This window comes from Enterobacter sp. RHBSTW-00318 (assembly GCF_014101375.1).
Classification (GTDB): Bacteria; Pseudomonadota; Gammaproteobacteria; order Enterobacterales; family Enterobacteriaceae; genus Enterobacter; species Enterobacter ludwigii.
On record NZ_JABXQH010000001.1, the window covers coordinates 3,269,598 to 3,327,268 of the forward strand.

At 55.9% G+C, this 57,671-nt stretch carries 51 protein-coding genes (2 of these 51 cut by a window edge); 29 read left to right on the top strand and 22 right to left on the bottom strand.

Annotation, left to right across the window (positions count from 1 at the left end):
- A protein-coding gene (glgP, locus tag HV157_RS16120) for a glycogen phosphorylase (protein WP_014171981.1) crosses the window boundary here: on the top strand, positions 1-793 show its end. Its footprint begins 1,655 nt before the window's first position; 793 of the gene's 2,448 nt are visible here — the last part of the coding sequence; the start codon falls outside the window, past its left edge; it ends in the stop codon at positions 791-793.
- Between the two features lie 87 nt (positions 794-880).
- On the opposite strand, the gene glpD is transcribed toward glgP, so the two are convergent.
- Complete coding sequence (gene glpD, locus HV157_RS16125; RefSeq protein WP_182268716.1) at positions 881-2,389, bottom strand: glycerol-3-phosphate dehydrogenase; 1,509 nt, start codon at positions 2,387-2,389, stop codon at positions 881-883.
- A gap of 252 nt (positions 2,390-2,641) precedes the next feature.
- On the opposite strand from glpD, the gene glpE reads away from it, so the two are divergent.
- Genes glpE through HV157_RS16140 form a run of 3 tightly spaced genes read left to right on the top strand, consistent with a single transcriptional unit; the run spans position 2,642 to position 4,627 of the window.
- A complete protein-coding gene (gene glpE / locus HV157_RS16130; protein WP_020884562.1) occupies positions 2,642-2,974 on the top strand; it encodes a thiosulfate sulfurtransferase GlpE in 333 nt (110 codons plus the stop codon).
- A gap of 47 nt (positions 2,975-3,021) precedes the next feature.
- A complete protein-coding gene (gene glpG, locus HV157_RS16135; RefSeq protein WP_032679123.1) occupies positions 3,022-3,852 on the top strand; it encodes a rhomboid family intramembrane serine protease GlpG in 831 nt (276 codons plus the stop codon).
- 16 nt (positions 3,853-3,868) lie between these two features.
- Complete coding sequence (locus HV157_RS16140) at positions 3,869-4,627, top strand: DeoR/GlpR family transcriptional regulator (RefSeq protein ID WP_008503060.1); 759 nt, start codon at positions 3,869-3,871, stop codon at positions 4,625-4,627.
- Between the two features lie 83 nt (positions 4,628-4,710).
- Here HV157_RS16140 and malT read toward each other — a convergent pair whose 3' ends face one another.
- Positions 4,711-7,416, bottom strand: coding sequence for an HTH-type transcriptional regulator MalT (gene malT, locus HV157_RS16145; RefSeq protein ID WP_020884564.1), 2,706 nt, complete (start codon positions 7,414-7,416; stop codon positions 4,711-4,713).
- 585 nt (positions 7,417-8,001) lie between these two features.
- On the opposite strand from malT, the gene malP reads away from it, so the two are divergent.
- Positions 8,002-10,395 carry a maltodextrin phosphorylase gene (gene malP, locus HV157_RS16150; protein ID WP_182268717.1) on the top strand — a complete coding sequence of 798 codons (2,394 nt, stop codon included), beginning with the start codon at positions 8,002-8,004 and terminating at the stop codon, positions 10,393-10,395.
- A gap of 9 nt (positions 10,396-10,404) precedes the next feature.
- Positions 10,405-12,486, top strand: coding sequence for a 4-alpha-glucanotransferase (gene malQ / locus HV157_RS16155; RefSeq protein WP_047355675.1), 2,082 nt, complete (start codon positions 10,405-10,407; stop codon positions 12,484-12,486).
- Between the two features lie 52 nt (positions 12,487-12,538).
- Here the strand turns inward: malQ and gntT are convergent, their stop codons facing one another.
- The 3 genes from gntT to gntX all read right to left on the bottom strand — a co-directional run bounded on the left by gntT (position 12,539) and on the right by gntX (position 15,483).
- Positions 12,539-13,855 (bottom strand): gluconate transporter, encoded by a 1,317-nt coding sequence (gene gntT / locus HV157_RS16160; protein WP_014171973.1) that lies wholly within the window; start codon positions 13,853-13,855, stop codon positions 12,539-12,541.
- Between the two features lie 307 nt (positions 13,856-14,162).
- Positions 14,163-14,738 (bottom strand): Fe-S biogenesis protein NfuA, encoded by a 576-nt coding sequence (gene nfuA / locus HV157_RS16165; protein WP_003861601.1) that lies wholly within the window; start codon positions 14,736-14,738, stop codon positions 14,163-14,165.
- Between the two features lie 61 nt (positions 14,739-14,799).
- Positions 14,800-15,483 (bottom strand): DNA utilization protein GntX, encoded by a 684-nt coding sequence (gene gntX / locus HV157_RS16170; RefSeq protein ID WP_126488485.1) that lies wholly within the window; start codon positions 15,481-15,483, stop codon positions 14,800-14,802.
- A 36-nt stretch (positions 15,484-15,519) separates the two neighbouring features.
- Between gntX and bioH the strand changes: the two genes are divergently transcribed.
- Positions 15,520-16,293, top strand: a complete 774-nt coding sequence (gene bioH, locus HV157_RS16175) for a pimeloyl-ACP methyl ester esterase BioH (protein ID WP_182268718.1) — start codon at positions 15,520-15,522, stop codon at positions 16,291-16,293.
- Between the two features lie 111 nt (positions 16,294-16,404).
- Positions 16,405-16,674, top strand: a complete 270-nt coding sequence (locus tag HV157_RS16180) for a YdgH/BhsA/McbA-like domain containing protein (RefSeq protein ID WP_020884569.1) — start codon at positions 16,405-16,407, stop codon at positions 16,672-16,674.
- Positions 16,675-16,704: 30 nt separating this feature from the next.
- Here the strand turns inward: HV157_RS16180 and feoC are convergent, their stop codons facing one another.
- The 5 genes from feoC to greB form a co-directional block, all read right to left on the bottom strand.
- Entirely contained in the window at positions 16,705-16,944 is a 240-nt protein-coding gene (gene feoC / locus HV157_RS16185; protein WP_063215539.1) for a [Fe-S]-dependent transcriptional repressor FeoC, read from the bottom strand.
- A 10-nt stretch (positions 16,945-16,954) separates the two neighbouring features.
- Positions 16,955-19,273: a Fe(2+) transporter permease subunit FeoB gene (feoB, locus tag HV157_RS16190; protein WP_059305705.1), complete on the bottom strand. Its 2,319-nt coding sequence runs from the start codon at positions 19,271-19,273 to the stop codon at positions 16,955-16,957.
- Positions 19,274-19,303: 30 nt separating this feature from the next.
- Positions 19,304-19,531 (bottom strand): ferrous iron transporter A, encoded by a 228-nt coding sequence (gene feoA, locus HV157_RS16195; protein ID WP_020884570.1) that lies wholly within the window; start codon positions 19,529-19,531, stop codon positions 19,304-19,306.
- A 292-nt stretch (positions 19,532-19,823) separates the two neighbouring features.
- On the bottom strand, positions 19,824-22,154 hold the full coding sequence (locus HV157_RS16200) for a Tex family protein (RefSeq protein WP_150343823.1): 2,331 nt from the start codon (positions 22,152-22,154) through the stop codon (positions 19,824-19,826).
- 88 nt (positions 22,155-22,242) lie between these two features.
- On the bottom strand, positions 22,243-22,716 hold the full coding sequence (greB, locus tag HV157_RS16205; RefSeq protein WP_014171964.1) for a transcription elongation factor GreB: 474 nt from the start codon (positions 22,714-22,716) through the stop codon (positions 22,243-22,245).
- A 232-nt stretch (positions 22,717-22,948) separates the two neighbouring features.
- On the opposite strand from greB, the gene ompR reads away from it, so the two are divergent.
- The gene (gene ompR, locus HV157_RS16210; protein ID WP_006177890.1) at positions 22,949-23,668 is read left to right on the top strand and encodes a two-component system response regulator OmpR; all 720 of its coding nucleotides are present in this window, start codon (positions 22,949-22,951) and stop codon (positions 23,666-23,668) included.
- Positions 23,665-25,011, top strand: coding sequence for a two-component system sensor histidine kinase EnvZ (gene envZ / locus HV157_RS16215; RefSeq protein ID WP_014171962.1), 1,347 nt, complete (start codon positions 23,665-23,667; stop codon positions 25,009-25,011). The genes ompR and envZ overlap by 4 nt, the downstream gene beginning before the upstream one ends.
- 47 nt (positions 25,012-25,058) lie before the next feature.
- Here envZ and pckA read toward each other — a convergent pair whose 3' ends face one another.
- From pckA to HV157_RS16240, 5 genes are all read right to left on the bottom strand, one after another.
- Positions 25,059-26,678: a phosphoenolpyruvate carboxykinase (ATP) gene (gene pckA, locus HV157_RS16220; protein ID WP_014171961.1), complete on the bottom strand. Its 1,620-nt coding sequence runs from the start codon at positions 26,676-26,678 to the stop codon at positions 25,059-25,061.
- A 353-nt stretch (positions 26,679-27,031) separates the two neighbouring features.
- Positions 27,032-27,910 carry an Hsp33 family molecular chaperone HslO gene (gene hslO, locus HV157_RS16225; RefSeq protein ID WP_014171960.1) on the bottom strand — a complete coding sequence of 293 codons (879 nt, stop codon included), beginning with the start codon at positions 27,908-27,910 and terminating at the stop codon, positions 27,032-27,034.
- Between the two features lie 24 nt (positions 27,911-27,934).
- Complete coding sequence (gene hslR / locus HV157_RS16230; protein WP_020884572.1) at positions 27,935-28,336, bottom strand: ribosome-associated heat shock protein Hsp15; 402 nt, start codon at positions 28,334-28,336, stop codon at positions 27,935-27,937.
- Entirely contained in the window at positions 28,333-29,016 is a 684-nt protein-coding gene (gene yrfG / locus HV157_RS16235; RefSeq protein WP_025202858.1) for a GMP/IMP nucleotidase, read from the bottom strand. Before yrfG ends, hslR begins: the two co-directional genes overlap by 4 nt.
- A 67-nt stretch (positions 29,017-29,083) precedes the next feature.
- Positions 29,084-31,219, bottom strand: a complete 2,136-nt coding sequence (locus HV157_RS16240) for an intracellular growth attenuator family protein (protein WP_032679110.1) — start codon at positions 31,217-31,219, stop codon at positions 29,084-29,086.
- Positions 31,220-31,545: 326 nt separating this feature from the next.
- Here HV157_RS16240 and nudE point away from each other — a divergent pair, with 326 nt between their 5' ends.
- Positions 31,546-32,106 carry an ADP compounds hydrolase NudE gene (nudE, locus tag HV157_RS16245; RefSeq protein WP_014171956.1) on the top strand — a complete coding sequence of 187 codons (561 nt, stop codon included), beginning with the start codon at positions 31,546-31,548 and terminating at the stop codon, positions 32,104-32,106.
- Positions 32,107-32,178: 72 nt separating this feature from the next.
- Here the strand turns inward: nudE and mrcA are convergent, their stop codons facing one another.
- Positions 32,179-34,731 carry a peptidoglycan glycosyltransferase/peptidoglycan DD-transpeptidase MrcA gene (gene mrcA, locus HV157_RS16250; protein WP_020884575.1) on the bottom strand — a complete coding sequence of 851 codons (2,553 nt, stop codon included), beginning with the start codon at positions 34,729-34,731 and terminating at the stop codon, positions 32,179-32,181.
- Positions 34,732-34,850: 119 nt separating this feature from the next.
- Between mrcA and HV157_RS16255 the strand changes: the two genes are divergently transcribed.
- The 12 genes from HV157_RS16255 (at position 34,851) to trpS (ending at position 44,876) form a co-directional block, all read left to right on the top strand.
- Positions 34,851-35,627: a DNA utilization protein HofM gene (locus HV157_RS16255; RefSeq protein ID WP_182268719.1), complete on the top strand. Its 777-nt coding sequence runs from the start codon at positions 34,851-34,853 to the stop codon at positions 35,625-35,627.
- On the top strand, positions 35,624-36,118 hold the full coding sequence (locus HV157_RS16260) for a PilN domain-containing protein (protein ID WP_182268720.1): 495 nt from the start codon (positions 35,624-35,626) through the stop codon (positions 36,116-36,118). Before HV157_RS16255 ends, HV157_RS16260 begins: the two co-directional genes overlap by 4 nt.
- Before the next feature lie 3 nt (positions 36,119-36,121).
- Positions 36,122-36,583 (top strand): hypothetical protein, encoded by a 462-nt coding sequence (locus tag HV157_RS16265; protein ID WP_044866195.1) that lies wholly within the window; start codon positions 36,122-36,124, stop codon positions 36,581-36,583.
- Positions 36,573-36,977, top strand: a complete 405-nt coding sequence (locus HV157_RS16270; protein ID WP_072049757.1) for a HofP DNA utilization family protein — start codon at positions 36,573-36,575, stop codon at positions 36,975-36,977. Before HV157_RS16265 ends, HV157_RS16270 begins: the two co-directional genes overlap by 11 nt.
- Positions 36,889-38,127 carry a DNA uptake porin HofQ gene (gene hofQ, locus HV157_RS16275; RefSeq protein ID WP_104440738.1) on the top strand — a complete coding sequence of 413 codons (1,239 nt, stop codon included), beginning with the start codon at positions 36,889-36,891 and terminating at the stop codon, positions 38,125-38,127. Before HV157_RS16270 ends, hofQ begins: the two co-directional genes overlap by 89 nt.
- Before the next feature lie 286 nt (positions 38,128-38,413).
- A complete protein-coding gene (gene aroK, locus HV157_RS16280; protein WP_003861630.1) occupies positions 38,414-38,935 on the top strand; it encodes a shikimate kinase AroK in 522 nt (173 codons plus the stop codon).
- A gap of 57 nt (positions 38,936-38,992) precedes the next feature.
- Complete coding sequence (aroB, locus tag HV157_RS16285; RefSeq protein WP_182268721.1) at positions 38,993-40,081, top strand: 3-dehydroquinate synthase; 1,089 nt, start codon at positions 38,993-38,995, stop codon at positions 40,079-40,081.
- A 92-nt stretch (positions 40,082-40,173) separates the two neighbouring features.
- Positions 40,174-41,526: a cell division protein DamX gene (gene damX / locus HV157_RS16290; protein WP_182268722.1), complete on the top strand. Its 1,353-nt coding sequence runs from the start codon at positions 40,174-40,176 to the stop codon at positions 41,524-41,526.
- Positions 41,527-41,593: 67 nt separating this feature from the next.
- Positions 41,594-42,406 (top strand): adenine-specific DNA-methyltransferase, encoded by an 813-nt coding sequence (dam, locus tag HV157_RS16295; RefSeq protein ID WP_014171946.1) that lies wholly within the window; start codon positions 41,594-41,596, stop codon positions 42,404-42,406.
- A 41-nt stretch (positions 42,407-42,447) separates the two neighbouring features.
- Complete coding sequence (rpe, locus tag HV157_RS16300; protein WP_014885523.1) at positions 42,448-43,125, top strand: ribulose-phosphate 3-epimerase; 678 nt, start codon at positions 42,448-42,450, stop codon at positions 43,123-43,125.
- Positions 43,118-43,879 carry a phosphoglycolate phosphatase gene (gph, locus tag HV157_RS16305; protein ID WP_020884582.1) on the top strand — a complete coding sequence of 254 codons (762 nt, stop codon included), beginning with the start codon at positions 43,118-43,120 and terminating at the stop codon, positions 43,877-43,879. The genes rpe and gph overlap by 8 nt, the downstream gene beginning before the upstream one ends.
- Complete coding sequence (gene trpS / locus HV157_RS16310) at positions 43,872-44,876, top strand: tryptophan--tRNA ligase (protein WP_014171943.1); 1,005 nt, start codon at positions 43,872-43,874, stop codon at positions 44,874-44,876. Before gph ends, trpS begins: the two co-directional genes overlap by 8 nt.
- A 101-nt stretch (positions 44,877-44,977) precedes the next feature.
- Here the strand turns inward: trpS and HV157_RS16315 are convergent, their stop codons facing one another.
- The 4 genes from HV157_RS16315 to nirB all read right to left on the bottom strand — a co-directional run bounded on the left by HV157_RS16315 (position 44,978) and on the right by nirB (position 49,670).
- Positions 44,978-45,148 (bottom strand): YhfL family protein, encoded by a 171-nt coding sequence (locus HV157_RS16315; RefSeq protein ID WP_020884583.1) that lies wholly within the window; start codon positions 45,146-45,148, stop codon positions 44,978-44,980.
- A 145-nt stretch (positions 45,149-45,293) separates the two neighbouring features.
- On the bottom strand, positions 45,294-46,667 hold the full coding sequence (cysG, locus tag HV157_RS16320; protein WP_047355664.1) for a siroheme synthase CysG: 1,374 nt from the start codon (positions 46,665-46,667) through the stop codon (positions 45,294-45,296).
- Positions 46,668-46,803: 136 nt separating this feature from the next.
- Positions 46,804-47,130 carry a nitrite reductase small subunit NirD gene (gene nirD / locus HV157_RS16325; RefSeq protein ID WP_020884585.1) on the bottom strand — a complete coding sequence of 109 codons (327 nt, stop codon included), beginning with the start codon at positions 47,128-47,130 and terminating at the stop codon, positions 46,804-46,806.
- Positions 47,127-49,670, bottom strand: coding sequence for a nitrite reductase large subunit NirB (gene nirB / locus HV157_RS16330; protein WP_182268723.1), 2,544 nt, complete (start codon positions 49,668-49,670; stop codon positions 47,127-47,129). The genes nirD and nirB overlap by 4 nt, the downstream gene beginning before the upstream one ends.
- 240 nt (positions 49,671-49,910) lie before the next feature.
- On the opposite strand from nirB, the gene HV157_RS16335 reads away from it, so the two are divergent.
- Positions 49,911-51,227, top strand: coding sequence for a cytosine deaminase (locus HV157_RS16335; RefSeq protein WP_032679098.1), 1,317 nt, complete (start codon positions 49,911-49,913; stop codon positions 51,225-51,227).
- Positions 51,228-51,231: 4 nt separating this feature from the next.
- On the opposite strand, the gene tsgA is transcribed toward HV157_RS16335, so the two are convergent.
- Positions 51,232-52,416: an MFS transporter TsgA gene (tsgA, locus tag HV157_RS16340; RefSeq protein WP_020884588.1), complete on the bottom strand. Its 1,185-nt coding sequence runs from the start codon at positions 52,414-52,416 to the stop codon at positions 51,232-51,234.
- A gap of 278 nt (positions 52,417-52,694) precedes the next feature.
- Between tsgA and ppiA the strand changes: the two genes are divergently transcribed.
- From ppiA to HV157_RS16365, 5 genes are all read left to right on the top strand, one after another.
- The gene (ppiA, locus tag HV157_RS16345; RefSeq protein ID WP_182268724.1) at positions 52,695-53,267 is read left to right on the top strand and encodes a peptidylprolyl isomerase A; all 573 of its coding nucleotides are present in this window, start codon (positions 52,695-52,697) and stop codon (positions 53,265-53,267) included.
- 107 nt (positions 53,268-53,374) lie between these two features.
- Complete coding sequence (locus HV157_RS16350; RefSeq protein WP_014171935.1) at positions 53,375-53,542, top strand: YhfG family protein; 168 nt, start codon at positions 53,375-53,377, stop codon at positions 53,540-53,542.
- Positions 53,532-54,134 (top strand): putative adenosine monophosphate-protein transferase Fic, encoded by a 603-nt coding sequence (locus tag HV157_RS16355; protein WP_025202869.1) that lies wholly within the window; start codon positions 53,532-53,534, stop codon positions 54,132-54,134. The genes HV157_RS16350 and HV157_RS16355 overlap by 11 nt, the downstream gene beginning before the upstream one ends.
- A 30-nt stretch (positions 54,135-54,164) precedes the next feature.
- Positions 54,165-54,728, top strand: a complete 564-nt coding sequence (gene pabA / locus HV157_RS16360) for an aminodeoxychorismate synthase component 2 (protein ID WP_049023797.1) — start codon at positions 54,165-54,167, stop codon at positions 54,726-54,728.
- 86 nt (positions 54,729-54,814) lie between these two features.
- The gene (locus tag HV157_RS16365; protein ID WP_182268725.1) at positions 54,815-56,035 is read left to right on the top strand and encodes an aspartate aminotransferase family protein; all 1,221 of its coding nucleotides are present in this window, start codon (positions 54,815-54,817) and stop codon (positions 56,033-56,035) included.
- Here HV157_RS16365 and HV157_RS16370 read toward each other — a convergent pair.
- On the bottom strand, positions 56,032-57,671 hold the 3' portion of the coding sequence (locus HV157_RS16370; protein ID WP_020884592.1) for a YccS/YhfK family putative transporter. It continues 448 nt past the right edge of the window; the window shows 1,640 of its 2,088 coding nt (coding positions 449-2,088); its start codon lies beyond the right edge, outside the window; its stop codon occupies positions 56,032-56,034. The two genes, HV157_RS16365 and HV157_RS16370, sit on opposite strands and share 4 nt — an antisense overlap.

The following is a 57,671-nucleotide window of genomic DNA, read 5'->3' on the forward strand; positions in this document are numbered from 1 at the left end:
CCATGAGTACAAGCGACAGCTTATGAACGTGCTGCACGTCATCACGCACTACAATCGCATCAAAGCCGACCCAACGGCCGACTGGGTGCCACGGGTGAAAATCTTTGCCGGTAAGGCGGCGTCGGCATACTACATGGCGAAGCACATTATTCATCTCATCAATGATGTGGCGAAGGTGGTCAACAACGATCCGGATATCGGTGACAAGCTGAAGGTGGTCTTTGTCCCGAACTACAGTGTGAGTCTGGCGCAGCTGATCATTCCGGCGGCGGACCTGTCTGAGCAGATTTCCACGGCCGGTACGGAAGCCTCTGGCACCAGTAATATGAAGTTTGCCCTGAATGGCGCACTGACCATCGGTACGCTGGATGGCGCGAACGTTGAGATGCTTGAGCATGTCGGGGCAGAAAATATCTTTATCTTCGGTAACACGACGGAGGAGGTGGAGGCGCTTCGCAGGAAGGGCTACTCGCCGCGCGAGTACTACGAAGAAGATGAAGAGCTGCGCCAGGTGTTGACGCAAATCGCCACCGGCGTGTTTAACCCTGAAGAGCCGAGCCGCTATCGCGATCTGGTCGATTCACTGATTAACTTTGGTGACCACTATCAGGTGCTGGCGGATTACCGCAGCTATGTCGACTGTCAGGACAACGTGGACGAGTTGTACCGTCAGCAGGAGAAGTGGACCAGCGCCGCGATGCATAACATCGCCAATATGGGGTATTTCTCATCAGACCGTACTATCAAAGAATATGCTGAAACTATCTGGCATATCGATCCCGTGCGGTTATAAAAAAACAGAGCCGGGTGGCGGCTTCGCCTGACCCGGCTTGTGCGATCTGCTGGCCCGGGAAGCGTAACGCCACCGGGCTTTTTTACATCACGATGCTAATGACAGCTCACGCTTTCCCGCGTTCTGCGCCAGCCACTGCGCCACGCGCGACTGCTGCTCGGCATCCAGCCACATCCCTTCTTTGGTACGACGCCAGATGGCATCATCCAGGCGGCGCACCCACTCGTTCTCAACCAGATAGCGCAGTTCGGCTTCGTAGAGTTCGTGACCGAAATGTTCACCCAGGTCGGCAAGCGTTTTGGCTTCACCCAGGATCCATTCCGTATTACTGCCGTAGGTACGGGCGTAGTGACGCGCCATCCCTTCGGTGATGAACGGGTAACGACGGCGCAGTTTCGCGGCATAATCATCGCGGTTATCCCCAATATCGCCGCCAGGCAATACGGCACCTTTAGTCCAGGCCGGGCCAATGCCCTTGTAGTACGGCACCAGTTTTTCCAGTGCGTGTTCGGCAAGCTTACGATAGGTAGTGAGCTTGCCGCCAAAGACCGACAGCAGCGGTGCCTGGCCGTCCACGTCATGAATATCCAGCGTATAGTCGCGAGTGATGGCCTGCGGTGAGTCCGATTCGTCATCACTCAGCGGACGCACGCCGGAGTAGGTCCAGACCACGTCATCGCGTGCCAGCTGTTTTTTGAAGTGCGCGTTATACACTTTCAGCAGGTAGCTGACTTCACTTTCGTCGATCTCGACATTTTTCGGATCGCCTTTGTACTCCACGTCGGTGGTGCCGATGATGGAGAACTCATCCATCCACGGGATCACAAACACGATACGTTTATCTTCGTTTTGCAGGATATAGGCCTGCTTCTGGGTATGCACGCGTGGCACGACAATGTGGCTGCCTTTGATCAGGCGGATGCCGTACGGCGAAGGCAGGTGCATTCCCTCATCAAAGAACTGTTTCACCCACGGACCGGTGGCGTTTACCAGGCCGCGCGCTTTCCAGCTGAACTTCTCGCCGGTATCCACGTCTTCCGCTTCAACAATCCACAGGCCGTTTTCACGACGGGCAGCCGTGGCGCGGGTGCGGGTTTTCACCTCGCCGCCTTTTTTCACCACCATCTGCGCATTGGCAAGGACCAGACGCGCATCGTCTACCCAGCAGTCGGAATATTCGAATCCGCGCACGATTTCAGGTTTAAGGACCGATTCTGAGCCAAAACGCAAACCGGTCGATCCTGGCAGGCTGGTACGTTTGCCCAGATGATCGTACATAAACAGACCGATTCGAATCATCCACGCCGGACGCAGATGCGGGCGGTGGGGCAGGCGAAAGCGCATCGGAATCGCCAGATGCGGGACCATTTTCAGCAGCACTTCACGTTCGGCCAGGGCTTCGCTGACCAGGCGGAATTCGTAGTGTTCCAGGTAGCGCAGGCCACCGTGGATCAGTTTGGAGCTGGCGGACGAGGTCGCGCAGGCGAGATCGTTAGCTTCCAGCATCAGCACGGATAAACCGCGTCCTGCAGCATCGGCCGCAATCCCGGCACCGTTGATGCCACCGCCTATCACAATCAGATCTTTGGTTTCCATAACACCCTCACGCACTTTCGTTAAAGCTCAGAAATGTTCGATATCGCTCATAATAGCAAAGGAACGCGCTTTTGGTAACATCAAAAAAACAATTTAGAGTGATATGGATAACATAATGGCGTTTACCCGCCGCCAGGACGTACACTACGGGGTAAAATAGTGCCGCTTGATGCCCTCGCCCAACCGTCTCACTTCAGGAGAGAGTGGGGGCGAGAGGAAGCGCACCACACCTGAATATAAGATGAGAGCACCATGGATCAGTTTGAATGTATTAACGTAGAAGAAGCCCATCAGAAAATGCACCAGGGAACGGCTGTGCTGGTGGACATCCGCGATCCACAGAGCTTTGCGATGGGCCACACGCCAGGCGCGTTCCACCTGACCAACGACTCCCTGGGCGCGTTTATGCGCGATAACGACTTCGACACGCCGGTGATGGTCATGTGCTACCACGGCAACAGCAGTAAAGGTGCAGCGCAGTACCTGCTTCAGCAGGGCTACGATGCGGTTTACAGCGTCGATGGCGGCTTCGATGCCTGGCATCGTCATTTCCCGGCAGAAGTTGAATACGCGTTTGAGCGCTGATACCGCTATACTGTCCTCTTTTGTGTGGAAATAAGCGACGGCTGCCCATGTTGATGATCACCTCTTTTACCAACCCGCGCGTCGCCCAGGCGTTTGTCGACTATATGGCGACGCAGGGCGTTATTCTGACCATCCAGCAACATCATCAGACCGATGTGTGGCTGGCCGACGAGAGCCAGGCCGCGAGGGTAAATGAGGAGCTGGCGCGATTCCTTGAGAACCCCGGCGACCCGCGCTATCTGGCCGCAAGCTGGCAATCAGGCCAGACGGGCAGCGGGCTGCACTATCGTCGTTTTCCCTTCTTTGCCACCGTGCGCGAACGCGCGGGTCCGTTTACGCTGCTGCTGATGGCGGCCTGCATTATCGTGTTCATTATGATGAACGTGGTCGGCGACCAGAGCGTCATGATCGCCCTGGCATGGCCCTATGACCCTTCACTGGACGTTGACGTCTGGCGCTATTTTACCCACGCGCTGATGCACTTCTCGGTGATGCATATTCTCTTTAACCTGCTGTGGTGGTGGTACCTTGGCGGTGCCGTCGAGAAGCGTCTTGGCAGCGGGAAGCTGATTGTGATCACCGTCATCAGTGCCCTGTTGAGTGGCTATGTGCAGCACAAATTCAGCGGCCCGTGGTTTGGCGGATTATCAGGTGTTGTGTATGCCCTGATGGGCTATGTCTGGCTCAGAGGTGAGCGCGATCCTGAAAGTGGCATCTATCTGCAACGCGGGTTAATAACCTTTGCGTTAATATGGCTAATTGCCGGATGGTTTGATCTGTTTGGTATGTCTATCGCCAATGGTGCACACGTCACCGGGCTGGCCGTTGGGCTGGCGATGGCGTTTGCCGACACGCTCCATGCGCGAAAACGAACATAATTCTCAGGGATAATTGATGAAACAAACACAACGTCATGACGCCATTATCGAACTGGTTAAAAAACAGGGATATGTCAGTACCGAAGAGCTGGTCGAGCAGTTTGCCGTCAGCCCGCAGACCATTCGTCGTGACCTGAACGACCTTGCCGATCAAAACCGTATTCTGCGCCACCACGGCGGGGCGGCGCTGCCGTCCAGCTCGGTCAATACCTCATGGCATGACCGTAAAGCCACGCAAACGGCGGAGAAAGAGCGCATTGCGCGGAAAGTCGCCAGCCAGATCCCTAACGGGGCGACGCTGTTTATTGATATCGGCACCACGCCGGAAGCGGTCGCCCATGCACTGCTGGATCATGAAAACCTGCGCGTTGTGACCAATAACCTGAATGTCGCGAATACCCTGATGCAGAAAGACGATTTCCGCATCATTCTTGCGGGCGGCGAGTTACGCAGCCGCGACGGCGGCATCATCGGTGAAGCGACGCTCGACTTTATCTCTCAGTTCCGTCTCGATTTCGGCATTCTCGGGATCAGCGGTATCGACAGCGATGGCTCCCTGCTGGAGTTTGATTATCATGAAGTCCGCACCAAGCGCGCGATTATTGAGAATTCACGCCACGTTATGCTCGTGGTGGACCACTCCAAGTTTGGCCGTAACGCGATGGTGAATATGGGCAGCATCAGCATGGTTGATGCGGTTTATACCGACGTGATGCCGCCGGCAGGCGTGATGCAGGTGATTAAGGATAATAATCTGCAGCTGGAACTGTGCTGACGTAAAAGCAAAACGGCAACCGAAGGTTGCCGTTTTTAGTTTGTGCAAAACAGGCCAGGTGAGGGCACCCACGCGCACCGGAATTACACGCCGTACCCCATCATCTTCAGCAGCTGCTGTGCATGCTGCACCGCATCCTGACGATGGGCCACGCCCAGCTTCTGATAGAGATTGCGGATATGGGTTTTGATGGTGGTCGCCGCCACCGCCAGTTCACCGGCGATCTGCTCGTTGCTGTAGCCTGAGTAGATCAGCCCCAGCACCTGCCATTCGCGCTGAGTGAGCGGGCTGGTGCGGATCAGTTCCGGTACTTCCGGATGGTTCAGCAGACGTTCAACGAAGTTCTCATCAAAGTGCGCAAACTTATGGCGATGGTGTTGGTTAATCTCGCGCAGAATACGCTGGGCACGATGCTGATCCAGCTCTGGCAGCGTATTGAGTTGAATCAATTGTCGCAGCTGCTGGGCCATCACTTCACCTTCAATGACAAAGTGGCTGATAAACCCGGTGCGGTTCGCCAGCTGCAGCGCTTCCAGCAGGACGCGCTGGGCATCGTTTTTGCGGCCCGCCTGCCAGTAAAGCTGGTTCAGCAGAAGCAGGTTGCGGTTGAGATCGCTCATTAGCCGCAGGCTGCGGGCGTTTTCATTAAGCTCTTCCAGCACGATTTCGGCAGGTTCTAATTCACCGAGCAGGATCTGGACGCGGGCAATGTTGCGCCACTGGCTCTGCAGGAAGTGGTTGTTGGCAAATTCCGGTTTAGGGGTCTGACGTAACCAGTTGGCGGCGGATTTTTTGTCGCCGGTCATCTGCCAGTAAATCACCCGCACCTTATCGGCGTTGGACACCCAGTCGCTGTGGTACTGACCGTTACCGAGCAGGTTTTCCAGACGGTTAAGGTGGTTGCGGGCGTTATCGAGATCGCCACGCGCCAGCGAGCACTGAACCAACAGCGCCAGACACTGCAATTGCTGCTGTGGCTGGAAGCTGGAGAGAACGTCCACACCCTGACGGGCGCAGCTTTCCGCTTCATCCAGACGCGACCATGCCCAAAGGAGCTGTGCACGAATGCGCAGCAGGAACTCGTGCATCGGCAGCTGTTCCAGATGCTGCTCACGAATCAGCTGGAAGGCCTTTTCCTGATTTTCCCAGGCGGCCTGCAGGAACCCCTGCGCAAACAAAATTTCACTTTGCTGGATCAGGCTCCACAGCGCGTAATGCCAGACATCGTGGCGGCGGGCCATCTGTTCAGTTTGTTGCATGAGCGAAAGGGACCGCGTCAGCTCGCCTTTGCAGTGCAGAACTTCACCGTGTACCGAGGTGGCCACAATACGGCTGTAGAAATTGGCCAGCGGCAGTTCATCCAGCGCAACCATCGCCAGGCGCTCAGCCTCTTCCGGGTCACCGTCGTTAATCGCCACCTGCGCTCGCAGGGCGTTGAATTCGCCGTGCAGGGTGGCATCCATATCGCTTTCCATCTCCTGCTCGGCACGTGCCAGCAGGGTATTTACTTCACTGTAGCGATGCTGGCTCTGCATCAGCCAGGCCTGCAGCAGCACCAGGCGCGGATTCTCCAGCAGGCTCTCCCACGGCAGGGCTTTCAGTGACTCTTCAAGCAGCGTCAGCTCGCTGTGGTTAAACAAGCCCCATGCGTGGTTAAGGAGGATATCGCGCAGCATGCCGGCATCACCGGCGGCAAGCGCGTGGTGAATCGCCTCGCTCGGGAAACCTTGCGCCATCCAGCTTTCGGCGGCGGCGCGATGGATTTCCGGCAGTTCCGTTGCAAGCTCCCACTGACAGCGCTGGCGCAGGAAGCTGCCAAACAGTGGGTGATAGCTGAACCACTCGCCGGGATCGTCCATTCGGGTCAGGAACAGGCCCTGGCGTTCAATCTCTTCCAGCTGCAGTTGACCGTTTTCACAGCCGGTCACGCGCACGATCAGCGCGTCGTTCATGGAACGCAGCAGAGAACTTTTGAGCAGGAAATTTCGGGTCGACGGATCAACGCTGTTCAGCACTTCGTCGACGAGATAATCAGAAAGATGGCTCGCGTTAATCCCCGCCAGGCGACGCGCAGACTGGTGCGTCGGGCTGTTATTTTGCCGGGCAGAGAGAGCAATCAGCTGCAGCGCCGTCGCCCAGCCGGCGACATCATCACACAGGCGGCTGCTTTCGGAGGCCTCAATTGGCGAGTTCAGTCGACAGTCAAAAAACTGTTTGGCTTCCTGATGGGTAAAGGCCAGCTGCTGGCTGCCGACTTCCAGCAGCTGATCGCGCACGCGCAGGTTGGCGATGCCCAGTTGCGGCAGGTTACGCGACAGCACGACCAGGGTCAGGTTTTCCGGCTGATGACGCAGGAAGAAACGCATCGATTCATGGATAACCGGGTTAGTGATGAGATGATAATCATCAATCACCACGTACAGCGGGCGATGCCATTCGGCCAGTTCGATAAACAGCTGCGAGAAAAGGGAAGACAGGCTGGCGTACTGGCGCTTTTGCACCATGACCTCACTGGCGACGCAGTGTCCGTTGGTTGCCTGCTGAATGGCGGCAATCAGATAGCTGGCAAAACGCTCTTGCTGGTTATCGCCCTCATCAAGGGAGTACCAGCCAAGGTCGCTCTTACCTGCGGCCCATTGCGAAATGAGCGTTGTTTTTCCATAACCTGCAGGGCTCGTAACCAGCGCCAGTCGGAAATTATGCGCGCCGGAAAGTTTAGCCAGCAGACGCTCGCGGACCACTGTATGGTCAAGACGAACCGGGCGACTTAATTTAGACGGAATCAACATAGTTTTCACTTCACTGTGGGGAACGAGAGAATTTATTTTTTTTGCGCTTCGTAATTAATAGCTATAAGGTCGGCCAGAAAGAGAACTATTGCAAGTTATGTCTGGGTTTTGTGGCTCTGAATTTGCACTCTGTCACAAAACATTCAGGCGAGTACCGGAACTTTTCCAGAATGGCTTTAACACCTCGTCAGCGCTGGCTTGTCCCAGTGTCACACGGTTACGCTGAAACTGGTTTCAGAAAGGTATAGTGACGTCAAATTTAATAAAGTTCGGGTAAAGTTGAGTGAGATTAATAATCCCCTTAGGTAAGGCCCCATTGCAGAAATATTATTCTGCGTAAGTAATCATTTCGGCGCGGATTAATTTCATCCGAAACTGTATTTCATTTTTTTGACATTCTCCCCGGTTATCTTTTTTTCTTCCTGGCACACTCACACTATGCTCTCAGAGTGGCCTTGATCACACTTTTATGCTCATCCCCGCTACTCCTCCCTGCCTAATCCCCTGCGGGATGAGGAAGAGGCGAAATGAGCCTGGCACACTAGCGCCAACATGTGTTTTCTCTCTACAGGATGCCAATTCCCTATGTCACAGCCTACCTTTAACAAAGCTCAATTCCAGGCTGCCCTGACGCGTCAGTGGCAGCGTTTTGGCCTTCACGCTGCAAACGAGATGACGCCTCACCAGTGGTGGCAGGCAGTGAGCGGTGCGCTCGCGGAGCAGCTGGATGCTCAACCGTTGGCAAAACCGGCGAAAGACCAGCGCCACGTTAACTACATCTCAATGGAGTTCCTGATTGGCCGTCTGACAGGTAACAACCTGTTGAACCTCGGCTGGTATCAGGAGGTGGGTGATGTGCTGAAAGAGCATGACATTAACCTGACCGACCTGCTGGAAGAAGAGATTGACCCGGCGCTGGGTAACGGTGGTCTGGGACGTCTGGCGGCCTGTTTCCTTGACTCGATGGCCACCGTGGGTCAGTCGGCCATTGGCTACGGTCTGAACTACCAGTACGGCCTGTTCCGTCAGTCGTTTGCTGATGGTCATCAGATGGAAGCGCCGGATGACTGGCACCGCAATACTTACCCCTGGTTCCGCCACAATGCACAGCTTGATGTGCAGGTGGGCATTGGTGGTAAAGTCACGAAGCAGGGGCTGTGGGAGCCTGCGTTTGCTCTGACCGGCGAAGCCTGGGATCTGCCGGTGCTGGGCTACCGTAACGGCGTGGCGCAACCGCTGCGTCTGTGGCAGGCAAAGCATGCTCATCCCTTCAACCTGACCAAATTCAACGACGGCGATTTCCTGCGTGCCGAGCAGCAGGGGATCGACGCCGAGAAACTGACCAAAGTCCTTTACCCGAACGACAACCATCTGGCGGGCAAGAAACTGCGTCTGATGCAGCAGTACTTCCAGTGTGCCTGTTCCATTGCGGATATTCTGCGTCGTCATCACCTGGCGGGCCGCAAGCTGGCGCAGCTGCCGGACTTCGAAGTGATCCAGCTTAACGATACGCACCCGACAATTGCGATTCCTGAACTGCTGCGCGTGCTGATTGACGAGCACCAGCTGAGCTGGGATGACGCGTGGGCGATCACCAGCCGTACGTTTGCCTACACCAACCACACCCTGATGCCTGAAGCGCTGGAGTGCTGGGATGAGAAGCTGGTGAAAGCCCTGCTGCCGCGTCATATGCAGATCATCAACAAGATTAACGACGCGTTTAAAAAGCAAGTGGATAAAACCTGGCCGGGCGACAAAGCGGTGTGGGCGAAGCTGGCTGTGGTACATGACAAACAGGTGCGCATGGCGAACATGTGCGTGGTAAGCGGTTTTGCGGTGAACGGTGTGGCGGCGCTGCACTCGGATCTGGTGGTGAAAGACCTGTTCCCGGAATACCACCAGCTGTGGCCGACCAAATTCCATAACGTGACCAACGGCATCACGCCGCGTCGCTGGATTAAGCAGTGCAACCCGCTGCTGGCCGGCTTGCTGGACAAAACCCTGAAGAAAGAGTGGGCCAACGATCTGGACCAGCTTATCAATCTGGAAAAGTATGCCGACGACGCGGCATTCCGCGAGCAGTACCGCGCCATTAAGCTCGAAAACAAAGTGCGTCTGGCGCATTTTGTCAAAGCGCGTACCGGCATTGAGATCAACCCGAACGCCATTTTCGATATTCAGATCAAACGTCTGCATGAGTACAAACGCCAGCACCTGAACCTGCTGCACATTCTGGCGCTGTATAAAGAGATCCGCGAGAACCCGCAGGCTGACCGCGTACCGCGCGTGTTCCTGTTTGGGGCGAAAGCCGCACCGGGCTACTACCTGGCGAAAAACATTATCCTCGCCATTAATAAAGTGGCCGCGGCCATCAATAACGATCCGAAAGTGGGTGACAAGCTGAAGGTGGTGTTCCTGCCGGATTACTGCGTCTCTGCAGCTGAGATGCTGATCCCGGCGGCGGATATCTCCGAGCAGATCTCCACGGCAGGGAAAGAAGCTTCCGGTACCGGCAACATGAAGCTGGCGCTGAACGGTGCGCTGACCGTCGGTACGCTCGACGGCGCGAACGTCGAGATCGCCGAAAAGGTGGGGGAAGAGAACATCTTTATCTTCGGCTATACCGTCGAAGAAGTGAAAGCCCTCAAAGCCAAAGGTTACGACCCGGTGAAATGGCGTAAGAAAGACAAAGTTCTTGATGCGGTTCTGAAAGAGCTGGAAAGCGGTAAGTACAGCGATGGCGATAAACACGCCTTTGACCAGATGCTGCACAGCATGGACAAACACGGCGGTGACCCGTATCTGGTCATGGCGGATTTTACGGCCTATGTGGACGCGCAAAAACAGGTCGACGTGCTGTATCGCGACCAGGAAGCGTGGACCCGGGCGTGCATTCTGAACACCGCCCGCTGCGGGATGTTCAGTTCTGACCGCTCAATCCGTGATTATCAGGCTCGTATCTGGCAGGCAAAACGCTAAGGAAGCGCGATGGAGAGTAAACGTCTGGACAGTGCCGCGCAGGCGGCGGGGATCAGCCTCAGTTACATTAATGCTCACGGCAAACCACAGTCTATTGGCGCCGACACCAAAAGACGTTTGCTGGATGCCATGCACAAGGCCGACGCGAAAGCGTCGGTTGCTCCGGTGCCGAACGTGAAGGTGTTTACCGCCGGTAAAAAGATGCCGCTAACGGTAAACGGGCGCGGCGAATTTAGCTGGCTGCTCACGACCGAAGAGGGGCAACAGCACAAAGGCCACGCCACCGGTGGCAAAGCGCTTAATCTTCCGGCAAAACTGCCGGAGGGCTATCACACGTTAACCCTCACGCAGGACGACCAGCGTTTTCATTGTCGGGTGATTGTTGCGCCAAAACGCTGCTATGAGCCGCAGGCGTTGCTCGAGGGTAAAAAGCTGTGGGGGGCCTGCGTGCAGCTCTACACGCTGCGCTCTGACAGCAACTGGGGTATCGGCGATTTTGGCGACCTGAAAAAGATGCTGGCGGATGTGGGCGAGCGCGGCGGTGCGTTTATCGGCCTCAACCCCATTCATGCGCTCTATCCGGCGAACCCGGAAAGTGCCAGTCCGTACAGCCCGTCATCCCGTCGCTGGCTGAACGTGATTTACATTGACGTGAATGCCTTAGACGATTTCAAAAGCAGCAAAGAGGCGCAGGCGTGGTGGAACCTCACGACCACTCAGCAGGCGCTGAAGCAGGCGCGCGAGACGGACTGGGTAGACTATGCCACCGTCACCGCACTAAAAATGGCCGCGTTACGTCTGGCGTGGAAAGGTTTTTCGCAGCGTGATGACGAGCAGATGTCGGCTTTCCGCCAGTTTGTAGCTCAGGAAGGCGAGAGCCTTTACTGGCAGGCGGCGTTCGATGCATTGCATGCTTATCAGGTAAAAGAGGACGAAATGCGCTGGGGCTGGCCGGTATGGCCGGAAGCGTATCAATCTGTCGATACGCCCGAAGTGCAGGCGTTCTGCAAAAAATATGCTGACGAGGTGGATTTCTTCCTCTGGCTGCAGTGGCTGGCTTACAGCCAGTTTGCCGCCTGCTGGCAGGTGAGCCAGGGCTATAAAATGCCGATCGGCCTGTACCGCGATCTGGCCGTTGGCGTGGCGGAAGGCGGGGCGGAAACCTGGTGTGACCGCGAGCTTTATTGCCTGAAGGCTTCCGTGGGCGCACCGCCGGATATTCTTGGCCCGCTCGGCCAGAACTGGGGTTTGCCGCCGATGGATCCGCACGTCATGGCCGCGCGGGCTTACGAGCCGTTTATCGACCTGCTGCGCGCCAACATGCAAAACTGCGGCGCGCTGCGAATTGACCACGTGATGTCCGTCCTGCGTCTGTGGTGGATCCCTTATGGTGAAACGGCTGACCACGGCGCGTATGTACAGTATCCGGTTGACGATCTGCTCTCGATCCTGGCGCTGGAGAGTAAACGTCATCAGTGCATGGTGATCGGCGAAGATCTCGGTACCGTGCCGGTTGAGATTGTCAGTAAGCTCCGCGACAGCGGTGTTTACTCCTATAAAGTGCTCTATTTTGAAAACGACCATGAGAAAACCTTCCGCGCGCCGAAAGCGTACCCTGAACAGTCAATGGCAGTCGCGACGACGCATGACCTTCCTACGCTTCGTGGCTATTGGGAAAGCGGCGATCTGACACTCGGTAAAACGCTGGGTCTGTATCCGGATGAAGAGGTCTTACGTGGGCTGTATCAGGATCGCGAGCTGGCGAAGCAAGGGTTGCTTGATGCGTTACACAAGCATGGCTGCCTGCCGAAACGCGCCGGGCATAAGGCATCACTGATGTCGATGACGCCTACGCTCAACCGCGGATTGCAGCGCTATATTGCCGACAGCAACAGTGCCCTGCTGGGTCTGCAGCCGGAAGACTGGATTGATATGGCGGAGCCGGTAAACATTCCGGGCACCAGCTATCAGTACAAGAACTGGCGTCGCAAATTGTCCATCACGCTTGAGAAGATGTTTGCCGATGACGGGGTGAACAGGCTGATTAAGGATTTGGATAAGCGCAGAAAAGCGGTGGGTAAAACGCGGTAGTCTCACAGAGTGAAGAAAGCCGGGTAAGCGCAAGCTACCCGGCTTTTTGATATCAGATAACCATGTTCAACAGCAGAACCCCGACCAGACCACACACCGAAATAATGGTTTCCAGTGCAGACCAGGACTTGATGGTTTCACCGATAGTCAGGTTGAAATATTCCTTGAACAGCCAGAAGCCCGGATCGTTCACGTGAGAGAAAATCACGCTACCGGAACCTACCGCGATAACCATCAGCTCAGGGCTCACGCCCGTCGTCGCAATCAGCGGTGCAACGATACCACCGGCGGTGATTGCTGCAACGGTTGCAGAGCCGAGCGCGATACGCAGCACCGCAGCGATAGACCACGCCATCAGCAGCGGTGACACATTGGTTTCATGCATCATGGCCGCGATGTATTTATCCACGCCGCTGTCGACCAGCACCTGCTTGAACGCACCGCCACCACCGATAATCAGCAGCATCATGGCAATGATTTTGATGGAAGAGGTCAGGGTGTCGTTAATCTGATCCATTGAACGACCACGGTTCAGGCCGAAGGTGAACATCGCAATCAGCACCGCAATCAGCGTCGCCATCACCGGGTCGCCCAGGAATTCGGCAACGGACAGGAACGGGTGGCCTTTTGGCAGGATCATTTCCGCCACGGCACGCATCGCCATCAGGATGACCGGTACCAGAGAGGTCCAGACGCTGACGCCAAAACCAGGCATCTCTTCTTCCGTGAAGGTTTTCGCGCTGTACAGACCTTCCGGGATAGGCTTATCAATCCCTTTCAGGAAGCGGGCATAAACCGGGCCGGCCAGGATCACCGTCGGGATTGCCAGAATCGTACCGAACAGCAGGGTTTTACCCATATCGGCATGGAAGATGGTGGCGATCGCGGTTGGACCCGGGTGTGGTGGCAGGAAACCGTGCGTAACGGACAGCGCGGCGGCCATCGGTACACCGACATACAGTAGTGGAATGTTCGCTGCCGCTGCGATGGTGAACACCAGTGGCAGCATCAGCACGAAGCCCACTTCATAGAACAGTGCGAAACCGACGGTAAACCCGGTTAACACAACCGCCCACTGGATATTCTTCTTACCAAATTTGGCAATCAGCGTGGTGGCAATACGCTGGGCGCCCCCACAGTCTGCCAGCATTTTGCCGAGCATAGCGCCAAAGCCCATGATCAGTGCCAGGCTACCGAGCGTGCCGCCGACACCGGCTTTAATGGAGCTGATGACTTTCACCAGCGGCATCCCTTGCATCAGACCGACTGCAAGTGCCACCAGAACCAGAGCGATAAACCCGTTCATTTTGAAACGGATCATCAAGAGCAGTAATAACACAACACCGATAGCAACGATGACTAATGGCATGATTTACCTGGCCTTTGAATTGTTATGGGTAACGTCATTGTTTCAACGACAAATTCCGATTGTCCCAACTGGGAACAGAGTGTTAACGGTACTAATACTGTTGCCTTGGAAACTATTAAGTTTAGTCGGCTGTTATGAAGGTGCTTAGTGCCCACGAGAATGATACGGGTAACATGTCGTGGTTGAGAATCACCCTGGGGGGCTAAATTTGAATTATGAGACGCAGGTCAACATATGGGGAGGCAAGGCAGGGAGGGGAAAGCAGGCCCGGTAAGCATAGCGCCACCGGGCAAAAGCAGGCGGGCGCTTAGTAGTAAGAGTGCTCGCCGCGCTGGTGTTCGGTCAGATCGCGCACACCTTTCAGTTCCGGGAATTCGTTCAGCAGCTGCTTCTCGATCCCTTCTTTCAGCGTGACATCAACCATTGAACAACCGTTACAGCCGCCGCCGAACTGCAGGATCGCCAGGCCGTCTTCAGTGATTTCCATCAGGGAAACACGACCGCCGTGGCCCGCCAGCTGTGGGTTGATCTGAGACTGCAGCAGGTACTCGACGCGCTCCATCAGGGGGGCATCGTCAGACACTTTACGCATTTTGGCGTTTGGCGCTTTCAGGGTCAGCTGAGAACCCAGCTGATCGGTGACGAAGTCGATCTCCGCATCTTCAAGATACGGTGCGCTCAGCTCATCAACGTAAGCCGTGAGCTGTTCAAATTTAAGGGCAGTGTCAGTCGCTTCCACTGCGTCCGGAGGACAATAAGAGACACCACATTCTGCATTCGGAGTGCCTGGATTGATCACAAACACGCGGATCTGCGTCCCTTCTTCCTGATTTGCCAGCAGTTTGGCAAAGTGCGCTTGTGCAGAATCGGAAATACGGATCATAGCTTTGGCCTAATAGTTGACTAAATTACCTGGGTATAATCATACGCCCATTGAAGAAGGGCTACAAGGTACGGCACAGACACCATACCTGAACCGACGCGGCGCCGCTTTGCAAAAGCAGTCGGGAAAGTTCAGCAACGGTACTGCCTGTGGTGACGACATCATCCACAATCGCGATATGGAGGCCTTTGACCGGGAATTCAAGACGAAAGGCATTTTTGAGGTTCCTTTTGCGAAGCCGGGCCGTGAGCTGATGCTGGATAGCCGTATTATGGACGCGTTTGAGCGCACGGGCGTCGTACCGGCAACCGAGCCATCGCGCGAGCGGGCGGCAGAGCAGGTCACTTTGGTTGTAGCCGCGTCGCCAGTGTCGGCGACGGTATAAAGGCACGTTGACCACCATGTCGATGTTCGGCAGGCCGCGGGTGCGTCGCGCCTGTAAAACGGCCAGCAGTAACAGGCGGGCGAGGGGACGCGCCAGCACACTCTGGCCGGCAAACTTCAGCGCATGAATAAGGCCGCTTAACGGCGCAACATAATCATCCACAGCCACCAGGGCACACCACGGCGGCGCTTTTTTCAGGCAGCGGCCGCAGGGAACGTCCCGGCCGGTGGCATTTAGCCCACACTGCGGACACGTCATCTCCTGCCTTTTCAGCGAGCGGGTGCAAACGGAGCAGACGCCCCATGCGCTGAGGGCAAGCGGCATCCGGCATAGCCAGCACAAGCCAGGCACTGTTAACATGTGCAACCTCCATGTGAAAAAAGAGAACAGTAACTGATGAAGACGCTGTGGTGGCAGACCGTAGGGACGGGAAATTGCCATCTTGTGCTGCTGCACGGATGGGGCCTGAATGCCGAAGTATGGAATTGCATAACCGGGGAACTCGCCTCGCAATTTACCCTGCATCTGGTGGATTTACCGGGCTTTGGCCGCAGTCGCGGCTTTGGGGCAATGTCGGTTGAGGAGATGGCGCAGCAGGTGCTGGACGCTGCGCCGCAGCACGCCATCTGGCTGGGCTGGAGCCTGGGCGGGCTGGTGGCGAGCCAGATTGCCTTGACCCATCCCGAGCGCGTGCGTGCGCTGGTCACGGTAGCCTCGTCACCGTGCTTCAGTGCAAAGGACGACTGGCCGGGCATAAAACCGGATGTGCTGGCCGGGTTCCAGAAACAGTTGAGCGAAGACTTCCAGCGGACCGTTGAGCGTTTCCTGGCCCTGCAGACAATGGGAACCGACACCGCGCGTCAGGATGCCAGAGCGCTGAAGCAGACCGTGCTTTCCCTGCCGATGCCGGACGTTGAGGTGCTTAACGGGGGGCTTGAGATCCTCAAAACCGTCGATTTGCGTGAGCCGCTGGCCGCGCTGGCGATGGCGCACCTGCGTATCTACGGCTACCTCGACGGGCTGGTGCCGCGTAAAGTGGTTCCAGTGCTGGATTCACTCTGGCCACAAAGTGAGTCTCGGGTGATAAATAAAGCCGCGCATGCGCCGTTTATCTCTCATCCGGCGGAGTTTTGTTCAGCGCTCGTTGCGTTAAGTCAACGTTTAGACTGATTATTTTCTATCCAGCCTGGAAAAAGTTTCACACCGCAACCATACTCCAGATGTCGTTGCGGTTGTTCTGCCTACGATAATCAAAACAACAATCCTATGGAGAGTCAGGCTATGAAACTTGTTACAGGTATCGTCACTTCTCTGGTTATTGGGTCACTTTCATTTGGCGCCTTTGCGGCACAAGAGCTGGAAAAAGATAAAGTTGCCGGGATGAATCTGACCAAAGTTGGTGAGATTTCTACGTCTGACACGACCGCGCCGATGGACGCCAAAAGAGAGCTGTCTAAGAAAGCGGATGAGCTGGGTGGGAAGTACTACGTCGTCACCAGTGCCGAAAAACAAACCAAAAACGTGCGCGCAACGGCGGACGTCTATAAGTAATACGTTAATGCCGGGCAGCGATGCCCGGCTTTATGTGCGCAGTGCCCACCACTCTCTGAGGCAGGCTTTTCCTTCCGGGCAGCTTTTACAACTGCCGGACAGGCAGCCCTCCGCCTCTTCCTGAATACGCACCGCTTTTCCCATGGCTTCCAGCCTTTCCAGCATGGCATCGATCATCGGCTGCGGCGTATGCAGGGTGAGGCTCAGCTGTTTCGCCTCCATTCGCCCTTGTAACGCCAGCAGGTCACGTACCTGAATCAACGATGCCATGGCTTACCCCTTAGTGACAGTCGCCCGCCGGGCTGTTGCAACAGGTGGCAGCCGTTTTGCGGTTTGCCAGCAGGTTGATATCAACCCGGCTGCGTGCCCGGCGTAGCAGGCCGAGAACGAGCACGTTAAACAGCACAACCGCCAGGATGCACACCAGGCTATAACGCGGGTGCTGGCTAAAGTTAACGGTCTGATAAAAGAGCGTCGCCAGCGAGTACGCGATGTTGAGCCCCCACAGAATGGAGAAGCCCATCCAGCCACGGCTGGACTCGCGGGCAATCGCGCCCATGACGGAGATGCACGGAATATAGAGCAGAACAAAGATGAGGTAGCTGTAGGCCGCAGAGGCGCTGCCAAATTTCTCGCTCATCACGCCCATGGCACCCGTTGCCATTTCGCCGTCACCTTTACTGGCCTCGATAGGGTTCGCCAGCACGCTCAGGCTGAAGGTGTCTTTCAGGCTTTGCCATGTCTCTTCGACGGCGCCCAGCAGTTCGTTACCGAGATGAAACTCTGCCGGATTGAACGCTTGCTCCTGGATGTTCTCCGCGGTGTAGAGCGTATTCAGGGTCCCGACGACCACCTCTTTCGCCATCGCACCGGTGAACAGACCGACGGTCGCCTGCCAGTTATCGTCATGGACGCCAATCGGTTTGAAGACCGGGGTTATGACGCGGCTGACGGAGGCGAGGGCGGAGTCGTTGATGTTATCCGCAGCCTGTCCGCTCAGGGTGAAGCTGTTCAGCGCGCTCAGGAAAATACTCACGATAACAATCACTTTACCGGCACGCAGGACGAAGCCTTTCAGGCGCTGCCAGGTCTGGATCACCAGGCTTTTAAGATGGGGGACGTGGTAGACCGGCAGTTCCATGACGAACGGCGACGCTTCGCCGCGCATGATGGTGTGTTTCAGCATCAGCCCCGTGAGAATGGCCATGACGATACCCAGCACGTACAGCGAGAAGACCGCCAGCGCTCCCTGCTGCCCAAAGAAGGCCGCGGCAAAGACCGCGAAGATAGCCAGTCGCGCACCGCAGGACATAAACGGTGCCATCATAATGGTCATCAGACGTTCACGCGGCGCATCCAGCGTACGGGCACCCATAACCGAGGGCACGTTACAGCCGAAGCCCACGATCAGCGGCACGAAGGATTTGCCCGGCAGACCGAGCGCCTGCATCAGGCGATCCATGACGAAGGCGGCGCGCGCCATGTAACCGGAATCCTCAAGGAAGGAGAGGAACAGATACATCATGCCGATTTGCGGCACCAGAGGCAGTACGGTGTTGATACCACCGCCAATCCCCTGGGCAAGGAAGATGGTCAGCCATTCCGGGAAATGCAGGGTGTAACCCACCCACTGAATGCCATGAACAAAGATAGCAACGGAACCGGCATCGAAAATCGGCTGGAGTGCGCCACCAATGTTAATGGCGAGCAAGAACATCAGGTACATCACCAGCAAGAAGACCGGCAAACCGAGGAAGCGGTTAAGCACAACCTTATCCACGGCCGCGGTGAAGCGGCTCGGTTCCGCCGTCAGGGCGTTACTGACCACGTCGCAAATCGCGGCGATGGCCTGATAGCGAGCATCAGCGATATGCAGGGCCGGATCATCCAGCTCGTCGCTCAGACGGGCGAGGACCACGTCCAGTTTATCTGCCGCATGACCAGCATAGGCGCGGCTGTAGATATCCCCTTCCAGCATTTGCAGGCCGAGCCACAGGCGCTGTTTCGCGGGCATGCTTTGGTCCATCTCTTGTGCCAGCAGATCCGCTTCGCGCAGAAGTGGCTGGGCGTAGTGCACCAGCTCAACGTTACGATTTCCCGCGTGGCGATCGATAGCCAGTTTCAGGGCATCAATACCGCGGGCGCGCGTCGACACCAGCGGAACGACCGGGCACCCCAGCCGTGCGGAGAGGGCATCGACGTCGATACGCAGTTTCTGTTTCTCTGCAATGTCGAGCATGTTGAGCGCCACGATGCAGGGAATGCCCAGCTCCAGCAGCTGCAGCGTCAGGTAGAGGTTACGCTCAAGGTTTGAGGCATCAACCACGTTGATGAGCAGATCCGCGTCGCCGCTAAGAATATAGTGGCAGGCAATCTGCTCATCGAGCGAAGTTTGCGAGGAGATCGTGGTTAAGGAGTACGTGCCGGGTAGGTCAACCAGCGTGACCTGGTGATCTGTTGTTGAGAACAGGCCTTCTTTACGTTCAACCGTTACGCCAGCCCAGTTACCGACGCGCTGGCGCGCACCCGTGAGCTGGTTAAATAGCGTTGTCTTGCCGGAATTAGGATTGCCAATTAAGCCAATAGTTAATTTTTTCATTTTTCTGGACTCACTGAAACCGCTGGCTTGTTATCGGGATAAGGCTTCGACTTCTATTAATGCGAGATCTTTTTTACGCAATACCAGATTTACGCGTCGGGTTTCGATATGCACCGGATCACCTAACGGGGCGACGCGCACGACCTGAAATGACGAGCCGGGCAGCATGCCCAGCGACAGCAGCTTTTGTCGATAGGCCGGGCTAATTTCGTGGGTAAAACCGGTAATTTTCCATGCACTGTCTGGAGTGAATTGCATAATGCCTGATTCCACGAGAGGTTAAAATATCTACTATGGGATGATAATGAGAATAGTTTTTATCAGCAATAATAAAACTGTGACGGAATGTTGTTTGCGGTATTAATTTACGGCCTGTTTGACCTTGCTCAATATTTACTGATTCTGCGGCAGGGAGAGGAAAGGCTTATTTGTTAATAGTGTGATCACTGGTGGTTGAAATATAGATATACAACCGGTTTCATATTTTACAATTAATTTCGGCGGGATAACGGCCCGGTGAGTGACGCATCACCGGGCCTTTTTTATGCGGTTAGCGTTTCTTACCCATTGCTGCCGCCAGCGCATCCATCATGGCGCTGTTGCCTGCAGGCTGGGCGTCACGTCCGCGTGGCTTCGCCGCTTTTGCCGCCGGGCGCTGGTGCTCGCGACCGCCGCCGTTACTGCCGCGGCGCGCGTTGGTTTCACCTGGCTGCTCGTCCAGACGCATCGTCAGGGCGATACGCTTACGCTGCAGATCCACTTCCATCACCTTCACCTTCACAATGTCGCCTGCTTTGACCACGGTATGCGGATCTTCAACGAATTTATCGGCAAGGGAAGAGATGTGGACCAGACCGTCCTGGTGCACGCCGATATCGACAAACGCGCCAAAGTTGGTGACGTTAGTGACCGCCCCTTCGAGTACCATGCCCGGAAGCAGGTCATTCATGGTTTCAACGCCGTCGGCGAAGGTCGCGGTTTTAAACTCAGGACGCGGATCGCGGCCCGGTTTTTCCAGCTCTTTGATGATGTCCGTGACCGTCGGCACCCCGAACTGTTCGTCGGTAAAATCGACCGCCTTCAGGTTGCGCAGCGCGCTGCTGTCGCCCATCAGGTCTTTCAGCGCCTGCTGGGTTGCGGCCAGAATGCGTTCCACTACCGGGTACGCTTCCGGGTGAACGGTTGAGGCATCCAGCGGGTTATCGCCGTGGTTGATGCGCAGGAAGCCCGCGCACTGCTCAAACGCTTTTGGCCCCAGACGGCTCACCTTCAGCAACTGCTGGCGGTTCTGGAACTGGCCGTTTTCATCACGCCAGGCAACGATGTTTTGCGCCATCATGCGGGTTAAGCCCGCCACGCGGGTCAGCAGGGGAACAGAGGCCGTGTTCAGGTCAACGCCGACGGCGTTTACGCAGTCTTCCACGACCGCATCCAGCTTACGGGCCAGCTGAGTCTGGCTCACGTCATGCTGATACTGGCCGACGCCGATGGATTTCGGGTCGATCTTAACCAGCTCCGCCAGCGGATCCTGCAGACGACGGGCGATAGAAACCGCACCGCGCAGGGAAACGTCCAGGTCCGGGAACTCCAGGGCGGCCAGTTCAGACGCCGAATAGACGGAAGCGCCCGCCTCGCTGACAATCACTTTCTGTGCGGTGACTTTCGGGAACTGTTTCTGCACGTCGAGGTAAAAACGCTCGGTTTCACGGGAGGCCGTACCGTTGCCGATGGCCACCAGCTCCACGTTGTATTTCTCGCACAGCGCCGCAACCACGACGGCAGCCTTCGCCGCCTGGCCGGTATGCGGATAAATGGTGTCGGTAGCCACCAGCTTGCCGGTACCGTCAACCACGGCCACTTTTACGCCGGTACGCAGACCCGGATCGAGACCCATGGTGGCGCGCAGGCCGGCAGGTGCGGCCATCAGCAGGTCGTGCAGGTTACGGGCGAAGACGTTGATTGCTTCGTCTTCGGCGCGTTCACGCACGGTGCCCATCAGTTCGGTTTCGAGGTGCATCAGCACCTTGATGCGCCACGTCCAGCTCACCACGCCTTTGCGCCAGCTGTCTGCCGGCGCGTTGTTCAGGCGAAGGCCGAGGTGGTCGATAATGATCTGCTCGCAGTGGCTCTCTTTTGGTGGCTCGTCAAACTGCGGGTCGGCATTCAGGGAGAGCTGGAGCACGCCTTCGTTGCGGCCGCGGAACATTGCCAGCGCGCGGTGTGAAGGGGTGGTAGAGATGGGTTCGTGATGATCGAAATAATCGCGGAACTTGGCGCCTTCTTCCTCTTTCCCGCTGACCACGGTAGAGACGATGTGGGCGTTTTTCCACAGATAGTCACGCACTTTCGCGAGCAGGGCGGCATCTTCGGAGAAACGCTCCATCAGAATATAGCGCGCGCCGTCGAGTGCGGCTTTGGTGTCTGCGACCCCTTTATCGGCATCGATAAACTTCGCGGCTTCGGTTTCCGGATCGTGGGACGGTTCGTTCCACAGCAGTTCGGCCAGCGGCTCCAGGCCTGCCTCAATGGCAATCTGTCCACGGGTGCGGCGCTTCGGTTTGTACGGCAGATAAAGGTCTTCGAGTTCGGTTTTGCTCAGGGTGCCGTTGATTGCGGTTTCCAGCTCGCTGGTCAGTTTTCCCTGTTCGCCGATGGATTTGAGGATCGCCTGACGACGGTCTTCCAGTTCACGCAGGTAACCGAGACGGGTCTCCAGGTTACGCAGCTGCGTGTCATCCAGACCGCCGGTGACTTCCTTACGATAACGTGCAATAAACGGCACGGTGTTCCCTTCATCAAGCAGGCGAACGGCAGCTTCTACCTGTTCGGCTCTGGCCTGAAGTTCACCCGCAATAATGCGGCAGAGCGAATCTTTCATCATGGCTTTATCATCTGTTGAGTCGAAAAAATCAGGGGATAGTTATACGGGCTGACACGGCAAAATGCCAGCCGCGGAGGGCGCTCTCGGACTATTTAACGTACGTAATTTCGTTGACGTACCAGCTGGCTTCGCCGCCAGGGGTCTGCACGACGGCCAAATCGCCCACTTCCTTTTTCAGCAGCGCACGGGCCATTGGTGAGTCGATAGAGATGTAATCCTTACGACCAAAAATTTCGTCATAGCCGACGATACGAAAACGCAGGGTGTCGCCATCGTCGTTCTCAATCTCGACCCACGCGCCGAAAAACACTTTGCCTTCCTGCTGTGGGGAGTAATCCACTATTTTGAGGTTCTCAAGGCATTTGGTCAGATAGCGGACCCGGCGGTCGATTTCACGTAACCGTTTTTTGTTGTACTGGTAGTCAGCATTTTCACTGCGATCGCCCAGGCTTGCGGCCCAGGTCACTTTCTTGGTCACTTCAGGACGCTCTTCGCGCCACAGGTAATCCATCTCTTTTTTGAGTTTCTCATACCCTTCGCGGGTGATCAGGGGCGTTTTCATGGGGTGACCTTAAGACTCGACATCATTGCATTCTTTGCGCACATTACGTATCACGTAGTCTAACAGACAACGTTAATAATGATTTATGTGATGAAATGTGCAGATAAGCTGCTGTTAAATATGCTTTGTAACAATTTCGACTAGAATTTATACCAGAATTAGCTGGTCGAACACGTGCACTTTTTTAGAATACGCTGTTATTAGACTATCCGAACCTTTGGGAGTACACACAATGCAAGAGAACTACAAAATTCTGGTCGTGGATGACGACATGCGCCTGCGTGCGCTGCTTGAGCGTTATCTGACCGAGCAGGGCTTCCAGGTTCGTAGCGTGGCCAACGCTGAGCAGATGGACCGTCTGCTGACCCGCGAATCATTCCATCTTATGGTACTCGACCTGATGCTGCCTGGTGAAGACGGGCTTTCCATCTGCCGCCGTCTGCGTAGCCAGAGCAACCCTATGCCGATCATCATGGTGACGGCGAAAGGGGAAGAGGTTGACCGCATCGTTGGTCTGGAAATCGGCGCTGACGACTACATTCCAAAACCGTTCAACCCGCGTGAACTGCTGGCCCGTATTCGCGCCGTGCTGCGCCGTCAGGCGAACGAACTGCCTGGCGCACCGTCGCAGGAAGAAGCGGTGATTGCGTTTGGTAAGTTCAAGCTGAATCTCGGTACCCGTGAGATGTTCCGTGAAGATGAACCTATGCCGCTCACCAGCGGTGAGTTCGCGGTGCTGAAAGCGCTGGTCAGCCACCCGCGTGAGCCGCTTTCACGTGACAAGCTGATGAACCTGGCGCGCGGCCGTGAATACTCCGCAATGGAACGTTCCATTGACGTGCAGATCTCCCGTCTGCGCCGCATGGTGGAAGAAGATCCGGCGCATCCTCGTTATATTCAGACCGTATGGGGTCTGGGCTACGTGTTTGTCCCGGACGGCGCTAAAGCATGAGGCGAATGCGCTTCTCTCCGCGAAGCTCATTTGCCCGTACGCTGTTACTGATTGTCACCCTGCTGTTCGTCAGCCTGGTGACAACCTATCTGGTGGTGCTGAACTTTGCGATCCTGCCGAGCCTCCAGCAGTTCAATAAGGTTCTGGCATACGAAGTGCGTATGCTGATGACCGATAAACTGCAACTGGAGGACGGCACGCAGTTAGTTGTTCCCCCGGCGTTTCGCCGTGAAATTTACCGTGAGCTGGGTATTTCGCTTTACTCCAACGAAGCGGCAGAAGACGCTGGCCTGCGCTGGGCGCAGCATTATGAGTTCCTCAGCCAGCAGATGGCGCAGCAGTTAGGTGGCCCGACGGAAGTGCGCGTTGAGGTCAACAAAAGCTCGCCGGTCGTCTGGCTGAAAACGTGGCTGTCACCCAATATCTGGGTGCGCGTCCCGCTGACCGAAATTCACCAGGGTGACTTCTCACCGCTGTTCCGCTACACCCTTGCCATTATGCTGCTGGCGATAGGCGGCGCGTGGCTGTTTATTCGTATACAGAACCGACCGCTGGTCGACCTGGAGCACGCTGCGCTGCAGGTCGGTAAAGGGATTATTCCCCCGCCACTGCGTGAGTACGGCGCCTCAGAAGTGCGTTCCGTGACGCGGGCCTTTAACCATATGGCGGCCGGCGTGAAGCAGCTGGCAGACGACCGTACGCTGCTGATGGCGGGCGTGAGTCATGACCTGCGCACGCCGCTCACGCGTATCCGTCTGGCGACGGAGATGATGGGCGAAGAGGATGGTTATCTTGCGGAGTCCATTAACAAGGACATCGAAGAGTGTAACGCCATCATCGAGCAGTTCATTGACTACCTGCGCACCGGGCAGGAGATGCCGATGGAGATGGCCGATCTGAATGCGGTACTCGGTGAAGTGGTCGCGGCGGAAAGCGGCTACGAGCGAGAAATCGACACCGACCTGCAGGCCGGTGAAATTCAGGTGCGGATGCACCCGCTTTCCATTAAACGTGCGGTGGCCAATATGGTGGTTAACGCGGCCCGTTATGGCAATGGCTGGATTAAAGTCAGCAGCGGGTCTGAGCTCAACCGCGCCTGGTTCCAGGTGGAAGATGACGGTCCGGGCATTAAGCCAGAGCAGCGTAAGCATCTGTTCCAGCCGTTTGTGCGGGGCGATAGCGCGCGCAGTACCAGCGGAACCGGCTTAGGCCTGGCGATTGTGCAGCGTATTGTCGATAACCATAACGGCTTGCTGGAGATTGGGACCAGTGAGCGGGGCGGTTTAAGCATTCGCGCATGGTTACCGGTGCCGGTGACGCGCGGGCAGGTGAGAGAGAGTTAAAAAAGGGTGGCAAAAGCCACCCTTTTTTTTGCAGGTCGGGTCAGGTATTACAGCTTCGGTCCCGCACTCACCAGCGCTTCACCTGCCGGGGTATCGGTATACTTCTCGAAGTTCTCAATAAACAGTTTCGCCAGCGATTCTGCTTTCTCACGCCACTGCTCCGGTGAGCCGTAGGTATTGCGTGGGTCGAGAATACGGGTCTCTACGCCCGGCAGCGCCGTCGGGATTGCCAGATCAAACATCGGTAGCGTGAAGGTTTCGGCGTTATCGAGTGAACCATCCAGAATGGCGTCGATAATGGCGCGGGTATCTTTGATGGAGATACGTTTGCCGGTGCCGTTCCAGCCGGTATTCACCAGGTACGCCTGTGCACCGGACGCCTGCATGCGTTTGACCAGCACTTCCGCGTACTGCGTCGGGTGCAGCGACAGAAACGCTGCGCCGAAGCAGGCGGAGAAGGTTGGCGTTGGCTCCGTCACGCCGCGCTCGGTACCGGCCAGTTTGGCGGTAAAACCAGACAGGAAGTGGTACTGCGTCTGGCTGGCGGTCAGGCGGGACACCGGAGGCAACACGCCGAACGCATCTGCCGTCAGGAAAATCACCTTCGTCGCGTGGCCCGCTTTTGACACCGGCTTCACGATGTTGTCGATGTGGTAGATAGGGTAAGACACGCGGGTGTTTTCGGTTTTCGAAGCATCGTCGAAGTCGATCGTTCCATCGGCACGTACGGTGACGTTTTCCAGCAGCGCATCGCGGCGGATGGCATGGAAGATATCTGGCTCCGCTTCTTCAGACAGGCGAATGGTCTTCGCGTAGCAGCCCCCTTCGAAGTTAAACACGCCGTCATCATCCCAGCCGTGCTCGTCATCGCCAATCAGACGACGTTTCGGATCGGTAGAAAGGGTGGTTTTACCGGTGCCGGACAGGCCGAAGAACACCGCCACATCCCCTTTTTCACCGACGTTTGCCGAACAGTGCATGGAAGCGATACCGCGCAGCGGCAGCAGGTAGTTCATCACCGAGAACATCCCTTTCTTCATTTCGCCGCCGTACCAGGTACCGCCGATCAGCTGAATACGCTCGGTCAGGTTAAAGGCGATGAAGTTTTCGGAGTTAAGACCCTGCTCTTTCCACTGTGGGTTCGTGCATTTCGCCCCGTTCATCACGATGAAGTCAGGGGTGAAATCCTGCAGCTCTTTGTCGTCAGGACGAATAAACATGTTTTTCACGAAATGCGCCTGCCAGGCCACTTCAGTGATAAACCGCACGGAAAGACGGGTGTCGGCGTTAGCGCCGCAGAAAGCATCAACGATAAACAGACGCTTGCCGGAAAGTTGATGGGTAACGAGCCCTTTCAGATGCTGCCAGGTTTCCGGAGAGAGCGGTTTGTTATCGTTCTTCCCTTTGCCTTTATCAGCCCACCACAGTGTGTCGCGGGTGGTCTCGTCTCGGACGATGTATTTATCTTTCGGCGAACGACCGGTAAAGATACCGGTATCGACGGCGATAGCACCAAGGTTAGTCAACACACCTCGCTCGTATCCTTCCAGTGCTGGATTGAGCTCTTCCTGATACAGCGTATCGTAATCGGGGTTGTAGACGATTTCCTGGACGTCGTGAATACCATAAGCCTTGAGATCTTGCGGGGTTAAACCAGTAACACGCATATCACTGCTCCTTAGCCAATATGTACTGTCTGAAATTGTAGGGTTTTTGTGAGGTTGTTAACCGCGACGGGGCTCATAGATTTACGCATCTGGACAAAACCCTTACTAACGGAAAACGCTGCGACTCCAGTCACAGGGCAGGCGGATTATCGCAGGAATCGCTTTTTGGTTGGGGAAAATGTTCCGAAAAGGTTAATGGCTGGTGATTTTATCGGAAGGAATGTGAATGTAATCGCATACACGTAAGAAAATTACGTAAGAGTTACAGTGTTAAAAACGATTCAGCCAGAGAGGGCTTTTTTGCACTTTGCCCTCTCGCAAAAGGGAGAGGGCAAAGTGAGGGCAGGCTTTGCTTAGTGGACCTGAGGATCCGCCGGGGAGGCGTTGTTGCGGATCTCAGCAATATCCATCGAATTGAACACGTAGTGCGTACCGCAGTAGTCACAGTGCATATCGATTTCGCCGTCTTCCGCCATGATGCTGTCGATCTCTTCATCCGGCAGGGTCTTCAGCGCGCCAGCGCAGCGTTCACGTGAACAGGTGCACTTAAATTCCACCGACTGTGGGTCGTAAACCGTCACTTCTTCTTCGTGATAAAGACGCCACAGGACATCGGTCGCCGACAGGGTGAACAGCTCTTCTGCTTTGACGGTTTCCGTCAGAGTCGCGAGGTGCTCGAAGTCGTTGGTCTGCGCGTCCTGCGCAGGCAGAACCTGCAGCAGCATACCGCCAGCAGCAGGCTGACCGTCTACTTCACCGGTGCGGATGAACAGACGCGTCGGCAGCTGTTCAGAACGCATGAAGTAATCTTCCAGGCAGGCCGCCAGCGTATCGCCTTCGAGGCCAACCACGCCCTGATAGCGCTCACCTTCCTCCGGGGAGATGGTGATGACCAGATAGCCATTACCCACCAGCGTTTTCAGGTCCGCGTTTTCAGGAACATCGCCCTGTACGCGCGCCACGCCGCGCATCTGCTGCTGGTTATTACCGTTGATGACCGCCAGGGTCATAGGGCCATCACCCTGCAACTGCACGGTGATATCCCCGGCAAATTTCAGGGTGGCAGTCAGCAGGCTGGTGGCAACCAGCAGTTCGCCCAACAGGGTTTTCACCGGCAGCGGGTAGTTGTGGTTTTCCAGAATCTGTTTCCAGGTTTCGGATACGGTGACCAGCTCGCCGCGCACGGCGAATTGTTCAAACAGATAGCGGTGTAATTGGTCGTGTTGGGCCATAATAGTCTCTCGTGCAGGTGAGGGTTACTCGGTCTCACCGTGTTTAAATTTCATCAGATCGCGGCGCTCTTTTTTATCCGGACGCCGGTCCGGGTGGGGCATTGTCAGCGCATTCATTTTGCGCGCCAGCGCGGTCTTCTCGCGTTTTTCAATGCTCTCAGCCGTCTCTTCATACAGCAGGACGGCTTCGGTTGCGGGCCGTCGTTGTTCAGTAATGGCTTTAATCACCACGGTACGTTCATCGTTGCCCTGACGCAGCGTTAAGGTGGCATTCAGTTCGACCAGCTTGCTCGGTTTGCTGCGCTGGCCGTTGTAATGCACTTTACCGCCGTCAATCATGTCGCGGGCAAGGGCGCGCGTTTTATAAAAACGGGCCGCCCACAGCCATTTATCCAGTCTTACCCCTTCAGAGGGTTTTTCTTTCATGGCCTCTCCTTCACGGTCAGTGAGGGGATCATCTGGCGATAGTCGTTCAGCCCCGGATGGCGCAGATAGCTTTTTTCAGCCAGGCCAGAGTCAGGATTGGTAACGCCCAGACAATAGCGAATGCCAAACCTGGCCGCGGAATCCAGAATAGGCTCGCTGTCATCAATAAACAGCGTGCGTTCCGGCTGCAAACCGGTCTCTTCCGCCACCGCATGCCACAACCGCTGATCCTCTTTCGGATAACCAAATGTGTGGGTGGAAAGTAATAAATCAAGGTGCGAAGCAAGACCCGTATGCTCCAGCTTCACGGCCAGATTGTGAGGATGGGCGTTGGTCAGCAAGATACGGCGCTTGCCGCTCGCTTTCAGCGCATCCAGAAAAGGCACGGTATCCTCACGCAGTACGGCGCGCGGGCCCTGGGCGGTGGTCATGGCACAAATATCCAAACCGAGGCGCTCGCTCCAGTAGTCAAGACAGTACCAGTTTAGCGTATGCTGCACCGCGCTATATTGCGAACGAATGAATTCCTGCGCTTCTGCCGGGGAGATCCCCTGCTGTTCACCATAGGTTTCCGGAACCAGCTTTTGCCAGAAATAATTATCAAAGGCGAGATCGAGCAGCGTGCCGTCCATATCCAGCAGAACGGTATCAACCTCCTGCCAGGCGATATCAAGATGCATAAGGGGGAACTCCAGCCTGAAGAAACGTGCGCGACAGGGTAGCACATCTTGTCGCGCATCGACGTTATCAGATCAGGCTCTCAGAGGAGGGGATCAGCTTAGGGTTAAGGCAATTTTCGTAATACTGCTGGATGTCGGCAAGCCTGGTACGAGAACGCTGATAGCGACGCAGCGCCATAAAACCGTTCCAGCAAATGCATACCAGCATCGCAATCATCAGCAGCGAGGTGCCGATGTAGCGCCACAGGCCTGCGCTGTCCGGCATGCGGTGCAGGCCGATGTGGCGCGTGCCGTTGGCATCGGTAAAGATACTCGTCACAATCCCTTCAGCGCTAAACGGCGTCTGCATCAGCATCTGCGCCAGGCGCTGGAACTGGCCCCACTGTTCCTGAGCCGGGTAGTCATAAAGTGCGACCTGCGGGTATGGCTGATCGACCAGGTCGCTCCCTTCATCACTGACGATCACAAAGCCACCCGGTGCCGGGCTGTTCAACGCCTGCGCCGCGCGGGTGGTTTCGCGCATCACGAAGGGTGCGGTTGACGTGGCGACCAGATTATCCAGCGACTCGGCGCTGACCGGACGCAGCAGCACGTTAACGCCATCCAGCCGGCCCGCTTCCGCGCGTTTCACCAGCGAATCCCAGTCTTTACTGTTACCCAGGTTCACAAGGGCGTTTTTGAGACGTACGCATTCGTCCTGAGCGGAACACAAATCCTGCGTTTTCAGAACGATGTCACCAAAGTCGTCCAGAAGCACCATCCCCGATTTCTGAATGGCCGAGCGCAGGGCAGGGCTCACGCGTGAGTCGTCATCGGGTTTCGGGTGCAGCTGGCGGTTGACCGTCTGGGTAAGCGACGTGGCTTTATTGACAACCTCAGATTCCGGCAGCGGCAGCGGCGGCGCATCATTCCAGATAATTTGTGAGCAATCGAACGGCATGAACGGCGAGCTCTGACGCGTATTCCATGCGCCAGGTGTATGAATGTTACACATGCCGGTGCCCTTCAGGCGCAGCGTATCACCGACCCGCACGCCAGCCTCGTCCAGTTGGTTGACGCTGGTTGCCTCAATGGTTTGCGCCCCTTTTATCCATGACAGGGTAAATTTAATGGGCATATCCAGCGGGACAAACAGCAGAAGCATGATAAAGACCAGCGCTGCCCCCCCGGCAATGACCGCACTGCGTAACCAGTGCTGAAGCGGGAAATTTTTTACTTCATCATGCAGGGATAAAAAGCGCCCCTGGCGCACCACATGGCGGTCAAGGTAGATATCGATATCGGTTTTCTGCCCTAAATCCTGGGCAATCCACGGCTGCCAGTGGCGCGGGTAGATAAGATCGATAATACCGAGCGAGATATTATTGAGGTGCTCCTGGTCACTCTCACCGAACAGACCCCAGCGCTTAGGAGTACCGCGCAGGCAGTGGATCTCACGTAGCGAGGTTTTTGCCGGCGGGGCAAAGAGCCCCCACAACCCGGCTGCCAGCAACAGCACCGCACCGCCAGCCAGCCAGGGGACAAACACATCCGGCGTCAGCAGGCAGATGAAAAAGAGCAGGAACGCGGCCACGATCAGAATCGCTTCGCGAATGCCGTCAGGGCGGCTCAGGGCGTACTCTTCATGCGTCTCCTGGCGAATGTTCAGCAGCTCGATCTGTTCTGTCTCTTCGCCACGAATGGAGGCCTGCGTTGAGCTTGCGCGTTCCAGCGCAAAACGCGGGGCTTCCTGAAGATATTCATTCAACGTATGGCCGTTGAGCGAGATAACCAGCGGCAACGAATCGGTATGGATCAGCTCTACGCTGTTTTCGTCATTAATGTACTGCTCCCAGGACGGGGGCAGATGCACTTCAACCGAATCCAGGTAATAGCGCCATTTATTGGGATCGTCTGTGGTGATGCCATAGCGGGTGATGGAGCGCGTCACACTGAGCACTGTGTCACTTTGCGCATTTAACTTGAGCGCCACCGGCGCAGCAGTTGCCCCCGTTGGCCCAGGTGTTAACTGAGAACGGTTCAGTGTTTCGAGATAGTTTTCTACTGCATCGCGCTCTTCTTGCGTCAGTTTACGCGTCGTCGCACCGGCAAAGGCGTTTAAAAAGGGCAGCCGGTAACGACGCCTTACGCGACGCCTGTATACCCACCCTGCAACCAATGCGCCGGCCAGCATAGCAGCGAGAACAATCAAAATGGTGCTCATGCTTTCCCCATCTTACTTATCTTCTTACAGGTGTAGTCAGTAGCACCTTTAACATTGAATGAGAGTCTGTGGTTGGCTATCGGCAAGTATGGAGTCGAACTTGAGCATTCTGAAGCGCATCCCAGTGACCGATGATGATAGCAAAGCCTGTTATGGCGCGATATCAGCAAATTCCTGGAAACATTTCAACCTCTTGACATTTGTTTTGAATTGAGGATTGATTCCTGTTACGTTGCGTAAATGTAAATACAGAACAATTGACATTGCCGAAACCGTGCGGCGTATCGCACAATAATGCCAGTTCCCACTGCTAAGACCCCATCACGATGAGCAAACCACTACAAAAACCCACCATTCTGAATGTTGAAACAGTCGCAAAATCGCGCCTGTTTAATGTCGAAAGTGTGGATCTGGAGTTCAGCAACGGTGTGCGTCGCGTTTACGAACGTATGCGCCCTTCTTCGCGCGAAGCGGTGATGATTGTTCCTGTCGTCGACGACCATCTGATCTTAATCCGCGAGTATGCCGTGGGAACCGAATCTTACGAACTTGGGTTCTCGAAAGGGCTCATCGATCCGGGTGAAACGGTCTTTGAGGCGGCCAATCGCGAGCTGAAAGAAGAGGTCGGTTTTGGCGCGAACGAACTGACGTTCCTGAAAAAACTGAGCATGGCACCCTCCTATTTTTCCAGCAAAATGAACATTGTGGTTGCTGAGGATCTCTATCCAGAATCGCTGGAGGGGGACGAGCCGGAGCCACTGCCACAGGTTCGCTGGCCGCTGGCCCATATGATGGACCTGCTCGAAGACCCTGACTTTAACGAGGCCCGCAACGTGAGCGCGCTGTTCCTGGTACGCGAATGGCTGAAGGGGCAGGGGCGGTTATAACAGCCTGATGTCCGGAACGTGTGAGAGAACAAAAAAAACGGCAACCTGAGGTTGCCGTTTTTACGTTGCCCGTTAGAACAACTCGTGCGTTTCGCCGTTATCAATGATTTCTGTACCCACCTCATGCACCGCCTGTGTGGTCGGCTGCGTGCCCTCGATGAAATACTCTGCACGGCTATTGCCGCCATTGGCGAGCTGCCCGGTGCTGCGGTCGATATTGACGGTAACCACGCCCGGTGGTGGCGTCAGCGGTTGCTCCGGAACGCCTTCCAGCACGGATTTCATATAGGCATCCCAGGCCGGTTGCGCACTCTTCGCGCCGCCTTCGTAGCCAGAAATCTGATCTTTAATCGCGCCTGAAGCCGTGGTGCGGCCTAAATCACGGCGATGATCGTCAAAACCGATCCAGACTGACGTCACCACGCCCGGGCCGTAACCGGAGAACCACGCATCTTTCGAGCTGTTTGTTGTTCCCGTTTTACCGCCGATATCATGGCGCTGTAAATCACGTCCTGCCCGCCAGCCGGTCCCTTGCCAGCCAGGTTCGCCGAAGATGTTGGTGTTCAGCGCGCTCTTTATCAGGAACGACAGCGGCGTGTTGATGACATGCGGTGCATACTCCTGTGCCCCGCTCTGCGCCACCAGCGACTGGTTAGCCTGTTCCAGCTGCGGCTGCGGCAACACAGGGTTCGTCTGCTCCTGAGACACGGCAACGTCTTCCATGTCCTTGTTTTCAATCACCTCAGATTTTGGTGTATTGCCGTAAATGACCGGAATATCGCAGTCAGGGCAGGCAATTTTCGGCTTCGCTTCAAACAGCACGCCACCCTGGTCGTTCTCGATTTTACTGATGAAGTACGGGTCAATCAGGAAGCCGCCGTTAGCCATCACCGAGTACCCCCGCGCCACCTGAAGCGGCGTAAAGGATGCAGAGCCTAACGCCAGCGATTCGGTGCGCACGATGTTCTGAGCCGGGAAACCGAAGCGTTGCAGATATTCCGCGGCATAGTCGACACCCATCGCACGCATTGCGCGCACCATCACCACGTTTTTCGACTGCCCAAGACCCTGACGAAGACGAATAGGGCCTGAATATTCCGCCGGTGAGTTCTTCGGCTGCCAGTCAGAACCGGCACCGGCATCCCAGCGGGAGATAGGCACGTCGTTCAGGATACTGGCGAGAGTCAGTCCCTTATCCATGGCTGCGGTGTAGAGGAACGGCTTGATGTTAGAGCCAACCTGACGCAACGCCTGGGTGGCGCGGTTAAATTTGCTCTGGTTGAAATCGAACCCACCGACCAGGGCCAGCACGGCACCGTTCTGCGGATTGATGGACACCAGGGCCGAGTTAACGTCTGGCACCTGCGCCAGCCACCAGCTGTCGCCCACCTTGCGTACCCAGATTTGCTGTCCGGTCTGGACGACATCCGTCACTTTACGCGGCGTCGGGCCTTGCAGGGTGTCTGAGCGGTACGGGCGAGCCCAACGGATCCCGTCCATACGCAGGGAGACAGACGTTCCATCCGCCAGCGTTGCCACTGCTTCCTGTGGATCGGCCTGAGTCACCACGGCAGGAAGGAGCGGGCCATAGGTGGGCAGCGCTTTCAGCGTACTGGTGATTTTTTTACTGTCCCAGGCGCTTTCGCCGACTTTCCACAGCACATTTGACGGGCCGCGATAACCGTGGCGCATGTCGTAATCCATCACGTTGTTACGCACCGCTTCCTGAGCCGCCTGCTGAACGTTGCGGGTCACGGTGGTGTAAACGCGGTAGCCATCTTCGTAGGCTTTATCGCCGTAGCGGCTCACCATCTCCTGACGCACCATTTCGGTGAGATAAGGGGCAGAGAAGGCAATTTCCGGCGCATGGTAGTTGGCATCGATGACATCGTTGCGCGCCTGTTCGTACTCGCTCTGGCTGATATAGCCTTCGCTCAGCATACGTGACAGGACGACGTTACGACGCGCCGTAGCGCGTTCAAGCGAGTAGAGCGGGTTGAAGGTCGATGGTGCTTTAGGCAGACCGGCAATGGTCGCCATTTCGCTTAACGTCAGCTGCTCGACAGGTTTACCAAAGTACACCTGCGCGGCCGCACCAACACCGTAGGCGCGGTAGCCGAGGTAGATTTTATTGAGGTACAGCTCAAGGATCTCGTCTTTGCTCAACAACTGCTCAATACGGATCGCAAGGAACACCTCTTTAATCTTACGGGTCAGGGTCTTTTCTGGGCTAAGGAAGAAGTTACGCGCCAGCTGCTGTGTAATGGTGCTTGCCCCCTGAGAGGCATGACCGGAGAACAGCGCAATACTTGCAGCACGGAAAATCCCCACCGGATCGACACCGTGGTGCTCGTAAAAACGGCTGTCCTCGGTAGCGATAAAGGCTTTGACCATCACGGGCGGAATTTGATTTAAGGTCAGCGGGATACGACGCTTTTCGCCGTACTGCGCCATTAACTCGCCATCGGCGCTGTAGACCTGCATCGGGATCTGGAGTCGCACATCGCGAAGCGTAGCGACATCAGGCAGCTGCGGCTCAATATATTTGTACAAACCATAAATCGAGCCTGCTCCCAGCAGAATGCAACAGACTGCAAGGATTAATAAATACTTTACGAACTTCACCGGAGATTTCCCATTTGGTTTCACTTGGGCAGTTTCTAAACAATCGCGCGGTAGTATAAAGGCAAGCCTGATTCATTGATATAGCCGTCACCTGACGGGCGATAAGGAGATCGTGAAGCATGGCTTTCAAAACATGGCAAACAGGCGTTCATATTCAACAGGATAGGGTGCAGATAGTGGCGCTGGCCCGGGAGCGGTCGGGCTGGCGTTTGTGCCGCTGGTGGGCGATCACTCTGGCCGACGGGATTATCCGGGATGGCAAAATTTGCCAGCCTGAACAACTGGTTGACGCCCTGCGCGACTGGCGGAAAACGTTGCCACACTCCCACCGGGTGTTTCTCTCATTTCCGGCGGCCCGCACGCTGCAACGATCGCTTCCCCGTCCGGGCGTGGCGCTGCGCGACAGCGAACAGCTCTCCTGGCTGGGGGCGACGCTCGCGCGTGAACTGGAGATGGCTGCTGACACGCTCTGTTTTGATTATGCGCAGGATACGTTCAGCAATACATTCCATGTCACCGCGGCACAAAACAACGAGATTAACCCCCTGCTGACGCTGGCAAAGATATTACGTTTACGGCTCGTGACGATCACCCCGGATGCCAGTGCGCTGGCGAACCTTCTCCCTGCGGTAGCGCCGGCGCAGTGTGTCGCCTGGCGGGATGGACATCAGTGGCTGTGGGCGATGCGCCATCAGTGGGGACGGCGTTTTACCACGGAAGCGGAAAACGTGGCCGATCTCGCGGCACTGCTGGCCCTCACGCCGCAGGACATTGCCCTCTTTGATAGCCAGCGAGACCCCTGGGACGCCCTGGTTCGTTGCCATGCTCCTCTGCCGGCATGCGGCGCTGATTATACCGTCGCGCTGGCGCTGGCCATGAGTGAGGTGCCGGAATGAGCATGACGAACTTTCTGCCGTGGCGGCGGCAGCGGCGCGTGCGCTGCCTGCGATTCTGGGGCGTACTGTTTGTCGCTACGTGGCTGCTGATACTGATGGGGGTTTTCAGCCTGCGGATGAATCCTCTCGTGATGACGCGTGCGCTGCATATTCAACTGGCGGGCATGCAGTCCGTGCAGCAGGCGCTGGTGTCTCGTACAAGGTCAGGCACGGAGACGCCAATGCCCGCGCCAGCGCCTCAACGACGCGCCTGGCAGCCGGTGCTGGAGTCCTTTGCCGGGATGATGCCATCCCAGGTCTGGCTGACCGAACTGCGCTATCAGCCCCCTTCACTGATGTTAACCGGATATGCCGCAACACTCCCCGCGCTCTCTGCTCTGCGGGATGGGCTCGGAAAAATGGTGGGGTTTACCCCGGGGCCGACGGGGGAATTACAGCAGGACGACCAGGGGCGCTGGATGTTCACCTTTCATCTGCGAAGCGAGGGCTAATGCGTGGAAACCTTGTTCGAACGCTGGTGCGAAAGCAGCCCCCGATGTCGGGTGCTGTGCTGGTGTCTGAGCATTCTCTTTCTGGGGAGTACGACGTGGGGCATGGTGCTTCGACCGGTAACAAAGCAGGTGGCTGAACTTCAGCGGCAGGTCAGCGAGGCCGCACAGGCTAATGTCTCGCTATGGCCCGCCGCCAGTCAGGTGCCGCGGCGTCACGCACCCCGTGAAGCCACGGTAATGACGCCTTTTTCGCCACTCGAGTTTCAGGGGGCGGGCACAAGACTGGTTCACTGGAAGCCGTTGCAAAACGGAGGGGAACTGACGCTGGATGCCGAATGGCAGGCCATCCCGACAGTTTTCACCCGGCTGGCGCAGTGGGATGTTCAGGTTGCCGCCTTTGCTCTCTCTGCACAGGGTTCGGCATTACGCCTGCGGGTGGAGCTGGAGGAGCCGCATGCAAAATAGCGCGCGTTGCCTGCTGGTGTGTTGCGCCCTGTTAGTGACCGGGATGCGGGATCCTTTTCGCCCGCCGGATGACCCTTGTGCGGTAGGGCAACTGGCGCAGTGGCATTACCACGGGATGGTGGGCGGCACTCAGGACACCGGCATTTTACAGGATGGGCAAAAGCGCTGGCATCGCCTGACACCGCAACAGCGCCTCCCGGTGGGCTGGCGGGTAACGGCCCTCAATGAAAGGGAACTGGTCGTCGATGTGGGGGATGCATGTGAACCCAGACAATGGACATGGCAACGAGAAGGAACGAAAAAGAATGAACATAAGGATAACGCTGTGGCTGCTGGCGTTCAGTCATCCGCTGTGGGCCGCCGCGCCAAAGCCGGTCACGCTGGTGGTGGATGAGGTACCGGTGGTGCAGGTGCTACAGGCGCTGGTCGCACAGGAGAACCGTAATCTGGTGGTATCGCCAGATGTCAGTGGCACGCTGTCGCTCAATCTGACACGCGTCCCCTGGCGACAGGCGCTACAGACGGTCGTCAGCTGCGCCGGGCTTGTTCTGCATGAAGAAGGGGGCATTTTTTATGTTCACACCGCAGCCTGGCAGCGTCAACAGCTGGAACGCAAAGAGCAGGAGCGGACACGCCGACAGCTTGATGCGCCGCTGGTCTCGCACAGCATACCTTTTTCTTACGCTGACGCCGGGGAGCTGCAAAAAGCGGCGGAAAAATTGCTCAGCCCAAAGGGGAGTTTGTCTGTCGACAAGCGCACGAACCGTCTGCTGATACGGGATAACCAGGCGGTGCTTGATACGCTGCAGCACTGGGCGACGCAGATGGATATCCCTGTCGAGCAGGTGGAACTGGCGGCGCATATCGTGACCATCAATGAAAAAAGCCTGCGTGAGCTGGGGGTGAAGTGGAACCTCGCCGACGCAACGGAGGCGGGCAAGGTCGGGCAACTCACAACGCTTGGCAGCGATCTGTCCGTGGCAAACGCCACCACCCATGTGGGTTTTAACATTGGGCGGATTAACGGCAGGCTGCTGGATCTGGAGTTGTCGGCGCTGGAGCAAAAGCAGCAGGTCGATATCATCGCCAGCCCACGACTGCTGGCCTCGCATATGCAACCGGCCAGTATTAAGCAGGGCAGTGAGATCCCATATCAGGTCTCCAGCGGTGACAGCGGGGCGACCTCCGTGGAATTTAAAGAGGCGGTGTTAGGCATGGAGGTGACGCCGGTGGTGCTGCCCGGCGGTCGCGTACGCCTGAAGCTGCACATCAGTGAAAATATGCCAGGACAGGTGCTGCAGCAGGCCGATGGTGAAACGCTCGCCATCGATAAACAAGAAATTGAAACCCAGGTGGAAGTAAAAAGTGGAGAAACGCTGGCGCTGGGCGGGATTTTTTCGCAAAAGAATAAAACTGGAAGCGATCGCGTGCCCGGGCTGGGCAACATCCCCTGGCTTGGACAGCTTTTTCGCCATGACGGAAAGGACAATGAACGACGGGAGTTAGTGGTGTTTATTACACCACGACTGGTCGGTATTCGCTGAAGAGTCACGATCCTCCCAATGATTTTGCATTCAGATTGTTGCAGATGTTTGACGTGGGGCATGAATTAGCATACAAGGAGTACCGATTTGAGTTGGACTTACGTCTTATTGCCTTATGCGTCTGGTGCGGTGATTTAATCAGTTGCCAAACAAGCCGGAGTATTGAGATAATTTTTAGTCTGACTCTCGCTCTATTGCATATGAGGTTTCAGTTCATGTCCTGCTACGCCGGGTGTCTGCGAAGCGGGGATTACCATTAACGAATAGTCTTAGTAGTACCGATAAAATGGCAGAGAAACGCAATATCTTTCTGGTTGGGCCTATGGGTGCCGGCAAAAGCACTATTGGGCGTCAGTTAGCTCAACAACTCAATATGGAATTTTACGATTCTGATCAAGAGATTGAGAAACGAACCGGAGCTGATGTGGGCTGGGTTTTCGACGTAGAAGGCGAAGAAGGTTTCCGTGACCGAGAAGAAAAAGTGATCAACGAACTCACGGAAAAGCAGGGCATTGTTCTGGCAACAGGCGGTGGCTCTGTCAAATCTCGCGAAACCCGCAACCGTCTCTCCGCCCGTGGCGTAGTGGTCTATCTCGAGACGACCATCGAAAAACAGCTGGCACGTACGCAGCGCGATAAAAAGCGCCCGTTGCTGCAGGTTGAAACGCCACCACGCGAAGTTCTGGAAGCGTTGGCCGATGAACGCAATCCGCTGTACGAAGAGATTGCTGATGTGACCATTCGTACTGACGATCAGAGCGCTAAAGTGGTTGCAAACCAGATTATTCATATGCTGGAAAGCAACTGATTCTGGCTTTATATACAATCGCCTGCGGGTAAAAGCATTAAAGGTGGATGTCGCGTCATGGAGAGGATTACAGTTACTCTCGGGGAACGTAGTTACCCAATCACCATCGCGGCTGGTTTGTTTAACGACCCAGCTTCCTTTTTACCACTGAAAGCGGGTGATCAGGCGATGCTGGTCACCAATGAGACGCTGGCTCCGCTTTATCTCGACCGCGTTCGCCACCTGCTTGAACAGGCGGGCGTTAAAGTCGACAGTGTGATTCTGCCCGATGGCGAGCAGTATAAAAGCCTGGCGGTACTGGATACCGTCTTTACCGCATTGCTGCAAAAACCGCATGGTCGCGATACAACACTGCTTGCCCTGGGCGGCGGTGTTGTGGGCGATCTGACGGGCTTTGCGGCTGCAAGTTATCAACGTGGTGTGCGTTTTATTCAAATCCCTACCACGTTACTGTCTCAGGTCGACTCTTCTGTCGGCGGCAAAACGGCCGTTAACCATCCGCTCGGTAAAAATATGATTGGCGCGTTCTACCAGCCGGCATCGGTGGTGGTGGCTCTCGACTGTCTGAAAACCCTACCGAAACGCGAGCTGGCTTCTGGCCTGGCTGAAGTGATCAAATACGGCATTATTCTGGATGGCGAGTTCTTTGACTGGCTGGAAGAGAATATGGATGCGTTGCTGCGCCTGGATGAGGCGAAACTGGCTTACTGCATTCGTCGTTGTTGTGAGCTGAAAGCGGAAGTTGTCGCTGCAGACGAGCGTGAAACGGGCTTACGTGCTTTACTGAATCTTGGGCATACGTTTGGTCACGCGATTGAAGCCGAAATGGGTTACGGTAACTGGCTTCACGGTGAAGCAGTCGCTGCCGGAATGGTAATGGCTGCCCGCACTTCTGAACGTCTGGGGCAGTTTAAACCGGAAGAGACGGCACGCATCATCACGCTGCTTAAGCGTGCGGGCTTGCCGGTAACCGGGCCGAAAGAGATGTCGGCACAAGCGTATTTACCCCACATGATGCGCGATAAAAAAGTATTGGCAGGTGAGATGCGTCTTGTACTCCCGCTTGCAATAGGGAAGAGTGAAGTACGCGGCGGAGTGCCGCATGATGTGGTTCTTGGCGCTATTGCTGACTGTCAGCAGGCGTAACAACTAGAAAGGTCAGGCCACTGTTACAGGTGGTCGTTTAGCTTCAGGCGAAATGCAAAGTCGTTGGCATAAGCCTTTGAGTGGGGTGTTAAATGGATGAATTCAAACCAGAAGACGAGCTGAAACCCGATCCCAGCGATCGTCGTACTGGTCGTTCTCGTCAATCTTCAGAACGTGATAACGAGCCGCAGATCAACTTTGACGATGTTGATCTGGATGCAGACGATCGTCGCCCTTCGCGTAGCCGCAACGCGCGTGATGAGCGAGAAGAAGAGGGTTATGAGTCCGAAGAAGATTCAATGGACGAAGAGCCTGTAGAGCGTCGCCCACGTAAACGTAAAAAAGCCGCTGCGCAGAAACCCGCCTCCCGCCAGTACATCATGATGGGACTCGGCGTTCTGGTGCTCGTGCTGCTGATTGTCGGTATTGGTTCTGCGCTAAAAGCGCCTTCGACCCCTTCCGGTGAGCAAGCGGCATCCACTGAGAAGAGCATCAGCCTCTCTGGTAACGATGCGACCGATCAGGCGAATGGTGCGCAGCCAGCGCCGGGTACCACCTCCGCCGAGCAGACTGCCGGAAATACAACACAGCCGCAGGATGTTTCTCTGCCGCCAGTTTCTTCTACCCCCGCACAGGGTCAGGCACCTGCCACGCCGGAAGGCCAGCAGCGTGTAGAAGTTCAGGGCGACCTGAACAATGCCCTGACGCAGCCGCAAAATCAGGCGCAGGTGGACAATGCCGTGGTTAACTCTACGCTGCCAACTGAACCTGCGACCGTTGCACCGATCCGCGGTGGTAACGCTCAGCCGCAAACGGCTGCAACCGAAACCAAACCGCGCCAGACGCAACCTGCGACCCGTCCTGAACGTAAGCAGGCTGTGATTGAACCTAAGCGTGAAACCAAACCTCAGGCAGTCGTCAAAGCGCCTGAAGTGAAAGCGCCAGCTCAGACAAAACGTACTGAAACGACGGTGAGCGAACCGGCAAAAGCACCGGTTACGCAGACTGCACCGAAAGCAACAGCGACCACCACGGCACCGGCTGCCACTTCGGCACCAGCTGCAACTGCACCTACTGCAACTGCACCTACTGCAACTGCACCTACTGCAACTGCACCTGCAGCAACGGCAACAACCAGCGCCGCAGCAGGCAAGACTGCGGGTAACGTCGGTTCGCTGAAGTCAGCCCCGTCCAGCAATTACACGCTGCAGCTGAGCAGTTCGTCTAACTATGACAACCTCAACGGTTGGGCGAAGAAAACAAATCTGAAAAACTATGTGGTTTATCAGACGACCCGTAATGGTCAGCCGTGGTACGTGCTGGTAAGTGGCGTTTATGCTTCAAAAGATGAAGCGAAACGTGCTGTCGCAACGCTGCCAGCCGACGTTCAGGCGAAAAACCCATGGGCTAAGCCAATTCATCAGGTTCAGGCTGATCTGAAGTAATGTTTAAAGCGCAGGATGCTGTCGGAGCTTTCTCCACAGCCGGAGAAGGTGTAATCAGTTAGTCAGCATGAAAAAAAATCGCGCTTTTCTGAAATGGGCAGGGGGGAAATACCCCCTGCTCGATGATATTAAAAAGCACCTGCCGAAAGGCGAGTGTCTTATCGAGCCCTTTGTGGGCGCTGGATCGGTATTCCTGAATACCGATTTTTCTCGTTATATCCTGGCGGATATCAACAGCGACCTCATCAGCCTCTACAACATCGTCAAGCTGCGGACCGACGAGTACGTGGAAGAGGCTCGGAAGCTGTTTACGCCCGAGCACAATAATCCGGACGTTTACTACCAGTTCCGCACTGAATTTAATCAAAGTCAGGATCCGTTCCGCCGGGCGCTGTTGTTCCTCTATCTCAATCGACACGGCTACAACGGCCTGTGCCGGTATAATCTTCGTGGTGAGTTTAACGTGCCGTTTGGCCGTTATAAGCGTCCGTATTTCCCACAGGATGAGTTGTATCACTTTGCTAAAAAAGCGCAGAATGCCGAATTCCACTGCCTCTCCTATGAAGAGTGCATGGAGCTGGCAGGCGTAAACTCGGTGGTCTATTGCGACCCGCCTTACGCACCGCTGTCTGCGACGGCAAATTTCACCGCTTATCACACCAACAGCTTCAGTCCGGCCGAGCAGGCCCGTCTGGCGGAGATGGCGGAAAAGCTGGTCAGCAAAAGAATTCCGGTGTTAATTTCGAATCACGATACCCCTGATACGCGCGAATGGTACAAAGCCGCGAAGCATTTTCAGGTCAAAGTGCGGCGTAGCATAAGCAGCAACGGCGGCACACGTAAAAAGGTGGACGAACTCCTGGCTCTTTATCGCCCCTGAGCCGTTTTGCCCGCCGGTAAACACATTTCAAGGAGATGCGGATGAAACAGTTTTTGATTGCTCCCTCAATTCTGTCGGCCGATTTTGCCCGCCTGGGTGAAGACACTGCAAAAGCACTCGCGGCGGGCGCGGATGTCGTCCATTTCGACGTTATGGATAACCACTACGTTCCTAATCTGACCATTGGCCCGATGGTGCTTAAAGCGCTGCGTAACTATGGTATTACCGCGCCGATTGACGTTCATCTGATGGTGAAGCCTGTTGACCGTATCGTGCCTGATTTTGCCGCTGCGGGAGCCAGTATCATCACCTTCCACCCTGAAGCGTCTGAACATGTGGATCGCACGCTGCAGCTCATCAAAGAGAATGGCTGTAAAGCGGGTCTGGTTTTCAACCCGGCTACGCCGCTGAGCTATCTCGACCATGTGATGGATAAGCTGGATGTCATTTTGCTGATGTCCGTTAACCCGGGCTTTGGCGGTCAGTCGTTTATCCCTCATACGCTGGATAAACTGCGTGAAGTGCGCCGTCGTATTGATGAGTCAGGTTACGACATTCGTCTGGAAGTCGACGGTGGTGTAAAAGTGAATAACATTGGTGAAATTGCGGCAGCGGGCGCGGATATGTTCGTTGCAGGTTCAGCGATTTTCGACCAACCGGATTACAAAAAAGTCATTGATGAAATGCGCCGTGAACTGGCGAAGGTAAGTCATGGATAAATTGCAGGCAACCCGGGGTATCGCATTTGACCTCGACGGCACGCTGGTCGACAGCGCGCCGGGCTTAACCAGCGCTGTAGACCAGGCGCTGTATGCTCTTGAACTGCCCGTTGCGGGCGAAGAGCGTGTCATCACGTGGATTGGCAATGGCGCCGATGTCCTGATGGAGCGCGCGTTGACATGGGCCCGCCAGGAGCGTGTGTCCCAGCGTTCCGCACAGGGTAAACCGAGCGTGGATCATGCGGATATCCCGCAGGAAGAACAGCTGCGTATCCTGCGTAAATTGTTCAATCGTTTCTATGAAGAGACGGTCGAAGAGGGCAGTTTCCTGTTCCCGGATGTCGCAGAAACGCTGAGTGCGCTTCATGCCAACGGCATTCCGCTGGGGCTGGTGACAAACAAACCGACACCTTTTGTCGCCCCTCTGCTGGAAGCGCTGGATATCGCGAAGTATTTTTCCGTCATTGTTGGCGGTGATGATGTGCAGAACAAAAAGCCGCATCCGGAACCGTTACTGCTGGTGGCAGGAAAATTATCCTTAACGCCCGCGGAGCTGCTCTTTGTCGGGGATTCCCGCAATGATATTCTGGCTGCCAGAGCGGCGGGTTGTCCTTCAGTGGGATTAACCTATGGCTACAACTACGGTGAGGCCATCACGCTGAGTGAGCCGGACGTCGTGTTCGACCACTTCAAAGATTTGTTGCCCGCACTCGGGCTTTCGCACAGTGATAATCAGGAATTGAATAATGACTAAGCCCATCGTTTTTAGTGGCGCACAGCCGTCAGGTGAATTGACCATTGGTAACTACATGGGTGCGTTACGTCAGTGGGTCAGCATGCAGGATGATTACCATTGCATTTACTGCATCGTAGATCTGCATGCTATCACTGCACGTCAGGATCCTGAGAAGCTGCGTAAAGCCACCCTGGACACCCTGGCGCTGTATCTGGCCTGCGGAATTGATCCTGAGAAGAGCACCATTTTCGTTCAGTCTCACGTTCCAGAGCATGCGCAGCTGGGCTGGGCGCTGAACTGCTACACCTACTTCGGCGAACTGAGCCGCATGACGCAGTTCAAGGATAAATCCGCGCGCTACTCAGAAAACATCAACGCCGGTCTGTTTGATTACCCGGTACTGATGGCAGCAGACATTCTGCTGTACCAGACCAACCAGGTGCCGGTTGGCGAAGATCAGAAACAGCATCTGGAACTGAGCCGCGATATCGCCCAGCGCTTTAACGCGCTGTACGGCGACGTGTTCAAAGTGCCTGAGCCGTTCATTCCAAAATCCGGCGCACGTGTGATGTCGCTGCTGGAGCCAACCAAGAAGATGTCCAAGTCTGACGATAACCGCAACAACGTTATCGGCCTGCTGGAAGACCCGAAATCGGTGGTTAAAAAGCTCAAGCGTGCGGTGACCGACTCCGATGAGCCACCTGTTGTGCGTTACGACGTGCAGAACAAAGCGGGCGTCTCCAACCTGCTGGATATCCTCTCCGGTGTGACGGGTCAGAGCATTCCTGAGCTGGAACAACACTTCGAAGGCAAGATGTATGGTCACCTGAAAGGGGAAGTGGCGGATGCCGTTTCCGGCATGCTGACCGAGCTGCAGGAGCGTTATCACCGCTACCGTAACGACGAAGCTTTCCTGCAGAAAGTGATGAAAGAGGGCGCGGAAAAAGCCAGTGCCCGCGCGTCTGAAACCCTTAAAGCGGTGTACCAGGCGATTGGGTTTGTGGGTAAACCATAACCCTGTTTTGTCGGGTAAGCATGAGCGCTTCCCGACAAAAAACGCGCTGAGCCAGACAAAAAACCGGGACATTCCCGGTTTTTTTTACGCCTGAAAAACGCTTACTGCTGTGCGGCCGGGCCGCAGCCACCGATGATCTTCGAAATGGAAATTGCCGGGTGCAGCAGGTAATCATAGCTGCAATTATTTTTGGTATTTTGAACGTGACCGGTGCAGGCGGTCAGAGTCGATAACATGCCTACCAGAACGGCGGCTTTTGCCAGTTTAAACATACGCATTCCTTGTCTGAAAAAACGAAAATTGGATCTAACGTGAGGGAATAAATGGAAAAATTCCATTTCGCGGGCGGTATGTTATCGGGAGCGGTAAGAGGGGAGTAGTCCGCATAAGGACTACTCCGGGAAGGGGGAATATGCGTTAGTGATTCGAGAACCAGTTCAGTTTATCGCGCAGCTCTACCACGCGTCCGACAATAATCAGCGCCGGGCTTTCAACCTGCTGTGCCAGCTCACCTAACTGCGTCAGCACGCCGTTCACCACGCGCTGCTTAATGGACGTGCCGTTTTCCACCAGCGCGACGGACATATCCTCTTCCATGCCGTGCTCAAGCAGTTTGTCCTGAATGGTCGCGGCCTGGTTTAACCCCATATAGAACACCAGCGTCTGTTTTTCGGCGGCCAGGTTATGCCAGTCCAGCTCACTGCCGGTTTTCAGGTGCCCCGTCACCAGGCGTACGCTCTGGGCATAGTCACGGTGGGTTAGCGGAATGCCCGAGTAAGCTGAGCAGCCGGAAGCTGCCGTGATGCCCGGCACCACGGAAAACGGAATGCCCGCGTTGCACAACGTTTCCAGCTCTTCACCGCCGCGACCAAAGATAAACGGATCGCCACCCTTGAGGCGCACCACGCGTTTTCCTTTTTGCGCTTCGCGCAGCAGGATCTGGTTAATCTCCTCCTGCGGCACACAGTGGTACCCGGCACGTTTACCGACAAATACGCGGTCAGCATCGCGGCGGACCAGGTTCATTATTTCATCGGAGACCAGACGGTCATAAACCACAATATCCGCCTGCTGGATCTGCTGCAGCCCTTTCAGCGTCAGCAAACCGGCATCGCCCGGGCCGGCACCCACCAGCACCACTTCACCGCGATGATCCAGCGGCTCGCAGAGCAACTGCGCCGTCGTCTCTTCCACCGCTTTATGATCCTGATTCGCCAGCGACTGGGCCAGCCTGTCATTCACAAAGAATTTTTCCCAGAAGCGACGGCGTTCGCCCACGGTCGCGAAGGTTTGCTTAACCCGTGAACGCAGCTGCCCGGCATAGTGGGCAATCTGGCCAAGATGCTGCGGCAGGATGGCTTCCAGTTTTTCCCGCAGCAGGCGGGCCAGAACGGGAGAGCGGCCTCCGGACGATACCGCAATCATCAGCGGCGAACGGTCAATGATCGACGGCATGATAAAGCTGGCCTCCTTCGGGGCATCCACCACGTTACAGAAGATGCGGCGCGCTTCACAGGCGTCGCTGACGCGCTGATTCACTTCATCGTCATCCGTGGCGGCAATGGTCAGCCAGCAGGTATCAAGCAGGGATTCATTAAACCCCCCCTGCACCAGCGTGAGCATCCCTTCTTTTTCCCAGGCCTCAAACTGCGGGGCAAAAGCCAGGGCGTTAACGGTGAGTCGGGCTCCTGCTTCTAACAGCAAGCGCGCTTTGCGTTCAGCCACATCGCCGCCGCCTACAAGCAGGCAGTCGCGATGGCGTAATTGACAGAAAATCGGCAGGTGGTCCACGACATTACCTCACAGCATTCAAGGAGGGGGTAAGAAATTGAGGTCAGGATAACAGCAGGAATCGTACAGAACATACGGTTTTTCCTGCCGTTACCCATAAGGGGTCATAAGCTTTTCATATTGAAAAGGCGAGAGATTAGCCTTTCAGCTGCACCTTACCGTCCTTCACGCGGACATCGTAGGGCTTCACGGAATAATGCTCATCTTCCATGCAATACCCGTCGCGTAAACGAAAACGCTGTTTCTTCAACGGGCTGGCAACCCAGAGTTCACCCTGATGCTCTGCGATTAATCCCCGGGACAGGACGCTGGCCTCAAAGAACGGGTCGATATTGCTGATGGCAAAAACCTGTTCATCATGGCGAGGGCGGAATATCGCGACCTGCTCGTTACCCAGCAGGGCACAGACCCCGGTGGCAGGCAGAATGTCGTTAATGTTGCAGATGTTTACCCACTGGCTCATGAGTTTTCCTCCACCAGAGTCACCGGAATACGTTCATAAGGTGTCGCCGGACGATGCTGCTCGCGTTCTGCCACAACCTGCACATTCGGGTCGCGCTGGGTGCTGTTGATAAAGTGTCTGAAGCGAGTCTGCGCCGCCGGGGTGTTGACGGTTTCAGTCCACTCGCAGATCACCGCCTCGCGCAGGCGCGTCATTTCCGCTTCCAGATGGTCGTTCAGGCCCAGTTTGTCGTCAATGATGACCGATTTCAGGTACTCGATGCCGCCTTCCAGGTTATCGAGCCAGGACGCGGTACGGGTCAGCTTATCGGCGGTACGGATGTAGAACATCATAAAGCGGTCGAGATACTGAATCAGCGTATCGCGGTCGAGGTCTGCAGCCAGCAGGTCAGCATGGCGTGGTTTCATGCCGCCGTTACCACAGACGTACAGGTTCCAGCCTTTCTCGGTGGCGATGATACCCACATCTTTACCCTGCGCTTCCGCACATTCGCGGGTACAGCCGGAGACGCCAAACTTCATTTTGTGCGGTGTACGGATGCCTTTGTAGCGGTTCTCCAGCTCCACACCGAAGCCGACGCTGTCGCCTACGCCGTAGCGGCACCAGGTGCTGCCCACACAGGTTTTTGCCATACGCAGCGCTTTCGCGTAGGCGTGGCCGGTTTCGAATCCCGCGTCAATCAGCTGACGCCAGATTTCAGGCAGGTCATCTTTTTGTGCACCAAACAGGCCGATACGCTGAGAGCCGGTGATTTTGGTATACAGGTTAAATTCGCGCGCGATACGGCCAACGGCGACCAGCCCTTCCGGGGTGATTTCGCCACCGGCGGAGCGTGGGATGACGGAGTAAGTCCCGTCTTTCTGAATGTTCGCCAGGAAGTTATCGTTGGTATCCTGCAGCGGCGTATGTTCTGGTTTGAGAACGTACTCGTTCCAGCAGGAGGCCAGCAGGGAACCCACGGTCGGTTTACACACTTCACAGCCATAACCCTGGCCGTGTTTCGCCAGCAGTTCGTCGAAGGATTTGATGCCTTCCACGCGGATCAGGTGGTACAGCTCCTGGCGAGAGTAAGCGAAATGCTCGCACAGGTTATTGTTGACTTCGATACCCTGTTTCGCCAGTTCTGCGTTCAGAACCTGTGTGACCAGCGGGATACATCCACCGCAGCCGGTACCGGCTTTGGTTTCCGCCTTCAGGGCCGCGACGGTATGGCAGCCTTTATTGATGGCCGAAATCAGCATGCCTTTGGTCACATCGAAGCAGGAGCAAATCTGCGCGCTGTCGGGCAGTTTATCCACGCCGATGGACGGCTTACCGCTGGACGCATGCGCTGGAAGGATCAGCGCGTCCGGGTTTTCCGGCAGTTCGATGGCGTTCAAGACCAGCTGAAGCAGGTTACCGTAGTCGCTGGTATCGCCCACCAGCACCGCGCCGAGCAGGGTTTTGTTGTCCTGACTGACGATAAGACGTTTGTACACCTCTTTGCTTTCATCGAGGTAAACATAGCTGCGTGCGCCCGGCGTGCGGCCATGCGCATCGCCAATACCGCCTACGTCTACGCCCAGCAGTTTCAGCTTGGCGCTCAGGTCAGCCCCTTCGAAGGCGTTCTGGTTGCCGAGAATATGGTCAACGGCAACCTGCGCCATTTTGTAGCCAGGCGCGACCAGACCGTACACGCGGTTGTTCCAGCTGGCGCATTCGCCGATGGCGTAGATATCCGGGTCGGAGGTCTGGCAGGTATCGTTAATCATGATCCCGCCGCGCTGAGCGACGGCCAGACCGCACTGGGTGGCCAGCTTGTCGCGTGGGCGAATACCGGTAGAGAAGACGATAAAGTCCACTTCCAGTTCGCTGCCATCGGCAAAGCGCATGGTTTTCCGCGCTTCGGTGCCTTCCTGCACAATCTCTTTGGTATTTTTGCTGGTATGAACCTTCACGCCCATGCTTTCGATTTTACGGCGCAGCTGGTCACCACCCATGTGGTCAAGCTGCTCTGCCATCAGCATCGGGGCAAATTCGATGACGTGGGTTTCAACACCGAGGTTTTTCAGCGCACCGGCGGCTTCCAGACCCAGCAGCCCCCCCCCGACCACGGCGCCACGTTTACTGCGGCGGGCACATGATTCGATCGCATTGAGATCTTCGATGGTACGATAAACGAAGCAATCCTGCGTTTCCGAGCCTTTGATCGGCGGGATCCACGGGTACGAGCCAGTCGCCATGATCAGCTTGTCGTAAAAAACCGTACGTCCGGCGCTGGAGTGGATCACTTTTTCCTGACGGTTGATGGTGATAGCGCGTTCGCCCACCAGCACTTTCACGCCATGCTTCTCGTAGAAACCATCGCGCACCAGAGAGAGCTCTTCAGCGGTATGATGGGAGAAGTAGGAAGACAAGTGCACACGGTCGTACGCCTTGCGGGGTTCTTCACAGAACACGGTAATATCGAACTGGTTAGCATCGGCTTTATCGAGAAGATCCTCAATAAAGCGGTGGCCGACCATGCCGTTACCGATGATAGCGAGTCTGACTTTGCTCATTTTTGCCTCGATTTCTTTTCTATTACTGCCTACCTTAACGATTCAGTAGTGGCACTTATTGATGCAAATCAAATACGCCTTCGCCTACTCCTTAGGTGGTATATGACTGATTTGTCAGGATTTTTATAAGTTGTGGAAATCGCTGGCTTTTCGAGGTCGCCTATTTTGTGTACAAATTAAGGGGCGCATTGTCAAAAATGCGTACTCCCAAATATCAGCCGCGTTTTTCAGGGGAAAGGCATGTCTACAACACCGCTTGGGCTTATTCAGAATGTTCGCTTACCGGGTCGCGAAGGGCTGTGGCAAATCGCCATTGAGCAGGGCCGTTTTGGTGGCATAACGCCGATGGGCGATACCGAAGACGAAAACGTAAGAATCTTAAACGCGCGTGGCGGCCTTGCCATCCCCCCGTTTATAGAACCGCATATCCACCTTGATACCACCCAGACGGCAGGCGAGCCGAGCTGGAACCAGTCCGGTACGCTGTTTGAAGGCATTGAGCGCTGGGCGGAGCGTAAGGCACTGCTTAGCCATGAAGATGTAAAAGCGCGCGCCTGGAAGACGCTGAAAGGGCAAATTGCCAACGGTATTCAGTTTGTGCGCACCCACGTGGACGTCTCTGACCCGACGCTCACCGCCCTGAAGGCCATGCTGGAGGTGAAGCAGGAGGTTGCGCCGTGGATCACGCTGCAAATCGTGGCGTTCCCGCAGGAAGGCATCCTTTCTTACCCGGACGGCGCGGCGCTGCTTGAGGAGGCGTTGAAGCTGGGCGCCGATGTGGTCGGGGCAATCCCGCATTTTGAATTCACCCGCGAGTATGGTGTGCAATCGCTGCACATTGCCTTTGAACTGGCGAAGAAATATGACCGTCCGCTGGATATCCACTGCGATGAAATTGACGATGAGCAGTCCCGATTTCTGGAAACGGTGGCCACCCTGGCTTATGAATCAGGGATGGGCCCGCGGGTCACGGCCAGCCATACCACGGCGATGCACTCCTATAACGGGGCATACACCTCGCGGCTTTTCCGCCTGCTGAAGATGTCAGGCATCAACTTTGTCGCCAATCCACTGGTGAATATCCATTTACAGGGACGCTTTGATGATTATCCCAAACGACGCGGGATTACCCGAGTGAAGGAGCTGCTGGAGGCGGGGATCAACGTCTGTTTCGGGCATGATGATGTCTTCGACCCGTGGTACCCGCTTGGCACCGGCAATATGCTGCAGGTACTGCATATGGGGCTGCATGTGTGTCAGATGATGGGGTATTCGCAAATCGACAACGGTTTGAACCTGATAACCCACAACAGCGCCCGAACCTTCGGCCTGACGGATTACGGTATCGAAACGGGAAATCTGGCTAACCTGATCGTGCTGCCTGCGGAGAGCGGGTTTGAGGCGGTGCGCTGCCAGGTGCCGGCGCGCTGGTCGATTCGGGAGGGGCGAGTGATTGCCACGACGCAGCTTGCGCAGACGTGGATCAAAATGGACGACGTTGCGGAAGAGCACATCTTCACGAAAAACAGCCCCTTCGCTGAGCGCAAAGGGGCGTAGGGGATCAGTGGGACGCCGCTGCCGTATTATGCTGGCGGTGGCGGGTCACAAAGCCCAGAACCAGGCACATCACAAACACCACCGCGTACAAACCGTTAGCGGTATGCAGCGCGGCCAGTGGGCCGCTGTGGGCGACGATCGGGCCGGTGACCACGAAGGTCAACATGGTGCCGATGGTGCCGCAGGTCAGCACGAAGTTCACCAGTTTCGGTGACGCCACTTTGGTCTGCAGAGAGCCCAGCGTAATGATAGAGGTGTAAATCGCGCTGGAGAAGAAGCCCAGGGTCAGGATGAACCACGGCATATGCTCCGGTGAACCGTTAATGAACAGGTACATCAGCACGGTTGCCATGCCCGCCAGCACGGTCAGAATGCGCTGCAGGTCGAAGAAGCGCAGGATGAAGCTAAACGCCCACATGCCGAACATGTAAGACATCCAGAAATCGCTCACCAGTTTACCCGCGTCGTTCAGGCTCATGCCCAGGCCTTTGGCGTATTCCGGCACCCAGGAGATAAAGCCCAGCTGACCGAGGATATAGCACAGTGCGGCCACGGAGAGGAACAGTACGCCGATACCCCATTTCTCTTTCGCGACCGGCTCGTCCGTGGATTGCGCTTTTTTGCCCAGAACCGGGAATTCACAGCCGAAGGTCAGAATAAAGATTGCCACGTAGACCAGACCGATACAGGCATAAACCCAGTACCACTCAATGCTGCGTGCCAGCAGAACGGCCGCTACCATCGGGAAAATCATCCCCGCCATGCTGAAGAAGGAGTCGGTAAACAGCAGACGTGCGCCACGCTGACGACCTTCATACATATGGGTAATCAGGAACGTACCGATGGACATCGTAATACCGCTCACCAGACCCAGCACAAACATGGCGGCAGAGAACAGGGCGATGCTGTGGCTCACCATTAAACCCGCTACCGCGGCGACCATCAGCACGAAACCAAAACGCAGCTGCGTTTTCAGTGGAACAATTTCCATCAGCCAGGCATTCAGGAAAATGGAGATCAGGATCCCGGCGTTGAGGAAGGTAAAGGTGTTACTCATGCTGGAAACGGGCAGCTGGAAGTAGTCTGCGATATTACCCATCACCATCCCGGTGACGATCACCAACGCGCCGGTCAGGGCGTAGGAGAAGAAGCTGATCCATGTGAGCTTGATACGATTGCTGTTAGTCATGTCTGGCCTGTTCAGGAAAAGAAAAGCGCCCGAGGGGCGCTGAGAGCGGGCAGATTTTAGACATTAAAGTGATCCATTCATATCTTTTAAGAGAAATTCGAACACTATTGCAGGTTTTTATGTGATTCAGATCACATTAATAGGCTTCATAACCAATCGTTTGCGTGGTTACAACTGTTTCAATTTCGTAAAATTAGGTAAAAGGCTGGTCTCCGTTCATACTGCTCTTTAGAATCAAGCCATTCGCTTTTTATACTGCGCTTTGTTAAGGAATTCTCATGCTCAAATCAACGCTGGCGGCTGTCGCAGCTGTGTTTGCTCTTTCTGCCGTTTCCCCTGCTGCGCTGGCAGCCAAAGGAGACCCTCACGTTCTGCTGACCACCTCCGCCGGGAATATTGAGCTGGAACTGAATAGCCAGAAAGCTCCGGTTTCTGTGAAAAACTTCCTCGACTACGTGAATAACGGTTTCTATAACGGCACCACATTCCACCGTGTGATCCCGGGCTTTATGGTGCAGGGCGGTGGTTTTAACGAGCAAATGCAGCAAAAGCAGCCTAACGCACCGATTAAAAATGAAGCGGATAACGGCCTGCGCAACACCCGCGGTACCATCTCTATAGCGCGTACGGCAGATAAAGACAGCGCCACCAGCCAGTTCTTTATCAACGTGGCGGATAACGCCTTCCTCGACCACGGTCAGCGCGACTTCGGTTACGCGGTCTTCGGTAAAGTGGTGAAAGGGATGGATGTGGCTGACAAGATTTCTCAGGTGCAGTCCCATGACGTTGGCCCATACCAGAATGTGCCGACGAAACCGGTTGTGATCCTCTCTGCAAAAGTTCTGCCGTAACCTTCTTTGACACGGGCGCTTCTCGCCCGTGTTTCGCTCCCCTCCCTGCGAAAGCGCGTTTTGCTGCTTATACTTGTGGCACACGGACATCTTCAGGGAGGCGTTAAGTGAAAAAACTCACCGATAAGCAAAAATCCCGTCTCTGGGAGCAGCAGCGAAACAGTAATTTCCAGGCCAGCCGCCGCCTTGAGGGGGTTGATAGCCCGCTCGTTACGCTAAACGCCCAGGATGCGCAAAGCCGTCTTGAAGAACTCAGGAGGCACTATGAGCGATAAAATCGGTGACGATCGTGACCCGTATCTCTACCCGGGTCTGAATGTGATGCGTAACCGTCTGAATATCCGCCAGGCTGACCGTCTTGCAAAGGCATCCTATGAGATCACCGCGCTGCGGGTGGCGACGCTCGGCTTAGGCCCGTCGGCGCCGGGGTTGCCGCATCTCTGTGCAATCCACCGCCACCTTTATCAGGATATTTTTGACTGGGCGGGCGATATCCGCGAAATCGATATTTATCAGGGCGACACCCGCTTCTGCCACTTCGCCTACATCGAGAAAGAGGGCAATGTCCTGATGCAGGATCTCGAGGAAGAGGGGTATCTCAACGGTCTGCAGAAAGAGGAGTTTGTGGCCCGCCTGAGTCACTACTACTGTGAGATCAACGTGCTCCATCCCTTCCGGATTGGCAACGGTATCGCTCAGCGGATCTTCTTCGAACAGCTCGCCATCCATGCAGGCTATCAGCTGAGCTGGAAAGATATCGACCCGGGCAAATGGGCGGCGGCCAACCAGAGCGGCGCAATGGGCGATTTAACGGCCCTGAACGCCATCTTTGCCAAAGTAGTGAGCGAAGCGCGGGAAACTGAGTAGAATAGGGCGGCACGTTTTTCTGGAGCCGCCATGATTCTGCTGATTGATAACTACGATTCCTTCACCTGGAACCTTTACCAGTATTTTTGTGAACTGGGTGCAGAGGTGGTGGTCCGCCGCAACGACGACATCAGCCTGGCCGAAATCGACGCGCTTGCCCCGCAGAAAATCGTTATCTCGCCGGGGCCCTGCACGCCGTCGGAATCGGGCATTTCGCTGGATGTCATTCGTCACTACGCCGGTAAGCTGCCCATTCTTGGCGTCTGCCTGGGCCACCAGGCCATTGGGCAGGTGTTTGGTGCCACCATTGTGCGCGCCGCCAAAGTGATGCATGGCAAAACCGCGCCGGTGACCCATACCGGCACGGGCGTGTTTACGGGGCTTAATAATCCGCTTACCGTGACGCGCTACCATTCGCTGGTCATTGACCCGTCAACGCTGCCGGAATGCTTTGAGGTTACCGCCTGGAGCGATACCCGGGAGATCATGGGGATTCGGCATCGTGAATGGGACCTCGAAGGGGTGCAATTCCACCCGGAGAGTATCCTCAGCGAGCAGGGACACCAGCTGCTGGCAAATTTCCTCAATCGTTGAATAGTGGTTGCCTTGCTGTGATTTTTTATGCATATTTTGTGATTATATTTTCACAATCACTGTGACATAAAATGGATGGTCATGACATGGCAACTGAACAATCTGCAATTACCCGCGCGACATTCGATGAAGTCATTCTGCCGATTTATGCACCGGCTGAGTTTATCCCGGTAAAAGGGAAAGGCAGCCGAGTCTGGGATCAGCAGGGGAAAGAGTATGTTGATTTCGCCGGTGGGATTGCGGTGACGGCGCTGGGTCATTGCCATCCTGCGCTGGTGGAGGCACTGAAAACCCAGGGGGAAACCCTGTGGCATACCAGCAACGTCTTTACCAACGAACCGGCGCTGCGTCTGGGCCGCAAGTTAATCAGCGCGACTTTCGCCGAACGCGTGCTGTTTATGAACTCCGGTACAGAAGCGAACGAAACCGCCTTCAAACTGGCGCGCTACTATGCCTCCACGCGCCACAGCCCGTACAAAACCAAAATCATTGCTTTCCACAACGCCTTCCACGGTCGCTCGCTGTTTACCGTTTCCGTCGGCGGACAGCCAAAGTATTCCGACGGTTTTGGACCAAAACCGGCCGATATTATCCATGTGCCGTTTAACGATCTCCATGCGGTAAAAGCGGTAATGGATGATCACACCTGTGCGGTGGTGGTGGAGCCGATCCAGGGAGAAGGCGGCGTAACGGCTGCCACGCCTGAGTTCCTGAAAGGGCTGCGCGACCTGTGCGATGAGCATCAGGCGCTGCTGGTATTTGATGAAGTGCAGTGCGGGATGGGCCGTACCGGCTCCCTGTTTGCCTACATGCATTACGGCGTGACGCCGGATATTCTGACCAGCGCCAAAGCGCTCGGCGGCGGCTTCCCGGTCAGTGCGGTATTAACGACGCAGGAGATTGCCTCCGCGTTCCACGTGGGTTCCCACGGCTCCACATACGGCGGCAACCCGCTGGCGAGTGCCGTCGCGGGTGCCGCGTTCGACATTATCAACACCCCTGAGGTTCTGAGCGGCGTCAACGCGAAGCGTGAGCTTTTCGTGAAGCATTTGCAGCAGATTGATGACCAGTATGACGTCTTCAGCGAGATCCGCGGGATGGGGTTACTGATCGGCGCGGAGCTGAAGCCACAGTACAAAGGCCGCGCGCGCGATTTCCTGCACGCCGCCGCCCATGAAGGGGTGATGGTGCTCAATGCCGGACCGGACGTGATGCGCTTTGCGCCGTCGCTGGTGGTCGAAAATCAGGACATTGAAGACGGGTTAAACCGTTTTGCCGTGGCGGTCGCGAAGATCGTAAACGCTTAAGACTCCGTTCGCGTTAAGCGACGGGTTAACCATATCCCGTGGTGAGGGCGCTGACGCCATGCTACCGACGAAATGGTGTGCATGGTGTTCAGATGCCCGAGAACGCGCTGCAGATGCTGCTCCAGGGTACTCATTGGCCCGTGGGTGAGCGTCTCTGGCGCCTCCAGAATGTTCGAATCCCCTGACTCGCCAGGCGCGTCATACTCGAGTCGCTGCTGACACCGCTGCAGGGCAATCTCACACGACTGCAGGTAGCGCTGCGCCAGATCGGGCGTCAGCATCGTATGTTCCCGCGCCAGCGTGGTCATGGCGTTGATATGCTCAACGATAAACTGGCTGTGCGTCACCCAGAGCTTCATGTCCGCCAGATAGTGCGAGTTAAAGCCGGGCTCCTGCATTGCCTGATTCAGCGAGTTAAACAGGGCGTTATGCGCCTGGTTGACCTTCATCCGCTGATACGCCAGCGGGGAGGGCTGCGGGTCGTCACTCAGGATCAGGCGAATGGCCTGCTGGTCGGCCTCCAGCGCATCGTGGGCGTTCTGTCTGAGCAGCCCGCTTTGCCACTGAGGCCACAGCCAGACCATGCCGCCAAAGGCAATCAGGCAGCCAATCAGGGTATCGACCAGCCTGGCGATAATAAACTGCTCGCCGTTGAGCGTGAGCAACTGCAGGGTATACACCGCCGTTACCGTAAAGCCCACCATCGCCCAGCCGTAGTTTTTGCGGATGATCAGGTAGCTCACCATCGTGATCACCAGCATCCCTGCCAGCGTATAGCCTTCCGGCACGTGAAAGTGCAGCGTAACGCCCGCAATGATCAGCCCCGCCATCGTTCCGCCTGCCCGGTGCAGAATGCGCACCCGCGTCGCGCCATAGCCGTTCTGGGTGACAAACAGGATGGTCATTAAAATCCAGTACGGTTTGGGCAGATGCAGCGCCATGCCCATCAGGCTGGCAATGCTCAGCATCACGCTAATTCGCGCGGCGTTGCGCAGGGCAGATGATTTAAGGGAGAGGTAGCTTCTGAGCGCCGGCAGCAGCGGCAGGCGTTTTTGTTTGTCGGCCATCAGGTCGCGCGGATAAAGCGGACGCTGGGTTCGTAACACGCGGGCGATACGGCTGAAGTGCCAGGCGGCAAACTGACCCACCGGGTTGTCTTCATGCTGACGGGCAATCTTCTCCAGCGCGCCGAGCTGTTTGTCCATGTTAAAGCGCGTGGGGTAGCGGTGATACAGAATATCGTCAGCCAGCACCCGAAGGCGCGCGGAGACGGTTTGCGCGTTCCAGCGGATCACCGCTTCGGCATGGCTGCGCTCGACCAGTTTTTGCACCTCCTGCGGCTGGTGCAGGCTCACGGAGATATGCTCCTGTAAGTCCAGCCCCACCTGGAAGACGCGCAGCAGCCGCTTATATTCGTGGTTCTTATTGGCGGCGAGCATATGCAGCTGCTGATAACACTGGCTTATCAGGTCCACCACCTTTTGCTGACGTGTCAGCAGCGGCGGCAGTGATTTTTCTGGATCGGTATGCTGGGTGAGCAAGGTGTATTTGGCTTCACAGTAATCCGCCAGCTGCACGTAGAGCAGGCTCAGGGATTCCCGCAGCGGCTGTTCCCGCCACAGCCAGAACCAAAACC

Bases quoted from the DNA above. Each gene is read 5' to 3' on its own strand.
- HV157_RS16255 (WP_182268719.1), top strand. From the start codon at position 34,851: ATGGCTTTCAAAACATGGCAAACAGGCGTTCATATTCAACAGGATAGG.
- HV157_RS16240 (WP_032679110.1), bottom strand. From the start codon at position 31,219: ATGAGCACCATTTTGATTGTTCTCGCTGCTATGCTGGCCGGCGCATTG.
- hslO (WP_014171960.1), bottom strand. From the start codon at position 27,910: ATGGCCCAACACGACCAATTACACCGCTATCTGTTTGAACAATTCGCC.
- aroB (WP_182268721.1), top strand. From the start codon at position 38,993: ATGGAGAGGATTACAGTTACTCTCGGGGAACGTAGTTACCCAATCACC.
- trpS (WP_014171943.1), top strand. From the start codon at position 43,872: ATGACTAAGCCCATCGTTTTTAGTGGCGCACAGCCGTCAGGTGAATTG.
- pckA (WP_014171961.1), bottom strand. From the start codon at position 26,678: ATGCGTGTTACTGGTTTAACCCCGCAAGATCTCAAGGCTTATGGTATT.
- damX (WP_182268722.1), top strand. From the start codon at position 40,174: ATGGATGAATTCAAACCAGAAGACGAGCTGAAACCCGATCCCAGCGAT.
- bioH (WP_182268718.1), top strand. From the start codon at position 15,520: ATGAAGACGCTGTGGTGGCAGACCGTAGGGACGGGAAATTGCCATCTT.
- ompR (WP_006177890.1), top strand. From the start codon at position 22,949: ATGCAAGAGAACTACAAAATTCTGGTCGTGGATGACGACATGCGCCTG.
- HV157_RS16180 (WP_020884569.1), top strand. From the start codon at position 16,405: ATGAAACTTGTTACAGGTATCGTCACTTCTCTGGTTATTGGGTCACTT.
- HV157_RS16140 (WP_008503060.1), top strand. From the start codon at position 3,869: ATGAAACAAACACAACGTCATGACGCCATTATCGAACTGGTTAAAAAA.
- feoC (WP_063215539.1), bottom strand. From the start codon at position 16,944: ATGGCATCGTTGATTCAGGTACGTGACCTGCTGGCGTTACAAGGGCGA.
- nfuA (WP_003861601.1), bottom strand. From the start codon at position 14,738: ATGATCCGTATTTCCGATTCTGCACAAGCGCACTTTGCCAAACTGCTG.
- HV157_RS16315 (WP_020884583.1), bottom strand. From the start codon at position 45,148: ATGTTTAAACTGGCAAAAGCCGCCGTTCTGGTAGGCATGTTATCGACT.
- pabA (WP_049023797.1), top strand. From the start codon at position 54,165: ATGATTCTGCTGATTGATAACTACGATTCCTTCACCTGGAACCTTTAC.
- yrfG (WP_025202858.1), bottom strand. From the start codon at position 29,016: ATGCATCTTGATATCGCCTGGCAGGAGGTTGATACCGTTCTGCTGGAT.
- gntT (WP_014171973.1), bottom strand. From the start codon at position 13,855: ATGCCATTAGTCATCGTTGCTATCGGTGTTGTGTTATTACTGCTCTTG.
- malT (WP_020884564.1), bottom strand. From the start codon at position 7,416: ATGTTGATTCCGTCTAAATTAAGTCGCCCGGTTCGTCTTGACCATACA.
- HV157_RS16335 (WP_032679098.1), top strand. From the start codon at position 49,911: ATGTCTACAACACCGCTTGGGCTTATTCAGAATGTTCGCTTACCGGGT.
- HV157_RS16200 (WP_150343823.1), bottom strand. From the start codon at position 22,154: ATGATGAAAGATTCGCTCTGCCGCATTATTGCGGGTGAACTTCAGGCC.
- feoB (WP_059305705.1), bottom strand. From the start codon at position 19,273: ATGAAAAAATTAACTATTGGCTTAATTGGCAATCCTAATTCCGGCAAG.
- rpe (WP_014885523.1), top strand. From the start codon at position 42,448: ATGAAACAGTTTTTGATTGCTCCCTCAATTCTGTCGGCCGATTTTGCC.
- malQ (WP_047355675.1), top strand. From the start codon at position 10,405: ATGGAGAGTAAACGTCTGGACAGTGCCGCGCAGGCGGCGGGGATCAGC.
- tsgA (WP_020884588.1), bottom strand. From the start codon at position 52,416: ATGACTAACAGCAATCGTATCAAGCTCACATGGATCAGCTTCTTCTCC.
- malP (WP_182268717.1), top strand. From the start codon at position 8,002: ATGTCACAGCCTACCTTTAACAAAGCTCAATTCCAGGCTGCCCTGACG.
- glpG (WP_032679123.1), top strand. From the start codon at position 3,022: ATGTTGATGATCACCTCTTTTACCAACCCGCGCGTCGCCCAGGCGTTT.
- HV157_RS16365 (WP_182268725.1), top strand. From the start codon at position 54,815: ATGGCAACTGAACAATCTGCAATTACCCGCGCGACATTCGATGAAGTC.
- glpD (WP_182268716.1), bottom strand. From the start codon at position 2,389: ATGGAAACCAAAGATCTGATTGTGATAGGCGGTGGCATCAACGGTGCC.
- glpE (WP_020884562.1), top strand. From the start codon at position 2,642: ATGGATCAGTTTGAATGTATTAACGTAGAAGAAGCCCATCAGAAAATG.
- feoA (WP_020884570.1), bottom strand. From the start codon at position 19,531: ATGCAATTCACTCCAGACAGTGCATGGAAAATTACCGGTTTTACCCAC.
- dam (WP_014171946.1), top strand. From the start codon at position 41,594: ATGAAAAAAAATCGCGCTTTTCTGAAATGGGCAGGGGGGAAATACCCC.
- greB (WP_014171964.1), bottom strand. From the start codon at position 22,716: ATGAAAACGCCCCTGATCACCCGCGAAGGGTATGAGAAACTCAAAAAA.
- envZ (WP_014171962.1), top strand. From the start codon at position 23,665: ATGAGGCGAATGCGCTTCTCTCCGCGAAGCTCATTTGCCCGTACGCTG.
- nirB (WP_182268723.1), bottom strand. From the start codon at position 49,670: ATGAGCAAAGTCAGACTCGCTATCATCGGTAACGGCATGGTCGGCCAC.
- hslR (WP_020884572.1), bottom strand. From the start codon at position 28,336: ATGAAAGAAAAACCCTCTGAAGGGGTAAGACTGGATAAATGGCTGTGG.
- nirD (WP_020884585.1), bottom strand. From the start codon at position 47,130: ATGAGCCAGTGGGTAAACATCTGCAACATTAACGACATTCTGCCTGCC.
- hofQ (WP_104440738.1), top strand. From the start codon at position 36,889: ATGAACATAAGGATAACGCTGTGGCTGCTGGCGTTCAGTCATCCGCTG.
- nudE (WP_014171956.1), top strand. From the start codon at position 31,546: ATGAGCAAACCACTACAAAAACCCACCATTCTGAATGTTGAAACAGTC.
- HV157_RS16260 (WP_182268720.1), top strand. From the start codon at position 35,624: ATGAGCATGACGAACTTTCTGCCGTGGCGGCGGCAGCGGCGCGTGCGC.
- gntX (WP_126488485.1), bottom strand. From the start codon at position 15,483: ATGTTAACAGTGCCTGGCTTGTGCTGGCTATGCCGGATGCCGCTTGCC.
- HV157_RS16270 (WP_072049757.1), top strand. From the start codon at position 36,573: ATGCAAAATAGCGCGCGTTGCCTGCTGGTGTGTTGCGCCCTGTTAGTG.
- HV157_RS16355 (WP_025202869.1), top strand. From the start codon at position 53,532: ATGAGCGATAAAATCGGTGACGATCGTGACCCGTATCTCTACCCGGGT.
- gph (WP_020884582.1), top strand. From the start codon at position 43,118: ATGGATAAATTGCAGGCAACCCGGGGTATCGCATTTGACCTCGACGGC.
- ppiA (WP_182268724.1), top strand. From the start codon at position 52,695: ATGCTCAAATCAACGCTGGCGGCTGTCGCAGCTGTGTTTGCTCTTTCT.
- aroK (WP_003861630.1), top strand. From the start codon at position 38,414: ATGGCAGAGAAACGCAATATCTTTCTGGTTGGGCCTATGGGTGCCGGC.